The organism is Streptomyces olivaceus (assembly GCF_000721235.1).
GTDB classification, from domain to species: domain Bacteria; phylum Actinomycetota; class Actinomycetes; order Streptomycetales; family Streptomycetaceae; genus Streptomyces; species Streptomyces olivaceus.
This window is the reverse complement of record NZ_JOFH01000026.1, coordinates 1-55,767: the sequence shown is the minus strand read 5'-3', so window position 1 is coordinate 55,767 and position 55,767 is coordinate 1. Positions and strand designations below refer to the sequence as shown.

Genomic DNA, 55,767 nt, shown 5'->3' with positions numbered 1-55,767 from the left:
CTCACCGACCACCTGGAGGAGCCCCTCGGGTGCCGCCTCGAACGCGGTGCGCAGGGCGGGATGCCGGGCGACCAGCCGGGAGGACGCGCGGCGCAGGGCGGGTACGTCGACCTCCCCCTCGACGGCGAAGGCCAGCCGGACGTCGTAGGCCCGGGAGTGCGGCGACTGCTGCTGGATCAGCCACAGGCGCTGCTGTTCGCTGGTCGCGGGGGCGGACCCGGCCCCGGCCGCCGACGCGGAGGGGTATCCGGGAGCATCGGTGTCGGGGGCCGCCCGGACGGCTTCGGCCAGTGCGGCGAGGTCACCGCGGAGCACCAGGCTCTGCGGCAGGTCGCGGTTCCAGCGCCGCCGGATCTCGAAGCGCAGCCGCAACGCCGTGAGGGAGTCGCCGCCGCACGCGATCCAGGTGTCGCCCGGCCGGAGATCCGGCAGGCCCAGCACCCGGCCGGCCATCTCCAGCAGCTCCCGCTGCACGGGGTCGGTGACCTCGGCGGCGTCGCCGTCCGGCCGCCAGGGCGGATCCGTACGCGCCAGCAGCGCGGCCTGGTCGGCCTTGCCGTTGGCGGTCCGCGGCACGGCGTCGATCCGGTACAGGTGGTGCGGCCGCATGTACGCGGGCAAGTGGGCGGCCAGGTGCCGGTCGAACTCCGCCCAGGTCAGCGCGGAATCCACGACGAGGTACGCCAGCAGCTCGTTCGGTCCGTCACCCCCGGCCCGGCGGGTGCACACATGGGCCTGGCGCACGGCCGGGTGGGCGAGGATCCGCTGTTCCAGCTCGCCGGGTTCGATGCGGAAGCCCCGTACCTTGACCTGGCGGTCGGCGCGCCCGATGTACTCGATGTCCCCCCGCGCGTCACGGCGTACCAGGTCACCGGTGCGGTAGTGGACGACGGGCGGTCCGTCCGGACGGGACAGCGGCACGAACCGGCGTGCGCTCTCCTCGGGCAGGTTGCGGTATCCGGCGGCCAGACCGGCGCCGGACAGCAGGAGTTCGGCCACCTCGCCGGGCGCGGCCTCGCGGGTGGTGCCCGGCACCACCAGCGTCGCGCCGGTCTCCGGCAGCGTCCGCCCGATGGGCACCACCGGCGTGTCGAGGTCGCGCGGAATGGGGTGGCACAGGGCGAAGGTCGAGCATTCGGTCGGTCCGTAGCCGTTGTACAGCCGCGTCCCGCTGCCGGCGTTGTGGCGGTACCAGGAGCGGACCGCCCGGGCGTTGAGCTGCTCCCCGCCGATCAGCAGCTGCCCGAGGCCCGCGAAGCAGTCGGGGACGGTCGCGACGACGGCGTTGAACAGGGCCGCGGTCACGAAGGCGGTGTCGACGCGCTCGCGCAGCAGGACCTCGGCCAGCCGTTCCGGCGACTGGACGTCGTCGTCGGCCAGGACGACGCAGCAGCCGCCGGTCAGCAGCGGCACCCAGACCTCGAAACTCAGCGCGTCGAAGGCGGGGTTGGCCAGGCAGGCGAAGCGCTCCGTCTCCTCCAGCCGCAGGTATCCGGGCCGGGCCAGCCGCAGGATGCCGGCGTCGCGGACCTCCACGCCCTTGGGCCGGCCCGTGGTCCCCGAGGTGTAGAAGACGAAGGAGACCGGTGGGGCGGTGTCCGGCGGCGACGGCCGGTCCACGGCGTCCCGCCCGTCCCGGAGGAGTCCGTCCACCGGTACGGCGGCGACGCCCGGCGGAAGACCGTGCGGCGCGTCACCGGTGTGCACGTGCACCACGGCGCCGGAGTCCGCGAGGACGTGGTCCCGGCGCTCCGCAGGACTCTGCAGGTCCACGGGCACGACGCGGGCGCCGAGCCGGAGGACGCCCAGCATCACGCAGACGAGCTGCCAACTGCGGGGCAGAGCCACGGCGACGGCGTCGCCCGGCCCCACCCGCAGGGCCCGCAGCGCGGCGGCGGCGCCCGCGGCCTCGGCGTCCAGCGCGGCGTAGTCCAGTGTCCGGCCGCCGTCGCTCACGGCCGGGGCGTGCGGAGTCAGCCCGGCCCGCTCGTGCACGGCACGGGCCAGACCGGTGGAAAGGGCAGGTGTTCGCATCATGCCTCTGGCGGTGTGGTTCATACGGACCGGCCGTCGAGCCGGGCGAGTTCGTCAGTGATCAGTGCGGCGATACGGGACACCCGCTCACCCTCCAGCACGTCCCAGTGGCCGCCCTCCACCCGCTCGACCACCAGGCCGGCCAGGGCCCGCTCCCCCCAGAAGCGGCGCTGCCTCTCCTCCACCGCGGCCGCCTCCGCGGGGCTCGGGGCCTCCGCGTCGGCCTGGACGAGCAGCAGGGGAGCGGCCGTGGACCGGGGGGTGTGGTCGCGGGCGGCGGCCCGGTTGTGGTTGTAGATCCGGAAGTACCGGTCGATCTGGGCGTCGTCGATGCCGGGATACATGCCGTTGAAGCGGACGAGCCTCGCGCGGAAGTCGTCCGCGCCCACCGGCGCGAACGCGGCCCGCTCGGCCGGGTCGTCGGTGCCGTGCGTGTCGAGCAGGACCACGGCGGACCGGTCGTGACCGGCCTCGGCCAGTCGGCGCCCCATCTCGTGCGCGACCAGACCGCCGTAGGACAGTCCGCACAGCACCAGCGCCTCGCCCGGCTCCGGCCGGACGAGCCGCAGATAGTGCTCCGCCATGGACTCCACGGACGCCAGCGGTTCCTCGCCCGGGTTGAGCCCCAGGGCCTGGACGCCCTGGACGCCGATCCCCTCGGGCAGGGCCGTGGCCAACGGCAGGTAGCAGAAGGCCGTACCGCCCGCGGGATGGACGCACACCACCCGTCCCGCGCCGCCGCCCGCGCGGAACTCGATCAGCGAGTCGTCGCCCTTCGCAGGTACGCCCTCCCGGACCCGTGCCGCCAGGCGCTCGATCGTGGGATGCTCCAGCACCTCGCGTATCGGCAGATCGTGACCGAACTCCTCACGGACCAGGTGCGCGACCTTGATGGCGGACAGGGACGTGCCGCCGACCGCGAAGAAGTCGTCGGTGATGCCCATGCCGGGGTGCACCAGTACCTGCCGCCAGATCCGGTACAGCGACATCTCGACCCGGTCGCGGGGCGCATGGGTGTTGACCTGGGCCGCGGACAGCGCCGAGCGGGCATGCGCCAGCAGGGCCTGGCGGTCCAGCTTGCCGCTGCGGTTCAGGGGAAGCCGCTCGAACTCGGCGAACAGCGACGGAACCATGTAGTCCGGCAGCCGCTCCGACAGCGCGGCACGCCACTCGTGGGGCAGCAGCGGCGAACCGCCGCCGGCCCGGGCCACGCCCGCCACCAGCCGGGTCTCGCCCGCCTCGTCGCGGTCGGCGAGCACCGCGGCCTCCGTGACCCCGGGGACTTCGCGCAGGGCCGCCGCGACCTCCCCGGGCTCGATGCGGAAACCGCGGAGCTTGACCTGGTCGTCGACGCGGCCGACGAACTCGTAGTCACCGTCGGGCAGCAGCCGCGCCAGGTCCCCGGTGCGGTAGACCCGCCCGCCGGGGACGAACGGGTCGGGCAGGAAGCGCTCGTCGGTCAGGTCGGGCCGGTTCAGGTACCCCCGGGCCACACCGGCCCCGCCGATGTACACCTCGCCGGTGACACCCGGCGGCACCGGACGGCGTCCCTGGTCCAGCAGGTGGACGAGGGTGTTGCGGACCGGGCGGCCGATCGGGCACCTGCGGCCGAGGGCCTGCGGCTGGTTGTGGGTGATGCTGTAGACGGTGGTCTCGGTCGGCCCGTAGACGTAGCAGACCCGCAGGCCGGGCAGGACCTCCCGCATCCGGTGGAGCGCCATCTCCGGCAGGGGCTCCGCCCCGGTCGTCACCTGACGCAGCGCCAGGCCGCGCAGCCTGCCCCCGGGGTCCTCGTCGATCCAGGTGATGTACGACGCCGGCAGATAGGCGTGCACGATCTCCCGCTCGCGCATCCAGTCCAGCAGGGCTTCCGGGTCACCGCGCAGGTCCTCGGGCACGACGTGCAGTACGGCACCTGTGGTGAGCGGGAGGAAGAGTTCGTGCACGGAGGCGTCGAAACCGATGCTCGCCCACGCGGAGGAGGGCTCGCCGGGTATCGCGCCGTACTGGTCGAGCCAGTTGCCGATCAGGTTGACAACGTTGCCGTGTGTGACGGCGACACCCTTGGGCCGTCCCGTCGAGCCGGAGGTGTAGATGACGTACGCGAGGTGGGAGGGCCCGATCGCCACGCCCGGGGGATCGTCGCGCTCACCCTCGGCCTCCACCTGCCCGAGCGGCAGCCAGGGCCCGGGCGGGTCCCCGAGGTCGCTGAGGACCAGGGCGGGCGTCGCCTCCTCGACGATCGTCCGCAGCCGGGCGGCCGGCTGGCCCGGGTCCAACGGCAGGTAGGCCGCGCCCGCCTTCAGGATGCCCCACATGCCCACCAGCAGTTCCGCCGTGCGGCCGCAGTGCAGTCCGACGACCTGCTGGGGACGCACGCCCCGGGCGAGGAGGGAGTGGGCGAGCCGGTTCGCGCGCCGGTCGAGTTCGGCGTAGTCGAGCCGTGTCCCCCCGGCCACCACGGCGGGTCCGTGCGGTCGCCCGCGGACCTGCTCCTCGAACAGCTCGACCAGGTCGGCCGCAGGGGAGGGGGCGACCGGCCCGTGGCCCTTGGCGAGCAGCTCGCCGTGCTCCCGGTCGTCGAGCAGGACGAGGTCCGCGACCCGTTGCCCCGGGTCGTCCGCCAACTGCCGCAGCACACGCGTCAGATAGCGGAGGTGCCGCTCAACCGTCCCGCGGTCGAACAGGGCCCGCGCGTAGTCCAGGTACCCGACGAGTCCGCCGTCCTCCTCATGGAGGTACAGGGTGTAGTCGAACTTCGCGGGGGCGAAGTCGATGGCCAGCGGCTCGACCCGGGTGCCGGCGAGTTCCAGGAAGTCCTTGCGCGAGGCGCCCCAGGTCAGCATGGTCTGGAAGAGCGGCCCGTGGGAGAGGCTGCGCCGCGGGTTCACCGCCTCGACCACGTGGGCGAAGGGCAGGTCCTGGTGCCGCAGCACGCTCCGCAGCGAGGCGCGGACGTCACGCAGCGCCTCGGCGCCGGTCGGATTCCCGGACAGGTCGACCCGGTGGGCGAGCGAGTTGACGTAGAAGCCGATCAGCCCGGAGGCCGCGGAACCGCGCCTGCCCTCCACAGGGATGCCCACGACACCGTCCGTCTGCCCGGAGAGCCGGGACAGCAGGATGTGCCAGCCGGCCAGGACGGCCGCGAAGAGAGTGCACTTCTCCTTGCGGGCGGCGGTCCGCAGGGCCGCCGTGAGGTCGGCGTCGAGCCGCACGTGGACGCGGTCGCCGTCGTGGCTCTGCCGCGGCGGCCGGGGCCGGTCCGTGGGGAGCGCGAGCAGGGGCGGCGCACCGTCCAGGTACTCCCGCCAGAAGCCGGCCTGACCGGCCGCCTCGGGACCGTTCACCCACGCGCGCTGCCGGCGGCAGTGGGCGGCGAACTGCTCCGGCAGGGGCGGCAGCGGATGCTCCTCGCCGCGCAGGAGCGCCCCGTAGAGCACGCCGAGTTCCCGCGTCAGAACCTGCCCGGACCTGCCGTCGGAGACGGCGTGGTGCAGGGTCAGCAGCAGCGCGTGGTCGGAGGGTGCGAGGGTGATGAGCCGCCCCCTGACCAGTGGGCCGCGGCGCAGGTCGAACGGTGTCTCGCATTCTTCGCGCTGATGATCGGCGAGCCGCGCCTCCGCGTCGGGCGCACCGCTCAGGTCCTCCACCCGCAGAGGGAGACCGGACTCCGGTGGGCCGACGTCCTGCCGGACCTCGCCGTCCACGTCGACGAACCGGGTACGCAGGGTCTCGTGGCGCGAGACAACGATGTCCAGGGCCCGGCCGAGCAGCGCGCGGTCCAGCGGCCCCCGGATGCGGAACGCCATCGGCTCGTTGTACGCCGCGACGGCGCCGGCCGTCTGCGCCAGGGTCCACAGCCGCTCCTGCCCGAAGGACAGCGGGGGAGGGAAGCCGTCGTCCTGCGAGCCGGGTGAGGAGGCGTGAGGGGTGTGTGTCGCCGTCAAGTGTGGCCTTCTCCCGTGCTGGAACGGTTGCCAAGGGTGTGACCGTGCGTACTCCGCGACGCCTGCCCGTGGGTGAGGCAAGCGGAGCCAATCATTCGGCGGAGCAGATGACCATGTCAACGGCGACCGGCGGGTATTCACCGCCCGCCGGTTCGCGAAGGCGACAACTGGCGCCAATTCACCACCGAGCCGGGGCACGGACTCCGTTAACACCCGGTTACGGCGCGCACTCCGTCCCGCGGTGCGGCAGGCGGCCGAGTCGGGTCGGCCAGGCTGGCGGGCGCTCGGTGTCCCGGTCCTTCCGGGCGGTGGTGACGGGGTCGGGGCCGCCGCACGCGTCGGGCGCCCACGCGATCGGCTCCCGCAGGTTCGTCACGTGGCCGAGGTGGTGGCCCGGCCCGCGGATGCGGTGCGTCGCGATGAAGGCCCTGGCTGCGCGAAGCGGGTCCCGAGTTATAGTCGCAGCGTCGCGAAAAGCGAGGTTCCGCGGGTTCACCGCCGGACATCGCCCGTACATCGACGCAGTTGGTTCTGCTCGTTGAGCGTCTCCCGGCCGGGACCGGACCTCTCGTCCGCTTCCCGGCGAACACCGTCGCCGGCCCCGCGCCGGCGCCCACGAGGAGCGCCGCATGCAGAAGACCACAGCCGTCGTCGGAGCCGGACTGGGCGGACTGACGCTCGCCCGGGTGCTGCAGGTTCACGGTGTCCCCGTGACGATCTACGAGGCCGAGGCGTCGGCGACGACCCGTACGCAGGGCGGCCTGCTCGACATCCACGAGGGGACCGGACAGGTCGCGGTGCGCGCAGCCGGTCTCCACGACGAGTTCCTCGAGCTCGTCCGCCCGGGCGAAGACGCCAAGCGCGTGGTCGACCGCCACGGCACGGTCCTGCTCGACCGGCCTGCGGACCCCGGCTCGGCCCGCCCAGAGGTGGATCGCGGCGAACTGCGGCGCCTGCTCATCGACTCGCTGGCGCCCGGGACGATCAGGTGGGGGCACAGACTCGCTTCGATCCGGCCCCGTCCGGAAGGCGGCCACGACCTCACCTTCGTGGACGGTTCCGCCGCGCGCGCCGACATCGCCATCGGCGCGGACGGCGCCTGGTCGAAGGTGCGTTCACTGCTCACGCCCGCCAAGCCGCTCTACAGCGGCACCTGCTTCATCGAGATCGCCCTCACCGCAGGTGCCCGGAACTCTCGGGCGAGCGTCGCCGCGATCGGCAGCGGCACCCTGATGGCGGTCGCGCCGGGCAAGGGCGTCATCGCCCACCGCTGCGCCGACGGGAGCGTACGCGGGTACGTGGCGCTGAACGGGCCCGAGGAGTGGATGCGGTCGATCGACTTCGGCGACCCGTCCGCGGGCCTCCGCCAACTCGCCGGCGCATTCGAAGGCTGGTCGCCGCTGCTCACCGCCTTCGTGACGGAGAGCGACGCCGAACCACGGCTCCGGCCCGTCTACGCGCTGCCGGTCGGCGTCAGCTGGGACAGGTCGCCCGGCGTGACGCTCGTCGGCGACGCCGCGCATCTGATGTCCCCCTTCGCCGGCGAGGGCGCGAACCTCGCCATGTTCGACGGTGCGGACCTGGCGGGCAAGCTGGTGGAGCACCCCGACGCCGAGGTCGCGCTCGCCGCCTACGAGGAGCGGCTGTTCCCGCGGAGCAGCGACTCCGCCCGCCGCTCGGCACAGAACCTGAACGTGTTCTTCGGCCGGGACGCACCGAAGAGCGTGGTCACGCTGTTCGATCGCTTCTGACACCTCGGTCGTCGATCCCGGCGCGGACCCGGCGGTCGATGCCCCACCCGGTCACGGACGGACTCGGTCACGGGCCGGGCCGGGGTCTCGGAGCGTCGAACCCTCGCCCGGTCAGTCGAACGTGCGGGGCAGGCGCAGGCTCAGCAGGGCCGTCGCGGTGATCAGTGCCAACTGTGCCAGCAGCGTCGTCAGCAGGGCGTCGCGCATGCCCGTGCCGGGGGCCAGGGACAGGAACAGGGTGCCGAGGGTGGCCACGCCCAGGGCCAGGGCCGACTGCTGGACGGTGACCATGACGCCGCTGCCGACGCCCGCCCGGGCCGGCTCCACCTCCGACAGGACCATGCGGAAGAGCACGGGCAGTTGCAGACCCTGGCCGAAGCCGGCCACGGCCGCGCCCGGCAGCAGTACCAGGAACCCGAGGTGCGGCCAGGAGCGCCAGACGGCCAGCGCCATCAGCGCGACACCGGCGGCCTGGAGAACCGCGCCGGCCGGTACCACCCGGCTGCCGTACCGGACGATCAGCCGCGGGCCCACCATCGACGCCGCGAAGTACGTCACCGCCATCGGCGCCAGCGTCAGGCCGGCGGCCACCGGAGAGAGCAGGGCGCCCTGCTGGAGCGCGACCGCGACGACGAACATGAAACCGCTGAAGTTGATGGAGAACGGCACGAGCAGGAGCAGCCCACGCCGCAGCGACACGAGCGCGAAGAGGCTCGGCGGGACCAGCGGTGTCCGCCCCCGGCGGTCCGCGCGCCGCTCCACTGCCCAGAACCCCGCCGCCGCGACCGGGGACACCGCCAGCGACACCCACGTCCACAGCGGCCAGCCCGCCGCCCGGCCCTCCGTGAGCGGGACCAGCAGCGTGATCAGGGACACCGCAAGCAGTACGGTGCCGGGGACGTCCACCGGTTCCGGGCGCGGGGAGCGGGTCTCCGGCAGCGCGCGGGCGGCCAGCACCAGACCGGCCAGTACCACCGGCACATTGACGAGGAACACCGCACGCCACCCGGTGCCCGCGAGGTCGGCGGCGATCAGCACACCGCCCAGGATCTGCCCGGCCACCATCGCCAGACCCGCCGTCGCCCCGTACAGGCTCATCGCCCTGGCGCGGCCCGGACCGGACGTCGTCGCCTGGATCGTGGCCAGCACCTGCGGCAGCATCGCCGCGGCCGACGCGCCCTGCGCCACCCGCCCCGCCACCAGTGACCACGCGTCCGGCGCCAGCCCGCACGCCAGCGAGGTCAGTCCGAAGGCGGCCATACCGGCGAGGAAGAGCCGCCGCCGGCCGAACAGGTCGCCGAGCCGCCCGCCGAGGACCAGCAGCACGGCGTACGACACGCCGTAACCGGCGACGACCAGCTCCAGCATGGCCTCGCTCGCCGAGAGACCGGCGGCGATGCCGGGCAGCGCGACATTGACGATGAAGAAGTCGATGAGGGGGAGTGCCGCGCCCAGCAGCACGGTGAACAGGGCCGGGCCGGTCAGCGCCGGGGGCGCCGGGACCGGCCGGGCGGTACGGGACATCAGGGTTTCGGTCACGCCACCGAGGCTGACGCGCCGCCCAGGGTGGTACCAGAGTGTCTTTGTCCTGGTAGTGGGAACACCTGGCAACAGGCTCGGGGGCGCGGCAGACTGGTACCCATGACGAGTACGGCCGACGCCACGACCGGCCCGAGCAGCAGCACGGTGCGGCGGCACGAGCTCGCCGCCTTCCTGCGCAGCCGCCGGGAGCGGATCAGCCCCGAGCAGGTCGGGTTGGCACGGGGCCTGCGGCGCCGCACGCCGGGCCTGCGGCGCGAGGAGGTCGCCCAGCTCTCCGCCGTCGGCGTCACCTGGTACACCTGGCTGGAGCAGGCCCGCGACATCCAGGTCTCCGTGCAGGTCCTCGACGCCATCGCGCGCGCCCTGCTGCTCGACCCCAGCGAGCGCGGCCACCTCTTCCGGCTCGCCGACGCCGCCGACCCCAGTCCGGCGACCGTCTGCCCGGTCGTCACCCCGGACCTGCGCGCCCTGCTGGAACAGGTCGAGCCGTTCCCGGCCTGCCTGCAGAACGGCCGGTACGACATCCTGGCCCACAACCGCACCTACGGCCTGCTCCTCTGCGACCTCGACGCGCTGCCGCCCGAGGACCGCAACTGCATCATCCTCTCCTACACCCATCCCGAGTGGCAGTCGTCGATCGTGGACCTCCAGGACACGCAGCGGCTGATGGCCGCCCGGTTCCGCGCCGCCATGGCCGGCCACCTCGCGGAACCGGCCTGGAAGGTGCTGCTGAAGCGGCTGTGCGACCAGTCTCCCGAGTTCCGCGCCCAGTGGGACCGGCACGAGGTCGTCGCCCACCGCACCAAGCGGAAGGAGTACCACAACCGGTACGTCGGCCGGCTCGTCCTGCACCACACCGACCTCTGGCTCGGACCGCAGTCGGGGCCGCGCATGGTCACCTACGTCCCGGCCGACGACGTCACCCGGAAGCGCGTCGAGGAACTGCACGCCCTCGCGACGGAGCGCGCCGGGTGAGGCGGAGGGCCCGGACGCTCCCCGCCGCCGATCACCCGCGGTTACTATGCTCCCTTCGTACCGGAGGCGGGGAACAGGCAAGGGGTGGACTCCACCCTTCCGCCTCTCCTCCGGCCGATCGTCGACTGCGAGGCCGAAGAGATGGATGACCTGGGGACATGCTCCACGAGGTGACCGCTACCCGCTACATCACGCCCTTGCGCGAGGGCGGCTCGCTCCCGGGGCTGGTCGAGGCCGACGACCTCGGGACGTATGTCCTGAAGTTCACCGGCGCGGGGCAGGGCCGCAAGACGCTCGTCGCCGAGGTGGTCTGCGGCGAACTCGCGCGGCGGCTGGGCTTCAGGGTGCCGCGCCTGGTGACGGTCGGCCTCGATCCGGTCATCGGGCTCGGCGAACCCGACCCCCAGGTGCAGGACCTGCTCAAGTCCAGCGGCGGCACCAACCTCGGCATGGGCTTCCTCTCCGGCGCCCTCGGCTTCGACCCGCTGGCCTTCGAGGTGAGCCCCGAGGAGGCCGGGCGGATCGTGTGGTTCGACGCGCTGGTGAACAACGTCGACCGGTCCTGGCGCAACCCCAACCTGTTGCGGTGGCGCGGCGAGACGTGGCTCATCGACCACGGCGCCACCATGATCTGGCACCACAACTGGCCCGGCGCCGAGACCTCCGCCGCCCGCCCCTACGACGCCGCCGACCACGTCCTCGCCCGTTTCGCACCGGACGTCCGCGCGGCCGCCGCTGCGCTCGCCCCCCTGGTCACCGAGGACCTCCTCGCCGAGGTCACCGCCGAGATCCCCGAGGTCTGGCTGCGCGACGAGCCCGGGTTCGCGACGCCGGACGACCTTCGGCGGGCCTACGCCCGGCCACTGCTCGCCCGGGCCGCCACGATCCACGAACGGGTCGGACAGGGCACGGAGGGGGACCGGTGAGCGACCGCCACGTCTTCGAGTACGCGCTGCTGCGCGTCGTGCCCCGCGTCGAGCGCGGTGAGCGCGTCAACGCGGGGGTCCTCGTGTACTGCCGCGCCAAGTCCTACGTCGGGGCGCTCACCCACCTCGACGAGACCCGGCTGCTGGCCCTCGATCCGCATGCGGACCTGCCCGGAGTACGGGCGGCGCTGCGGGCCGTGGAGGGCGTGTGCGCCGGCGGGGACGCGGCCGGCCAGGCGGCCGGGGACGATCCCGGCCGCCGGTTCCGCTGGCTGGTCGCGCCCCGCTCCACCGTGGTCCAGCCGGGCCCCGTCCACACCGGTCTCACCGCCGACCCGGCGGCCGAGACGGAACGGCTCCTCGACCTGCTGGTGCGGTAGGCCGTGCCGGTGCGGTAGGCGCGCGGGGATACGGGCGGGCGGGTCCGCGCGGGGCGGGCCTCGCACCGCCGTCTGCTCCGCTGCCTGCTCCGGCGTACGCGGCGCGTACGCACCGTGTTCGCGCCGCCTGCGCACGTTCGCGGTGGCGTTCGGGGTGGCGTTCGCGCCGTGGTCCACCCGGACGGGACCCGTTCGCGGCGGGTCCCCGGTGGCGCCGTTCGTCCGGGCGCGGCGTCAGGCGTTGCGGCGCCGCCGCAGCAGCGCGTACCCCGCGGCCAGCGCGGCGCTCGCCACGCAGCCCAGCCCGATCGCGATGTCCTGGCCGCTCGGGCCGTTGGACGAGGCGCCGCCGAGTCCGCCCTGGGTACCGAGGGTCGGCGCGGCGGTGGGAGAGGCCACCGGCGCCGAGGTGGCGGGGGCGGGCGTGGTGGCCGCGGGGGCCGGTGCGGTGGGGGTGGGGCGCGGCTTGGAGGTCGCGGAGATCGTCGGGTCCGAGGCCCAGTGCTGCGGCGCCGCGGCCTGGGCGCCCTCGTACGCCTCCCGGGACCCGCCGTTCCCGCCCTGCTCGGGCCGGCCCCCGTCCGGCCGGGCCTGGCCGAGGCCGTTCCCGGCGATGCCGTTTCCGCCGAGGTGGCTCCCGCCGGGGTCGCTCCCGTCGAGCCGGCCCCCGTCGGGGCGGCCTTCGTCGACGCGCCCCGCGTCGAACCCGTCCTGCTCGACCCCCTCCTGGCCGAACCAGTCCTGGCCGGCTCCTTCCGGGCCGGGCGGATCGTCGGCGTACCCGCCCTGGTCCGCTCCGCCCGCGTCGAGCAGACCCCCGTCGGCGGAGTCCTGGGGCAGGGCGTCCGGGGACAGGGGCTCCGGGCCGCCCGGATCGGCGTCGAGGGCGGGTGGGGCCGCCTCCTGGTGGACGGGGCTCCGGGCCTCCAGGCCCTCGGCGTGTGCGGTGTCGGTCAGCGGCACGAGCGCGGCGATCGCGACGGCTATGCCTGCGGCACCGGTGTGACGGCGCATGGACGCCTCCTTTCCGGTCACGAATGGGTCGCGTCTCGACGCTAGGGTCCCGGTGGCCCGGCGGCCCGCAGCGCTGGGCCGATCGGGCGAGCGGCGCAGGGGGCCGCTCCCGTCGGCCGGGTAATGGATCACACCGGCCGGGCGTCCCGTTGACACCGGGTGCCAGGGCTTCTAGCGTCACGTCTGCGGAAGGTACTAAGCGGTCGCTCACCCAAGGGCGCACGCTCCGCACGGGCCGCATCACCAGGACGAGGAGAAGCATCGATGTCCACCACTGAGCAGCGGGTCGCCGTCGTCACCGGAGCCGCGCGCGGCATCGGTGCCGCCACCGCCGTACGACTGGCCGCCGAGGGCCGCGCCGTCGCCGTCGTCGACCTCGACGAGGCCGCCTGCAAGGACACCGTGGAGAAGATCACCGCGGCCGGCGGCCGGGCGCTCGCGGTCGGCTGCGACGTCTCGGACGAGGCGCAGGTCGAGGCGGCCGTCGCGCGGATCGCCGAGGAACTGGGCGCCCCGACGGTCCTCGTGAACAACGCGGGCGTGCTGCGCGACAACCTGCTGTTCAAGATGAGCGCCTCGGACTGGGACACCGTCATGAACGTGCATCTGCGCGGTGCCTTCCTGATGTCGAAGGCCTGCCAGAAGCACATGGTGGACGCCGGGTTCGGCCGTATCGTCAACCTCTCCTCGTCCTCCGCGCTCGGCAACCGCGGCCAGGTCAACTACTCCGCCGCCAAGGCCGGCCTCCAGGGCTTCACCAAGACCCTCGCCAAGGAGCTGGGCAAGTTCGGCGTGACCGCCAACTCCGTCGCCCCGGGCTTCATCGCCACCGACATGACCGCCGCCACCGCCGAGCGCGTCGGCATGGGCTTCGAGGACTTCAAGGCCGCCGCCGCCACCCAGATCCCGGTCGCCCGGGTCGGTGAGCCCGACGACATCGCCAACGCCATCGCCTTCTTCACCGGCGAGGCCGCCGGCTTCGTCTCCGGCCAGGTGCTGTACGTGGCCGGCGGACCGCTCGACTAGGAAGACCGGGACAATGACTGCTGTGGAACTCTCCGGCAAGGTCGCGCTCGTCACGGGCGCCAGCCGCGGCATCGGCTACGGCGTCGCCGAGGCACTGGTCGCGCGCGGCGACCGGGTCTGCATCACCGGACGCAACGAGGACGCCCTGAAGGAGGCCGTCGAGAAGCTCGGCGCCGACCGGGTCATCGGCGTCGCCGGCAAGGCCCACGACGAGGCCCACCAGGCCGTCGCCGTCGAGCGGGTGATGGACGCCTTCGGCCGCGTCGACTTCCTCGTCAACAACGCGGGTACCAACCCGGTGTTCGGGCCGATCGCCGACATGGACCTGAACGTCGCGCGCAAGGTCTTCGAGACCAACGTGCTCTCGGCGCTCGGCTTCGCCCAGCGCACCTGGCACGCCTGGCAGAAGGACAACGGCGGCGCGATCGTCAACATCGCCTCGGTCGCCGGCCTCTCGCCCTCGCCCTTCATCGCCGCGTACGGCGTCAGCAAGGCCGCGCTGATCAACCTCACCGCGCAACTGGCGCACGAGTTCGCGCCCGCGGTGCGGGTCAACGCGATCGCCCCGGCGGTCGTGAAGACCAAGTTCGCCGCCGCCCTGTACGAGGGCCGCGAGGAGGAGGCCGCCGCCGGCTACCCGCTGGGCCGCCTCGGCGTGCCCTCCGACATCGGGGGCGCCGCGTCGTTCCTCACCTCGGAGCAGTCCGCCTGGGTCACCGGCCAGACGCTCGTCGTCGACGGAGGCGTCTTCCTCAACGCCGGCGTGGGCTGATCGCGCCCCGGAGGACCTCTCGGACCGATCCCGGACACGGGCGCCGTCGACCGCCGACGGCGCCCGTGTCCGCGTTCCGGAACCCCGCGCACGATGACAACGTAGTCATCCCAAAACGATCAAATGGCCTGCTCAGAAGGGGGGTTCGGGCGGCTCGGCGCTGCGGTATGGTCTGCCGACCCTTGGTACGGCGGATCGAGGAGCGCGCACGTGTTCAACCGGAAGCGGCGCCTGCGCCGGGTGGTGGCCATCGTGTCCCTGTCGTCGCTGGCCACCGGATGCGGCCTCCTGTCGCCCGACGGCCCCGAGGACGACGGGCCGATCGTCGTCGGGACGACCAGCGCGCCCAGCACCCTGGACCCGGCCGCCTCCTGGGACGGCTCCTGGGAACTGTTCCGGAACGTCTACCAGACGCTGCTCAGCTATCCGGACGGCGCGACCGCGCCGGAGCCCGACGCGGCCGAGCAGTGCGCGTTGACCGACTCCGCGAACCAGGTGTACCGCTGCGAGCTGCGCGAGGGCCTGACCTTCTCCAACGGGCACAGCCTCGACGCCCTGGCCGTCAAGCACTCCATCGACCGGATCAAGGAGATCGACGTCAACGGCGGCCCGGCCGGCCTGCTCGGCAGCCTCGAACGGGTCCAGGCACCGAGCGCGCGCGAGGTGGTCTTCCACCTCGACAAGCCCGACGCCACCTTCCCGTTCGTCCTCGCCACGCCTGCCATGTCGATCGTCGACCCGAGCGGCTACCCGGCCGACGCCCTGCGCGAGGACGGCGAGGCCGTCGGCTCGGGCCCGTACACCCTCCGGTCGTACGAGGACGGCGTGCGGGCCGAACTCGTGCGCAACGACCGCTACCGGGGCTTCGCCGAGCGCCGCAACGACGCGGTGACCGTCCGCTACTTCAAGGACTCCGCCGGCATGGTCGAGGCGCTGCGCGACGACGACATCCAGGTGACGTACCGCGGCCTGGCGGCCGACGACGTCATCGGGCTGCAGGCCAAGGACGCCGGGGACGAGGCGCTCCGGCTCGTCGAGGGCAGCGGCACCGAGATCAGCTACCTCGTCTTCAACCCCGAGGACCCGTGGGCGGGCCGCAGGGAGGTCCGCCGCGCCGTCGCCCAGATCGTCGACCGGGCGACCCTCGCGCACGAGGTCTACCAGGACACCGTCGACCCGCTGTACTCCATGGTCCCCAAGGGCCTGACCGGGCACACCACGGGCTTCTTCGACGACTACGGCGACCCCAGCGTCCCCAAGGCCCGGAAACTGCTCACCGAGGCCGGCATCACCGAACGGGTCCCGCTCACCCTCTGGTACACCAGCGACCGCTACGGCTCCGAGACGGCGACCGGGTTCAAGGAGATCAAGCGCCAGCTCGACGCCTCCGGTCTCTTCGAGATCACCCTCGAAAGCCGCCCCTGGAAGACGTACGTCACCGGCTACCAGAAGGGCGAGTACCCGGTGTTCGGGCGCGGCTGGTCCCCGGACTTCCCGGACGCGGAGAACTTCATCGCCCCCTTCGTGGGTGAGCAGAACGCGCTCGGCACGCCCTACCCGGCCCCGGAGATCACCGGCGAGCTGCTGCCGCGCTCCCGCCGGGAGAGCGACCGCGCCGACGTGGAGCGGGAGTTCGAGCGCGCGCAGCAGATCATCGTGGACGACGCACGGCTGCTGCCCCTGTGGCAGGGCAAGCAGTACGTGGCCGTCAGCACGGAGATCTCGGGCGTGGAACAGGCCATGGACCCGTCGACGATCATGATGATGTGGCAGCTGAGCCGCAAGACCGGTTGGTAGGCGCGCCGGTTGTCAGTGGCCGCCGGTAGGTTCTGTGGAAGTGGAAGCGACCGCACAGCGTAAGGAAGTCGACGTGACCGACACCGCCATCCTGCCCGAGTCCTGGCGCGAGGCCCTGGGCGGCGAACTGCAGCAGCCCTACTTCAAGGAGCTGATGGAGTTCGTCGAGGAGGAGCGGGCGAACGGCCCCGTCTACCCGCCCCGCGAGGAGGTCTTCGCCGCGCTGGAGGCGACGCCGTACGACCGGGTGAAGGTGCTGGTCCTCGGACAGGACCCGTACCACGGCGAGGGGCAGGGCCACGGGCTGTGCTTCTCGGTCCGGCCGGGGGTGAAGGTCCCGCCGTCCCTGCGCAACATCTACAAGGAGATGCACGCGGAGCTGGGCACCCCCGTCCCGGACAACGGCTACCTGATGCCCTGGGCCGAGCAGGGCGTGCTGCTGCTCAACGCGGTGCTCACCGTCCGGGCGGGCGAGGCGAACTCGCACAAGTCCCGCGGCTGGGAGCTGTTCACCGACGCGGTGATCCGCGCGGTGGTCCGCCGCGACGACCCGGCGGTGTTCGTGCTCTGGGGCAACTACGCGCAGAAGAAGCTGCCGCTGATCGACGAGAGCAGGCACCGGGTGGTCAAGGGTGCGCACCCCTCGCCGCTGTCGGCGAAGAAGTTCTTCGGCTCCCGCCCGTTCACGCAGATCAACGAGGCGATCGCGGCGCAGGGCCACGACCCGGTCGACTGGACCGTCCCGAACCTGGGCTGACTCCGGCGCGCGGACGCCGGGGCCGGGTCCGCGGTCCGCGGGGGCCGTGAGGGGGGGGCGCGTGCGGCCCGCGTGTCCCGGGTCCGCGCGTCGCCCGGGACGCCTGACCGGTAATACGGGTGCCTGCGGTTAGCGTCGTCGTCAAGGCAGCCGACGAGGGCACGGAGGACGCGGTGGCGCAGGGACAGGAGCAGACGGCGCCGGACGCCGTGCCGACGCGGATCGGGCAGGTCGTCATGCTGCATCACGCCGGGGACCGCGAAGAGGCCCGGGACCGATTCCTCGTCCTGTGGGCGGAGATCGGCGAGCACGGCGACGCCCTGCACCGCTGCACGCTGGCCCACTACCTGGCCGACACCCAGGACGATCCCGCGGACGAACTGGCCTGGGACCTCCGGGCGTTGTCGGCCGCCGAGGAACTGACCGGGGAGCGGCCGGCCGCCGCACGGCACCCGGGCGCCCTCGCCGCGCGTGTTCTGACCCCCTCGCTCCACCTCAACCTGGCCGCGGACTACGACCGCCTCGGCCGCCGCGAGGCCGCCCGCGCACACCTGGGGCGCGCCCGGGCCGCGGCCGAGCACCTCGCGCCGGACCGCTACGGCGAGGGTGTCCGGGCCGCGATCGACCGGCTGGGACGCCGCTTGGACGACGGAGGGCACGGCCCGGACGCGCCCGACCGGCCGGACGGCCCGGGCCGTCCACCGCGACAGCGGCCTTAGCCCGGCCCGGCCACGGCTTCCACACCGGCCCCCCGCCCGGGAGCAGGAGCCCGGTGCCGGAGCCGAGGCCGGAGTGCCGGACCCCAGAGGGAGCCGCAGCCGGAGCGCCCGACGTCAACGGCCGTACGCCTGCTCGCAGATGCGCGCCTCGGGGCTGCCCGGGCGCCAGCCGCCGTACTGCTTGCCGAGGGAGCACACGTTCGCGTTCTTTCCCGCGTCCGCGCCGGACGAGCCGGGAAGCTCGGGGACCTTCGGCCGGGGCGGTGCGGGGCGGCCGGTGTCCTTCGGTGCCGGCCCGGCGGACCGGGGCTGCTCGGGTCCGGCCGGCGGCGCCGGCGCGTCGTGCGGGGCGGCGGACGCGGAGCGTTTCGTACGCCGTGGTTCCCCGGTGCCGCCGTCCGCGGAGGCGGAGGGACCGATCATCTCCAGCGCCTCGCGGGCGGGGGCCTGTACGACCCGCGGCTCGGCCGGGCCCTCCGGACGCGGCGCGGACGAGCGGGGACCCGCGGCCGGCAGATCGGGCGTGGCCGGGCCCCGGACCGTCGTACAGCCGGCCAGGGCCGTGACAGCCACGGTCACCAGAAGTGTTGCGGTGGTCGTCGTTCGATGCACCCGCGTCACTCTGCTGCTTCCGGACCCGCCCGCGGCACCGGACGAGCACAGGTTGCCCCGCACGGGTGATGTCGGGCCCCGTACGGACGCCCGCGGACGACCGGAGGTGACGTCATTCGCCCGTGGCGCCGTCCAGGCGCTCGCGGATCAGGTCGGCGTGCCCGTTGTGCCGCGCGTACTCCTCGATCATGTGGGTGTGGATCCAGCGCAGCGTGTAGCGCTCACCGGTGCGCAGGTGCCTGCCCCGGGTCGGTTCGTCCAGGGGGACCCCCGCCGCGTTGCGCCGGGCCGCCGCGATCTCGGCCTGCCAGGTGGTGTGGGCCTCCTGCCAGGTGTCGGACCCGGTGAGCCGGAACTCGCCGTCCGGGTCCTCGTCGCCGTAGTACAGGGGGCCGGCGTCCTCGGCCGCGAGCACCCTGCGGTACCAGCTGCGCTCCACCTCCGCCATGTGCCGCACCAGGCCCATCAGGGACAGGTTCGACGGGGCGACGGCAGGCGTCCTCAACTGCTCGTCGGTCAGGCCCTCGCACTTCCACGCGAGGGTCTTCCGGTGGTACTCCAGCCAGCCCTCCAGCATGGCGCGTTCGTCGAGGTCGGGTGCGGGTTCGCGGCGCTCGGTCGTCATGCCGTCATCCTTGCCCAGCGAGACCCGCCCCACCAGCGGTTTTCAGCCCGGCACGGGGCCCCGCCCCCTACCGGCGGGGAGTCCGCCGCCGCCCCCGTATGCTGTCCGGCGGACCAGGTCGGCGAGCAGCTGAGGAGCACACCCCGTGAAGGTCGGCTGCATCGGACTCGGCGACATCGCGCAGAAGGCCTACCTGCCGGTGCTCGCCGCTCTCCCCGGGCTCGAACTGCACCTGCAGACCCGCACCCCCGCCACCCTCACCCGGGTCGCCGACACGCTGCGCGTCCCGCCGGCGCAGCGCCACGCGGACCTCGACGCGCTCCTCGCCCAGGACCTCGACGCCGCCTTCGTGCACGCGCCGACCTCCGTCCACCCGCAGATCGTGACCCGGCTGCTCGAAGCGGGCGTCCCCACCTACGTCGACAAGCCCCTCGCCTACGAACTCGCCGACTCCGAGCGCCTGGTCGCCCTCGCCGACGCGCGGCGCACCAGCCTCGCCGTCGGCTTCAACCGGCGCCACGCCCCGGGCTACGCGCAGTGCGCCGAGCACCCGCGCGAGCTGATCCTCATGCAGAAGAACCGCACCGGGCTGCCGGAGGAACCGCGCACCATGATCCTCGACGACTTCATCCACGTCGTCGACACGCTGCGCTTCCTGGTGCCCGGCCCGGTCGACGACGTGACCGTGCGCGCCCGCACCGAGGAGGGGCTGCTCCACCACGTCGTCCTCCAGCTCGCCGGGGACGGCTTCACCGCGCTCGGCGTCATGAACCGGCTCAGCGGCTCGGCCGAGGAGATCCTGGAGGTCTCCGGCCAGGACACCAAGCGCCAGGTGGTCAATCTCGCCGAGGTGATCGACCACAAGGGCCAGCCCACCGTGCGGCGGCGCGGCGACTGGGTCCCGGTGGCCCGCCAGCGCGGCATCGAGCAGGCGGTGCTCGCCTTCCTCGACGCGGTGCGGGAGGGGCGGCTGCTCAGCGCCCGGGACGCGCTGCTGACCCATGAGCTGTGCGAGCGGGTGGTGCGGGAGGCACGGGCGGGGTCCGCCTGAGCCGCACCGCGCGTACGCCCTCGGCGGTGGCCCAGCCCGCGAGGACCAGCAGCGCCGCGTGCACCGCCCAGTCGCCGTGGCGGACGTACGGGGTGCTGCCGTGCGCCAGCGGAACCTCGTACACCCGCGAAGTGCTCGCGCCGGTGCCGAGCCACGAGCCGATCCGCGCGCCGTTCGCGTCGTAGACGGCGGAGACGCCGGTCAGCGTCGCGTGCACCATCGGCCGGCCGGTCTCGGCGGCGCGCAGGGCGGCGAGCGAGGCGTGCTGCTCCGGAGCCCAGGTGTGCTGGAACGTCGAGGTCGAGGACTGGGCGAGCAGGATCTCGGCACCGTCGGCGGCCAGTTGGCGGCTCATGTCGGGGAAGGCGCTCTCGAAGCACACCATCGGCCCGATCCGCAGCCCGCCCCCGACGTCCATCACCACCTGCCCGGTGCCCTTCCTGCGGTCCTCGCCCGCCGCCTTGCCGACGGAGGTGGCCCAGCCGAGCAGTGAGCGGGCCGGTACGTACTCCCCGAAGGGGACGAGCCGCATCTTGTCGTACCGGTCGCCGGTCGGGCCGTCGGGTCCGACCAGCACCGAACTCTTGTAGATGCCGGGCTTGTCGGAGCGCCGTGCGTCCACGTTGACCAGGACGTCGGCGCCCGTGTCCCGGGACAGCGCGGCCAGTCGCCGGGCCAGGTCGGGCCGGTCGTCCAGGTCGAAGCCGACGCTGCTCTCGCCCCAGACGATCAGGTCGAGGCCCCGGTCGGCGAGCCGGCGGGTCAGCCGCTCCTCGCGGTCGAAGCGCCGGTCGGCGCTGTCCGGTCCGGAGACGACGCCGGGCTGCACCACGGCGATCGCGGCCCGCTCGTCGGTGCCGGGGCGCGGCGACCAGACCCAGGCGGCGGAGGTGGCCGCGGCCGTGGCGACGAGACCCGCCAGGGCCGGCACCCTCGCCCGGCGCACCGCGACGAGGACGGCGACGGCGACGTTGACGGCCACCACCAGGAAGCTGAGCAGCCACACCCCGCCCACCGAGGCCAGTCGCAGGGCCGGCGCCACCTGCCACTGGCTGGCGCCCAGCATCCCCCACGGCCCGCCCAGGCCCTGCCAGGACCGGACCAGTTCCGCCAGCAGCCAGCCCGACGGCAGCACCACGAGGGCCGCGGCGCCCCGGCCCGCGGACGGCGCCCCGCCCAGCAGCCGGTGGACCAGCAGACCCCAGGGGACCCAGAGCAGGCCGAGCAGCGCCGCGATGACGAACGTGAACACGTGCAGGTTCGGCAGCAGCCAGTGGTGCATGGCCAGCACGAACCCGAACCCCCCGCACCAGCCGTCGTACGCCGCCCGCCTGCCGCGCGGCGCGGTGCGGACCAGCAGGATCCAGGGGACCAGCGCCACGTAGGCCCACCACCACAGGGCGGGGCCCGGGAAGGCGAGCACCGGCAGCGCGCCGGCGAGCGCGGCCGCGACCGCGCGCCGCCACGGGGAGGCGAGCCAGTGGTCGAGCGTCTTCATGGGCGCCTCCCTACCCCCTGATGCCTTCAGTGTGCGCTCGCGACGAGGGCGAATTCAGTTGATCACACCGAGCCCTGCGGGGCGCGGGTCCGGGCGGCGTCCGACACCTCCTCAAGGGCGATCGATTCCTCTAGGGTGATCGATGATCGATCAAAATATGGAGGTATTCATGGTGCGGCCTCTCACGGTGGTCACCGGCGGCGGCCGGGGGATCGGTGCGGCGACCTGCCTGCGGCTCGCGGCGGACGGACACGACGTCGTCGTCGGCTACGCGCGCGACTCGGCGGCGGCCGAGTCGGTGGTCGCCGGGGTGCGCGAGGCGGGCGGACGGGGCGTGGCGGTGCGGGCGGACACCTCGGTGGAGGCCGACGTCGACCGGCTCTTCGACGTGGCCGAGGAGCGCCTCGGCCCGGTCACGGGACTGGTGAACAACGCGGCCGTGACCGGCCCGCTCGGGCGCCTCGCCGACAGCGACCCCGCGGACCTGCGCCGGGTCCTCGACGTCAACCTGCTGGGCGTGCTGCTCTGCGCCAGGCGTGCCGCGCGGCTGATGACGGCGCGGGGCGGCGGCGTCGTCGTGAACGTGTCGTCGGGCGCGGCGACCCTGGGCAGTCCCGGGGAGTACGTGCACTACGCGGCGACCAAGGCGGGCGTCGACGCGCTGACGCTGGGGCTGGCCAAGGAGCTCGGTCCGGACGGGATCAGGGTGAACGCCGTCGCGCCCGGCGTGATCGACACCGAGATGCACGCGGCGGCGGGCGACGCGGACCGGGCGCGGCGGATGGGGGCGACGGTGCCGATGGGGCGGGCGGGACGGGCGGAGGAGATCGCCGCCGCGATCTCCTGGCTGATGTCGTCCGACGCGTCGTACACGACGGGCACGGTGCTCCGCGTGGCGGGCGGTCGCTGACACCGGCGGGACCGGCCGGGACGGGCTGCACTCTCCGGGGGGTGCGCTACGGCGCCGAGAACCTGGCCCGTGGGGGCCGCCCTCCCGGCCCGGAAGGACCCCGCCTCAGGCCGCCTCGATGACCTCGCCGCGGATCGCGGTCGCCCACTCGACCACCAGCAGCTCGTACTCCACACGCTCCTGCGCGGACAGGGTCCCGCCCGCGCGCCGCCACAGCGCACGGATCTGATCGTTCAGTTCCGCGGCGGACCGCACGGAACCAGGGGTCGCGTATTTGGGGGACATGCGGACAAGCCTAGGGGCAAGCACTGACACTGCGCTACCGGACGGCTACGCGGCCGGCAGCGGTGGACCAGCTCCGGGTGCGCGTGTCCCGTCGGCTCCCAGCCTCGGACTGCCCGGTGGTCCACCAGTCCCCGAAGGCCCCCTGCCCGCCCGGACGGCAGCCCCGGCTTACCTGCCATCCAAGTGTGTGGCAAGGCGCGACAGCAGTGGCAGCGCCGCCTCAAGCGTCTTTCGTTCATCGGAACCGAGGGCATCGTTGATCGCGGTGCCGAGCCAGTGCGCACGCCTTCGGCGCTCCTCGGTCAGACGGTCACTTCCCGCGGGCGTGAGGTGGAGCAACAGCTTGCGGCCGTCGCTGGGGTGTGGCTCGGCACGCACCAGGCCCCGGGTCAGGAGTTCTTTGACCGCCTTGGCAGCCGACTGGTGGCTGACTCCCCGCTGTTGCGCGACATCGGCGGTGGTCAGCGGGCCGCTGCGGTCCAGGTAGCCCAGGACCGCGGCCTCGCCGGGCGGCATCGTGTCGGCGGTGCGCACAGTGCGTACGAGCCGTCCGACAGTCAGGCGAAGTTCCTCAGCCAACTGATTCTCGTCCATGGTGTCAGCTTACCCACATCTATCAACCAAACTGTACACGTTAGCTACATTGATGCTTTGGCGGGTGGCGGCGTCGGATGCGCGCATCGATGCAATGTGTATAGTCAGGTTACATAGTTTGGTTGTAGAAATGTGCCGGCTCGGAAAGGATCCACTGTGAAGCTCACCAAGCACGCCCATGCCTGCGTCACGCTCGAGAAGGACGGCACCCGCCTGGTCATCGACCCCGGCACCTTCACCCCGGACGCGGCGGAAGCCGTCACCCAGGCCCACGCCGTTCTGATCACCCACGAACACTTCGACCACTTCGACGAAAAGCTCGTCGCCGCTGCTCTCGGAGCCCAGAGTGGGCTGCAGGTCTACGGCACAGCCGCTGTCGCGGCCACCCTCGGCAGTCATGACGGCCGCGTCCACGCCGTCGCCGCGGGCGACACCTTCAGCGTCGGTTCCATCACCGCCACCGTCCACGGCCACCGCCACGCGCCGATCCACGCCGACATTCCATGCCCCGACAACGTCGGCTACCTCCTCGACGACGGAGCCGTCTACCACCCCGGCGACGCCTACTTCGCCCCCGACGCTCCCGTACGCACCCTCCTGCTGCCGACGAGCGGCCCATGGACGAAGCTCGGTGAAGCCGCCGACTACGTCCGCGCAGTCAGGCCCGAGCGCATCATCCAGATCCACGAACTCATGCTCAGCGACCTGGGCCAGCACTCCACCGCCAGTCTCCTCGGCGAGAAGGGTCTGACCGGCACGCCCATCGACCGGATCGAGTCCGGCACCACCGTCCGGCTGTAGAGCCCAGGCCCCGGAGAGCGGGCACGCGTTCCTGATCACCTGCTTGTCCTCAACCGCACTTGAGGTCATACGGTCTCCCCATGTCCCGCACGGTGTGCGGGCTCCACACCGAAGTGCACGGAGGGACGTCCCATGACGACACAGCAGGTCTCCGACGCCGAACTCGCCGGACAGCCCGCCGCGTACTGGACCGGTGTCGCCTACGAGGCGCTCATCGCCTACACCCGCGCCCGGCAGGCCGAAAAGGGGTACACCCAGCCCCAGTTCTGGTTGCTGCGCAACCTGTCTGCGAACGACATCTCGCCCGACGGTGAGGGGATGACCCTGCCCGAGCTGCGGAAGGCAATGGCCTCCTACATCCGTCCCGAGGACGACCTGGCGGCGGAAGCAGAGGCGCTCCTTGAACGCGGCCGGCTGACCCAGGACGCCGAGGGCCGGCTGTGGCTCACCCCGGAAGGAGAACAGGCCCGCGTCGATCTGGCCCGCAACGCCCCCGCGATCCGCGCCGCCCTCCACGAGGGCATCGACGACGCGGACTACGTCACCACGGTGAAGGTGCTCCAGCAGCTGATCAGGAACGCGGGTGGGGCGGTCGCCTGATGGACCGCAAGCCTGGGCCAAGGCCCCGCGGGCCGGTATCGAGTTCGAGGGGGACGGTCAGCCGGTCGGCTCAGCCCCCGCAGCCACCGTATTCGAGGGAGCTCACCGCGTTGTCGTAGAGGAAGAGAAGTTCCTGCTTCTCACCCGGCGGGATGGAGTAATGGTGGCCGCGGTAGTCGGCGTCAGTGTAGATACAGACGAACCCCTCGCCACGGTTCCACACCGAGCTGGCTCGGTCGTTCCACGCCCAGCCGATGTCGGGGGTGTCCACCCCGTACTTGAGCTGCAGGTTGCTACCGGTGAGATTGTGGCCATCGTAGAGGCAGATCTCGCCTGTTTCGCAGCGGGTCACGGGTTCATCAGCCGATGCGGTTCCCGGAGCCGCCAGTACGGCGGTCGAGGCGAGGACTGCTCCTGCTAACGAGGCCTTGAATGCCAGTTTCATGATTACCCGTTCTTGTTGTCGCGCGTTGGCATCTGTGCGAACGCGGCCAAGGGCCCGCACGTATGGCGCCCGCCGCATCGCCAGAGCCCCGGCCGTTTCAGCTTCGCCCTTGCGGTCTACTGGATTCTTCCGGTTGTAAAGCTACGGCCGCGGCGGCTCGGAGTCGTCACCCGCTGGTGGACACCTCTGTGTAGCTCGCGCGGGGGACAAGCCCGTGGCCCCGGTCCCGGGTGGGATGCGCATTCACCTGGAAGGTCAGCCGGACGACTCCGCGGCGTGCGGGCTCAGTACTCCCGCCGCGACCAGGGCGATGATGACGATGCCGAGCGCGATGCGGTACCAGACGAACGGCATGAAGCTCTTGGTCGAGATGAACTTCATGAACCATGCGATGACCGCGTATCCGCTGCCGAACGCGATGACCGTGGCGAAGAGCGTCGGCCCCCAGGAGACGTGGTCGTTCTCCATCGCGTCCTTGAGCTCGAACACGCCGGACGCGAGCACCGCCGGGATCGCGAGCAGGAACGAATACCGGGCGGCCGCCTCGCGCCGGTATCCCATGAAGAGACCGCCGCTGATGGTCGCGCCGGAGCGGGAGACGCCGGGGATCAGGGCCGCCGCCTGGCAGAGGCCGTAGATGAGGCCGTCCCGGACGCCGATGTTCTCCAGCTCCTTGCGCTGCTGCGGCGCACGGTGCCGGCCGCCCTTCTCGTCCCGGGCGGCCCTCCGGTCGGCGATGCCGATGACCACGCCGACGACGATCAGCATCGTCGCGGTGATCCGCAGGTCGCGGAAGGGGCCCTCGATGCTGTCCTTCAGCGTGAGGCCGAGCACGCCGATCGGGATCGAGCCGACGATGACCAGCCAGCCCATGCGGGCGTCCGGATTGCGGCGCATCGACTTGTCGGTCAGGGACCGCGTCCACGCCGCGAGAATCCGGCCGATGTCGTTGCGGAAGTAGATGAGCACCGCGGCCTCGGTGCCGATCTGCGTGATCGCCGTGAAGGCCGCACCCGGGTCGTGCCAGCCGGAGAACGCCGCGGTCAGGCGCAGGTGCGCACTGGACGACACGGGAAGGAATTCGGTCAGCCCCTGGACGAGTCCGAGGATGAGGGATTCAAACCAAGACATGAGGTTACGGAGTCCAAAGGGCGGTCGAGAAAGGGTCGACGGACACACCGGACCGCGGTGTGCGGTGATCGGGATCAAGCGTGCCGAGGGGCAGCGTAGCGCCCCAAAATGAAGTCCAGGCCACAGGGGGTGAGTGGCCGCGGCGCCGCCGGGCGGGCCCCCGCGCCGCCGCGGGGGTCAGTCGCCGCGCAGCCGGTGGCGCTTGCGCCACGCCACCACCACGCCCGCGAGGCCCGGCAGGGCGATGCAGGCCAGCGCGATCAGGAAGGCGGGAGACGTCGGGGTCGAGGCGCGGGCGCCCGCGACGACGTAGGCAGCGGTGTTGGGGATCGAGCCGAGCCCCGTCGCCAGCAGGAAGGGCAGCAGACCCATGCGGGAGACGGCCGCGCAGTAGTTGGCCGCGGCGAACGGCACTCCGGGGAACAGCCGCACCGCCAGCATCGACCGGAAACCGTGCCGGCTCAGCTGTCCGTCCGCGGCCTTCAGCCACTTCCCGCGCAGCAGTGGGCGCAGCGCCTCCTGGCCCAGTGCCCGGCCGAGACAGAAGGAGATCCCCGCCCCGAGCACCGTCCCCGCCAGCGCGGCGGCCAGCCCCAGTTGGGAGCCGAACAGCGCGCCGGCGGCCAGGTTCAGCAGCGGACGCGGCACGAACGCGACCGTGCAGACCCCGTAGGCCACCGCGTAGGCGATCGCCGCCGCGGCGCCGCCGAGCTGCGGTGGCCAGCCGTCGGTCAGCAAATCCTGCGGCTGGAACAGGAGAACGGCCGTCGCCGCCGCGGCCAGCAGGGCGACGAGGAGGGAGAGCCGGGACCACGGCGAGAGCAGCACTCTCGTCGCGCGGGCGGCGAAGCCGGTCGGGGCGACCGGTCCGGCCGCGGTGGCGACGGCGAGTTCCGTGGCTGCGGTCCGGGGAGTGACCGTGGCGGTGCCCCCAGAGCGGGTGGTGGCATCGAGCATCCGGTGACACTAACCGACATATGTGTGTGATCGCCGTATGGTGCGTCTCATGAGCGTCACAGGCGAGGGAATTCCGGGCGACGTGCCGCGCAGCGCTCTGGCCGACACGGTGCTCCGGCGGCTCCCCGCCGTGTACGCTGCCGCGGCCGACCCCGGGCGGGCCGCGCAGAACCGGGCGTACATGCGGGACGTGGCCCCTTTCCTGGGGCTGGCCTCGCCCGTTCGCCGTGGGCTGTCCCGCACCGTACTGGCCGGCGTGCCCCGTCCCGACGAGGCGGACTGCACGGCGGTGGCGCTGCGCTGCTGGCGGCTGCCCGAGCGCGAATACCACTACTTCGCCGTGGACTTCCTGCGCCGCAATGTGACGTACTGCTCTTCCGGCTTCCTGCCCGTGGTCCGGTACCTGCTCACCACCGTGCCCTGGTGGGACACCGTGGACCTGCTCGCCGCGCACGTCGTCGGGGGACTGGTCGCGGCCGACCGCGGCCTCACGGCCGACATGGACGCCTGGATCGAGGACGAGGACCGCTGGCTGGTCCGCGCGGCGCTGCTGCACCAACTGCGCTACCGGGAGAACACCGACACCGAGCGCCTCTTCGGCTACTGCGCGCGCCGGTCGGGCCACGGCGACTTCTTCGTCCGCAAGGCCGTCGGCTGGTGTCTGCGCGAGTACGCCAAGACCGATCCGGACGCGGTGCGCGCCTTCGTGGCCGGGCACCGGACGCGCCTCGCACCGCTGTCCGTGCGGGAGGCGCTGCGGAACGTCGGGCCGTAGCGCCGGCGCCCCGCCGCTTTCGAACTGTCGTTCCCTCAAAAACCATTCGACGTGGGACGAGGCGTCGGCGAGGATCGGCGTCATGTTCCGGTACGCCTTCCACCTCGCAGCATCCGCGGTCGCGGATGCCCCGAAGGCTGCCGTCCCCCACCTCACCGCCGCAGTCGACGGCGCCCGAAGCTGACCCTCCCCGGAATGTCCGGCGGACCCCGCAGGGGGAGGGTCGGCCGGCCCCAGGGGTTCCCACCACCGCCACCAGGCTTCGAGGTAGCGCCATGTCCAAGACGGCGTACGTCCGCACCAAACCGCATCTGAACATCGGCACGATGGGCCATGTCGACCACGGCAAGACGACCCTGACCGCCGCCATCACCAAGGTCCTCGCCGAGCGCGGGGGCGGCGGCACCACCCCCTACGTTCCGTTCGACCGCATCGACCGCGCCCCGGAGGAGGCGGCGCGCGGCATCACCATCAACATCGCGCACGTCGAGTACGAGACCGACACCCGGCACTACGCCCACGTGGACATGCCGGGCCACGCCGACTACGTCAAGAACATGGTCACCGGCGCCGCCCAGCTCGACGGCGCGATCCTGGTCGTCTCCGCGCTGGACGGGATCATGCCGCAGACCGCCGAACACGTGCTGCTCGCCCGGCAGGTGGGCGTCGACCACATCGTGGTCGCGCTCAACAAGGCCGACGCGGGAGACCCGGAGCTGACCGACCTCGTGGAGCTGGAGGTCCGCGAACTGCTCACCGCGCAGGGGTACGGCGGCGACGCCGTGCCCGTCGTACGGGTCTCCGGGCTGAAGGCGCTGGAGGGCGACCCGAAGTGGACGGCCGCCGTGGAGGCGCTGCTCGACGCCGTGGACACCTACGTACCCGTGCCCGAGCGGTACCTGGACGCGCCGTTCCTGCTGCCGGTCGAGAACGTGCTCACCATCACCGGCCGAGGCACCGTCGTCACCGGCGCCGTCGAACGCGGCACCGTCCGCGTCGGCGACCGCGTCGAGGTGCTCGGCGCGTCGGCCGAGACGGTCGTCACCGGCCTGGAGACGTTCGGCAAGCCCATGGCGGAGGCGCAGGCCGGGGACAACGTGGCGCTGCTGCTGCGCGGGGTCGCCCGCGACACGGTGCGGCGCGGGCACGTGGTCGCCGCACCCGGCAGCGTCGTGCCCGGGCGGCGCTTCTCGGCCCGGGTGTACGTGCTGTCGACGCGCGAGGGCGGCCGCTCGACACCGCTCACCACCGGTTACCGGCCGCAGTTCTACATCAGGACCGCGGACGTCGTCGGCGACGTGGACCTCGGCGAGGCGGCCGTCGCCAGGCCCGGGGACACCGTCACGATGACGGTGGAACTGGGCCGGGACGTGCCGCTGGAGACGGGACTCGGATTCGCCGTCCGCGAGGGCGGCCGGACCGTGGGGGCGGGGACCGTGACCGCCGTCGGGTGAGACCGTCGCCGGGTGCGGGTGCGGGTGCCCGGCCCAGCACTCGGCGCCCGACGCCTGGCGCTCGACACCCGGCGCCCGGGCACACGGTGCTTGGCACAATGGGGCGGGTGAACGAAGCCATACCCGTCAGCCGCGTCACCGACCACGGCACCGCCAGGCTCATGCCCGACGTCGACCGGCCGCGGGCCTGGCTGCTCACGGTCGACGGCGCCCCGCAGTCGTACGTCGACCTGGACGAGCCGGCCCACCTGGAGTTCGAGTACACGCGCCGGCTCGGTCACGTCCTGGACACGGTCGCCGAGCCGGGGCGTGCCCTCGACGTGGTGCATCTCGGGGGCGGCGCGTTCACGCTGCCCCGGTACGTGGCCGCCACCCGGCCAGGCTCCCGGCAGGACGTCGTGGAGGCCGACCGGGGGCTCCTCGCCCTGGTCGCCGAGCACGTGCCGCTGCCCGCGGGCGCGCACGTCGCCGCGCACGCCGCCGACGCCCGTGCCTGGCTGGAAAACGCCCCCGCGGACTCCGCGGACGTGCTCGTCGCCGACGTCTTCGGGGGCTCCCGGGTGCCCGCGCACCTGGCCTGCGTCGGCTACGCCCGCGAGGCGGCGCGAGTGCTGCGCGCCGACGGCGTGTACGTGGCCAACCTCGCCGACGGGGCGCCCTTCGCCTTCCTGCGGGCGCAACTCGCAGGGTTCGCCACGCTCTTCGAGGAACTCGCGCTGATCGCCGAACCGGGGGTGCTGCGCGGACGCCGCTTCGGCAACGCCGTCCTCGTCGCCGCGCACCGGCCTCCGGACACGGCGGCCCTCGCCCGGCGCACCGCCGCCGACGCCTTCCCGGCCCGGGTCGAGCACGGACGGGCCCTGCGGGACTTCATCGGCGACGCGCGCCCGGTGCGGGACGAGGACGCGGCGCCGTCGCCCGAGCCGCCCGCCGGGGCGTTCGGCATCGGCTGAACGGCGCGCGCCACGCCGGCTACGACTCGGTCGGCGGTTCCTCGGTGAGGCGCACGGTGCTGAGGATCTTCTGCACGGTCTCCTGAGGGATCTCCTCGTCGACGCCCTTGGCGCCGTACAGGTTCCAGGTGACGAAATCGCCCGCGCCGTTCTTGAACGCGAAGGTGATCGCCTTGCCCTCGGTGTCGCACTTGCCCTTCTTCTTCGCGCCCTCCGAGTGCGCCTCGATGACGCTGCCCTTGATGCCGGACGCGGTCGTGTACGGCTTCGACTTGCCGTACTTCACGGCCTTCTTGTCGGGCTCGGTGAAACCGCCGAAGATCCACCACGGCACCCGCGTCTCGGCCGCCTGGTCGGTGTCCTTGGCGCCGCTCTCACCACGGGTTCCCGCGGTGGCGAGCGCGGTGCTCTCCTTGCGGCCGTCCTTGTTCTCGTCGGTCGTGCACCACTCGGACTTCAGGTAGGCCGGGGCGGTGACGGTGGTGCGGTCCGTCTTGCCGTCCTCCTCCCACTCGAAGCCGACGCTGGTGCCGGGGCTGTCGAGCTCCCAGTCCGCGGGCACGTCGAAGAGGGTGCCGAAGCGCGGGTTGGCGACGACCTTCCAGCCGTCGACGGTGGCCTGCTCTCCCTCGCCGCCCCGCGGGTTGTCGTCGGAGCCGGACGCGCTCGGGTCCGCGGACGGGGCGTCGGACTTCTCGGCGGGCGCGCTGGCGGACGGCTTCTTGTCCTTGCCCTCGTCCGCCTCGTCGTCCTTGTCGCCGCCGAGCACCAGGAAGCCGGTGACACCCGCCGCCACGACGACGGCGAGCGCCGCGACGATCGCGACCAGCTTCGTCCGGTTGCCGCCGCCGTCACCGCCGCCGCCCGTCACCGGCTGCGGGACGGTGGCCGGCTGCGGTGTGCTCCACTGCTGCTGGCCGTACGCGCCGGGCTGCTGCTGGTAGCCGGGCTGCTGATACGGATTCGGCTGCTGGTACCCCGACTGCTGGTACGGATTGTCCTGCGGGTTCTGCTCGCCCCCGGGCGGCTGCTGTCCTGGCCACATGAGCAGTCACCCTAACGTCGCCCAGGACACGATTCGGTCACCGGCCCTTGTCAGGGACGTACCGAAGTGGGGAACGGCGCGCGAGCCGGGAACGCTTCCGCGGCCGGGAGCGTACGCGGTCCTCAGGAACGGGGACGTATCCGGTCCTCGGGAACGCGTATCCGGTCCTCAGGAATCCGACGGGGTGTACTCCCTGACGGTGGCGAGGATCTCGCGGACGGTCGTCTCGGGCACCTCGTCGTCGACGCCGGCCGCGCCGAAGAACGACCAGGAGGCGAAGTCGCCGTCGGCGGTCTCGAAGGCGAAGGTGGTCGCCTTGCCCTCCACGTCGCACTTGTCCTTCTTCGCCACCCCGGACGACCGGGAGGTGGCGACGCTGCCCCGGATGCCGGAGGCAGTCGTGAAGGACGTCACCGGTCCCGTCGAGACCTTGTCCCGGTCGGGCTGCGTGTAGGCCCCGTAGACCCAGGCCGCCGAGTCGGTGCGGGCGACGTCCTCGGTGCTCCGCGCGCCGTTGTTGCCGCGGGTGCCCGCGCTCGCCAGGGGCGTGTGGTCGACGGAGCCGTCCCGGTCGCCGTCCGACGCGCACCACTCCTCCTGGAGGACGGCGGGCGCCTTCATGGCGACCAGCGGCTTCTCGTCGGGATCGTCGTCCTCGGCGACGTAGGTGACCCAGTCGCGCGACTGAGGTGCCCAGGAGGCCGGTACGTCGAAGGCGATGCCGTGGTCGGGGTTGGCCACGACGGTCCAGCCCGCGACGGTCGGCGCCGGGCCGCTGTCCCCGCTCCGCGGGTCGTCGGCGGCGACGGAGGCGGAGGCGGATGCCGAGGAGGCGGCGGGGTCCGGCCCGGCCGCGCGGTCGGCCTCGTCCCCGCCCAGCAGGACCGCCCCGGTCACGGCGGCCGCCACCACGACCGCCGCGGCGGCCCCGATCGCCACGAGCTTCGTTCGGCCGCCGCCCGGTCCCCGGCCCGGCGGGCCGCCGGCCGGTGGACCGGAGGCGACGGTGGGCGCGTTCCAGGGCGCGGGCGGCTCCTTGTACGGGTTCGGCTGCTCCGGGCCGCCGGCGGGCGACTGCTCTCTAGGCCACATGGGACAGCAGCATATGGCGATCTTCCCGGGGCCTGGCCCTTGGATGCTACTCGCGGGTAACCTGCGCGCATGAGCGCAGACCAGATGTCGATCGGCGAGTTGCTCGCCGCCACGGTGCCGATGGTGCGGACCCTGAACCTCGAGTACCTCGAGACCACACCCGAGAAGGCCGTCCTGGTCCTCCCGGACCAGAGCGAATACCGCAACCACGTCGGCGGGCCGCACGCCGGAGCCATGTTCACGCTGGGCGAGTCGGCCAGCGGCGCGGTCGTACTGGCCGCCTTCGGGGACCAGCTCTCCCGCGCGGTGCCGCTGCCGGTCACCGCCGAGATCGCCTTCAAGAAGATCGCCCTCGGCCCGGTCACCGCCACCGCCACCCTCGGCCGCCCGGCCGCCGAGGTCGTCGCCGAACTGGACGCCGGCAGCCGCCCCGAGTTCCCCGTGAGCGTCGCCATCCGGCGTGAGGACGACGCGGTCACCACGGAGATGACCGTCATATGGACCCTGCGGCCCAACAGCTGAGCCCCGCCGACCCGGTACCCTTCCCGGTGCGCCTCTGATCGCGGCGCACCGGGAACACGTACGTGAAGCGGAGGGTGGGCGTTGCACGTCCAGGAGTGGCTCGACACGGTGCCCGCGGCAGCCGTCTACGCCGTCGTCGCACTGGTCATCGGTCTGGAGAGTCTGGGCATCCCGTTGCCCGGCGAGATCGTCCTGGTGTCGGCGGCCCTGCTGTCGTCGCAGCACGGCGGCATCGACCCCCTGGTCCTCGGCGCCTGTGCCAGCGCGGGCGCGGTGATCGGCGACTCCATCGGGTACGCCATCGGCCGCAAGGGAGGCCGGCCCCTGCTGGCCTGGCTGGGGAAGAAGTTCCCCAAGCACTTCAGCGAGGGGCACATCGCCACCGCGGAGCGGTCCTTCCAGAAGTGGGGCATGTGGGCCGTGTTCTTCGGCCGCTTCGTCGCCCTGCTGCGCATCTTCGCGGGCCCGCTCGCCGGCGTGCTGCGGATGCCGTACTGGAAGTTCCTGATCGCCAACGTCCTCGGCGGCATCGTCTGGGCGGGCGGCACCACCGCCGTCATCTACTACGTCGGCGTCGTCGCGGAGTCCTGGCTCAAGCGCTTCTCGTGGCTGGGGCTGGTCCTTGCGGTCCTGATCGGCGTGGCCTCGATGCTGATCGTCAAGCGCAAGGCGGGCAAGGCGCAGCCGGTGACCGCGGGGGAGTGAGCGCCCGCACTGCCGCGGGGCCGCGCCGGCGCGGCCCCGCCGCCGGGGGCGCGGCCGGCCGCCTACTCGCCGGGGCCGGTCTTCCGCGGAGCCTCGCCCACCGCGTCCCGATGCTGCCCGGCCAGTGCCGCGTACATCGTGCCGTTGAGCGTGACGCCCTGCCGCTCCTCCTCGGTCAGCTCCCGCTTCACCTTCGCCGGCACCCCGGCGACCAGCGACCCCGGCGGCACCCGCATCCCCTGCGGGACCAGTGCCTGGGCCGCGACCAGCGAACCGGCGCCGATCACCGCGCCGTTGAGGACCGTGGCGCCCATGCCGATCAGGCAGTCGTCCTCGACGGTCGCCCCGTGCACCACGGCGTTGTGCCCGATGGAGACCCGCTCGCCGACGGTGACGGGGAAGCCGGGGTCGGCGTGGAGCGTGCAGTTGTCCTGGACGTTGCTGCTCGCGCCGACGGAGATCCGCTCGACGTCGCCGCGCAGTACCGCGCCGTACCAGACGCTCGCCCCCGCGTGCAGTGTCACGTCCCCGACCACCGAGGACGTCGGCGCCACGAAGGCCTCCGCGTCGACCTTCGGGTCCCTGCCGCCGATGCCCGTGATCAGCGCCTTCTGCGTCATCATCGCCTCCCGCTCGGTGTTGTACGGCACCGTACGCCACCCGGTGGGGTGAAGATCACAGCACTGCGCGGTCCTGGCCGCGACCCCCGCCGACTACCGTGAGCGGGTGCCCAAGCGCAAGAACACGTTCTCGTCCTGGCGGAGCCGCGTCGCACAGCGGGCCGTCCACGCGGGCTGGGCCTGGGTGCAGCGCACCGGCTCCGTCACCGCCGCACGTCCGGGACGCTTCCGCTTCGGCGCGCTGGGCACGGGCACCCGGCTCGCCTTCCCGCTCGGCACGGTCTTCGGCGAACCCTGGATCCACCTCGGCGCCCACTGCATCATCGGCGAGCAGGTCACGCTGACCGCCGGGCTCATGCCCGACCTCGACCTCGGGCCCGAGCCGATCCTGCGCATCGGGGACGGCGTCGTCCTCGGCCGCGGCAGCCACGTCATCGCGGACACCACCGTCACCATCGGCAGCGACTGCTACTTCGGCCCGTACGTCTACATCACCTCCACCAACCACTCCTACGACGACCCGCACCGGCCCATCGGCAAGCAGTGGCCGCGGATGGACCCGGTGGAGATCGGCCCCGGCTGCTGGGTCGGCACCGGCGCGGTGATCCTGCCGGGCGCGCGGGTCGGGCGGAACGTGGTCGTGGCCGCCGGTGCCGTCGTCCGCGGCACGGTCCCCGACCACGCCGTGGTGGCGGGCGCCCCCGCGCGCGTCGTACGCCGCTGGACGCCCGCGGAGGGCTGGCAGCCGCCGCTGCGCACCCCGGCCCCGGTGCCGATCCCCGACGGGGTGACGCCGGGACAGCTGCGGGAGCTGTCCAAGCTGGACGAGGAGACGGTGGCCCGCCTCGCCGAGCTGGACGACGACCCGGACCGTGCGGCGGACCCGCCGGGACGGTTCCCGGAACCGGCGGCGGAGAGCTGAACAGGAGAGCGCGCGGCAGGCCGTACGGCAGGCCGCGGCAGACCACAACGGACAACTCACCGGACGGAACGTGGCGGATCTCGACCTGCTGACCCAGTCCCTGGCGCGCAACGTCAAACGCTGGCGCAACGAGCGCGGCTTCACCCTGGAGGCGCTCGCCGCGCGCGCCGGCGTCAGCCGCGGCATGCTCATCCAGATCGAGCAGGCGCGCACCAACCCCAGCCTCGGCACGGTCGTGAAGATCGGCGACGCGCTCGGCGTCAGCGTCACCACCCTGCTCGACCGGGAGCAGGGCCCGACGGTCCGTGTCGTCCCCGCCGAGCAGGCCGTGCGCCTTTGGCACACCGGCGCCGGCAGCTTCAGCCGGCTCCTCGCCGGGGTGGAGGCCCCCGGCCCGCTGGAGATGTGGGAGTGGCGGCTGATGCCGGGCGAGAGCAGCCACTCCGACCCGCACCCCGCCGGAACCGCCGAGCTGGTGCACGTGACGGCCGGGGAACTGACGCTCACCGTCGACGGGGCGGCCCACCGCGTCCCCACGGGCGCGAGCGCCTCCTTCGAGGCGGACACTCCGCACACGTACGGCAACGAGGGCGACGAGCCGATGGACATGATCATGGCGGTCTCGGTGCCGCCCGTCCGCTGAGACCGCCGTCCGCGGCGCGGCCCGCCGTTGCTAGCGTGCCGCCATGCACGCACCCATCGGCAATTTCGACAGCGCCGCGCCCGCCCCGGACCGCCTCGGCGAACTGACCCGCCCGGTCGCCGACGCCGTACGCCACTGGAGCGGCACCGTGCCCGCCGACCAGATCGTCTACGTCGACACCGAACCGGAGTGGGCCGACACCGCCACCTTCGTCGAGCACTACGGCCGCGAGCTGCTCGAACGGTCCGCCAACTGCGTGGTCGTCACCGGCAAGCGGGGCGGCGGCACGACACTGGCCGCCTGCGTGGCGCTCTCCACCACCCGGGTCGACGTCAACGGCGTCGTGCGCCGCCACCTCGGGGCGCGCAAGGCCTCCTTCGCCCCGATGGACACCGCCACCGGCGAGACCGGCATGGAGTACGGCGGCATCACCCCGGTCGGGCTGCCCGCCGGCTGGCCCCTGCTCGTGGACTCGGCCGTCGTCGACCTGCCCTACGTCCTGGTCGGCAGCGGACGCCGGCGCGGCAAGCTGCTGGTGCCGGGCAAGGCCTTCGCCGAACTGCCCGGCGCGGTGGTCCTGGAAGGGCTCGGCGCGGCGGCCTGAGCGGAGCGCCGCCCGCCTGCGCCCCCTGCGGGGACGGTTCCCTGCCCCGGGCACTGCCGCCCGGTCAGCCCAGTCGCGGGATCTCGATCGCCGGGCAGCGGTCCATGACCATCTCCAGGCCCGCCGCCCGGGTCCGCCCGTACGCGGCCTCGTCGACGACACCGAGCTGGAACCAGACGGCCCCCGCGCCCTTCGCGACCGCCGCGTCGGCGACCGGCCCGGCCAGCTCGCTGTTGACGAAGACGTCGACGACGTCCACGTCGAAGGGTACTTCCGCGAGGGACGCGTACCCCTGCTCGCCGTGCACGGTCTCCGCCTTGGGGTGCACGGGCACGACGCGCTTGCCGAAGCGCTGCAGCACCTCGGCGACGCCGTACGCCGCGCGCTGCCGGTTGGACGACAGGCCCACCACGGCCCAGGTGTCGCCCAGTTCGGTGAGAATCTTGCGGACGGTTGCCTCGTCGCCGTACACCGGCGGCCTCCTCGGACTCGTGGGCGGCCCTGGTGCCGCGCCACCCGACGGCGACAACGGGCGGCGGCCCGCCGCAATTCCCCTGCGCGTCCCCCGCCCGCCGAGGGCGGAGGAGCGGGCGACCGCGCCGAGGGACGGCCGGGGCCGACCGCATAGGCTGGCCGGATGCAGGACGAGTACCGCACGGTCGCGCGCGCGGGCGTGCACGAGACCGAGATCAACCGCTCCCGCTTCCTGTGCGCCCTCGCCCCGGCCGCCACCGAGGAGGAGGCCCAGGCGTTCGTCGCGGGCGTGCGCAAGGAGCACACGGACGCCTCCCACAACTGCTGGGCGTACGTCATCGGTGCCGACGCCTCGGTCCAGAAGGCGAGCGACGACGGCGAGCCCGGGGGCACCGCCGGCGTGCCGATGCTCCAGATGCTGCTGCGCCGGGACATGCGCTACGTCGTCGCCGTCGTCACCCGCTACTACGGCGGCGTCAAGCTCGGCGCGGGCGGGCTCATCCGCGCCTACGGGGGAGCGGTCGGCGAGGCGCTGGACGACCTGGGCACGCTCACCCGGCGCCGTTTCCGGCTGGCCACGCTGACCGTCGACCACCAGCGGGCGGGCAGACTGCAGAACGACCTGCGCACGGCGGGCCGCGCGGTGCGCGACGTGCGGTACGCCGAGGACGTCACCATCGAGGTCGGCCTGCCGGAGGCGGAGGTGGAGGCCTTCCGGGCCTGGCTCGCGGACGCCACCGCGGGGTCGGCCGGGTTCGCACTGGGCGGCGAGGCGTACGGGGACGCCTGACCCACCGGGCAGCCGCAGGCGGCTGAGCTGCACGGCAGCGACAAACTTGCCGTTTGACAATTATGGGCGCGAGGCAAGAAAGTAGGCGTGTTCATCGAGCATGGGGAAGGATCTGGGATGTCCCGGTGGGCGAAAGCCGCCGCTCCGTGCTCCGGTCACCGGCCCCGGTCGAGGCCGCCTCGGAACGTGCCCGGTCGTTCAGGCGGTCTGCGCATCGGAGGCGTCGTCGTGCTGTATCTGCGCCGCCGCCGCGTCGCAGAACGCCTCCAGTCCCTCCAGCAGCGCCGTCCGCTTGCCCTGAGGCATGAGGTGGAGCACCGCCTGCAGTTCCCGTTCCCTGCGGGCCCGCAGGTCGTCGAGGAAGGCGTGGCCCCGACTGCTGAGGTACAGGCGGACTTCACGCCGGTCGGTACGGCTCACTTCCCGCTCGATCAGACCCGCCGCCTGCAACCGGTCGCACAGGCGGCTCGTGGAGGGCGGGGTGGAGGCCAGGGAGTCCGCGAGGGTGCGCAGATTGATGCCCGCCTGGTGCTCGACGATGAACAGGACGCGCAGCTGGGACGCGGAGGCGGGTGCGGTGGAGGCCCTTCCCCACAGCACTTCCAGCAGCTCCGCGGCCGTGGAGGTCACACGGGCGGCCTCTTCGGGTTCTGGCCGGGGGCGGATGGAAGTCACAGTCACACTCTCGCAGGCACGGGGTCGTCCGTCAGCGTACTAGGCGAGCGCGTCGGCTCGAGGCGCCCGGGTGAACGGCGGCGCTGACGCGAACGGTCTCGTTCGGGGGAAGCCCGAGCCGCCCGTATCCCTCCATGGAATCTTTCACTCAAGGACCGGTGCTCTCATCACTGCGAACAGATTCATGGCCGCTGAGCGGGCTCTGCGCTCAGCGGCCCCCCACGAGTTGCTCGACGCCGTCCGCCGCGTGCTGGTGGACGGGTACGCGGCGCACTCCGTCGAACTCTTCATGGCCGACTACGGTCTGACGGTGCTCCAGCCCGTCGCCGTACTGCCGCACACCCTGGGTTCCGTGTCGGTGTACAACAGCCCGGCCGGGCGGGCGTTCGGGGCGCAGGAGGCGTTCGTGGAGACCACGGCCGACGCCCGTACCGCACGGGTCCACCTGCCGGTCTCGGTGCGGGGCGACCGCCTGGGCGTGCTCTCCGTGACGCTGCCCAGGGACGGCTGCGAGGGCGAGCGGGTGGCCGAGCTGGCCGACATCGCGGAGGTGCTCGGGCACGAGGTGATCGTGGCGGAACGGGACACCGATCTCTACCTCCAGGCACGGCGCAGGGACCGGCTCACGCTGGCCGCCGAGATGCAGTGGCAGCTGCTGCCCGGCCGGTCCTGCGCCCGGCCGGAGTACGAGCTGGGGGCTCAGCTGGAGCCGGCGTACGACATCTTCGGCGACAACTTCGACTGGTCGGCGACGGCCGACCGGCTCCTGCTGTACGCCACCAACGGCATGGGCGAGGGCATAGAGGCGGCGCTGCTCACCAACCTCGCGATCAACGCCCTGCGCAACGCGCGTCGGGCCGGCATTCCCCTCGCGGACCAGGCCGCGCTGGCGGACCAGGCGCTCTACGCGCACTACGCGGGGCGCTGCTACCTCTCCGTCCTCATGCTCGACTTCGACCTGGCCACCGGTCTGGCCCGCGTGGTGGACGCGGGATCGCCGCAGATACTGCGTCTGCGGAGCGGCGCGGTGGAACGGATCGAGCTCGACGCCCAGCTGCCCCTCGGCATGTTCGAGGAGACCGACTACGTGACCCAGGAGTTCGGGGTCGAGCCCGGAGACCGGCTGGTCTTCGTCAGCGACGGCGTGTACGGCGTGGCCTCGCCGGGCGGAGAGGCGTACGGGGAGGCCGCGCTGGCCCGGGCCATCCTCGCGACGCGGCTGCTTCCGGCCGCCGAGGTGCCGCGCGCGATCCTGCGTGAGCTGGCCGACCACCGGGGCGGCCCGGTGCCGGACGACGACGCGCTGGTGATGTGTCTGGACTGGCGGGGCCGCTGACCGGCCGACCGGCCGTTCGCACCGGGTGCACCCGTACGGAGGTGGACCGGTGCCGCTCGGAACGCACTAACATTCATGAGTGACAACCGTGTTGGGAAAGGCGATGCCACGCGATGGCCGATGACGCGTACCTGTTCCTGCTGCCGGACCGTCATCCGCGCCTCGCGGCGCCGTTGGCAGCCGTCGGTCCGCTCGAATGCCTGGAGACACCCGCGGTCCGCGGCTGGCTCTCCGCGCACGGCACGGCGGCGGCCTCCGAGCAGGTCAGGATCCTGGCGGCGGGCCAGGAGACCATGATTCCCGAGGACGCCGAGCGCCTGCCCGTGCCGCTGACCGCGGACGAGGCGGTGCGGGTGGAGCAGGAAGCCACCCCGGCGTCCATCACCGACGTGGAGAAGGAGCTCCTGGGTTTCCGGGACGTCACCCAGGACTGGGAAACGCTGGTCCACCGGGCGCACGCGGCGGGCGTTCCCGCGCCCCGCATCGCCCAGCTCACCGGCCTCGACCCGGTAGAGGTGGGCCGGCTGACCGCGTTCTGACGCCGTATGCCCGACCGGCGAGGTCCCACCCTGGTGGCGCGTCCGCGGCACGGAAGCGGTTCGCGTCGGCGGAGCGCCCGTGGGTTCAGAGGAACCGGCGTACGGGCAGGACCGCGGCTTCCCGCAGGCGCATCAGGGCGGCGCGGCGCTTCCAGCGGGTCGCGTCGACGGCGGTGCTGCGTTCCAGGTCGGCGTCGAAGTCCCGGTCCAGGCCGGCGGTGAACTCCTGGTCCAGGACGGCGAGCATGATCTCCTCGTCGTGCTCCATGGAGCGCCGGTTGAAGTTGGTGGACCCGACGAGGGAGGCCAGCCCGTCTACGGTGATGATCTTGGCGTGCAGCATGGTCGGCTGGTACTGGCGGATCGACACCCCGGCGTCCAGCAGACGGGCGTAGTGGTACTGGCCGGCCAGTTGGCAGGCCCGCTGGTCGGTGTGCGGGCCGGGGAGCAGGATCTCCACCGTCACACCGCGCCGGGCGGTGGCGCAGAGCAGGTCGATGAAGTAGGTGTCCGGGGCGAAGTAGGCGGTGGCCAGGCGGAAGCGGTGCTCGGCGGAGGTGAGCATGACGCGGATGAGGGTCTGCATGTCCTGCCAGCCGAAGCTGGCCGAGCCGCGCACCACCTGGACGACGGAGGTGCCGGGCTGGGTGTGTTCGGAGAACCGGTCCCGGTCGTCGTACAGCTCGTCGTGGCACTCGGCCCAGTTCTGGGCGAAGGCGGCGGCGACGCCGTCCACGGCCGGGCCGCGCACCTGGACATGGGTGTCGCGCCACTCGCCGGGGTCGCGGGCGTCGCCGCACCACTCCTCGGCGATGCCGACTCCTCCGGTGAAGGCGGTGTGCTCGTCGATGACGAGGGCCTTGCGGTGGCAGCGGTGGTTCTGTTTGAACGGGGACAGCCGAAGCGGCTTGCGGAACCAGGCGACCTGTACTCCCGCGGCCCCCATGGTCTCCAGCAGGTCCGGCTCGATCTCCTTGGCGCCGAAGCCGTCGAGGAGCAGCCGGACCCGTACCCCGGCCCGGGCCCGGTCGGCGAGAGCGGCGGCGAAGTCGTGGGCGATCTGCCCGCGCCAGTACACGAACGTCATCATGTCGATCGTGTGCTCGGCCGCCCGGATCGCTCCGAGCATGGTGGGGAAGATCTCGTCGCCGTTGCGCAGTGCGACGAGTTCGTTTCCTTCGGTCGCGGCGACGCCGATCAGCCGTTCCAGGCGGCGGCGCAGCCGTTGAATGCCGGCCGGGTCGGCGCCGGGGCGCTGTTCAGCGACGGTCATGTGTGGTCCTTACCGGGAGAGGGTTGCCCCGAGGCGTCCTTCCGGACACCGTCGGGCGCCCGGGAGTCTATCCCGGCGCCCGCCCGCACCGACCGGGCCGTATGCGGCCGCCGGCGCGCGGCGAGGGGGCCACCCGCACCAGCGCCCCGATCCGCTCGGGCGCGGCCTCGGCCGCCGGCACTCCGTCCCGGGCGGACAGGTCCGAACCGCCGGAGCCGACCTGGTCGAACAGCAGCGGGTCGGCAGGGCCGCCGCTCGCCGGTGGCAGACTGAGGTCCGCGACGGACCGGTGAGGGACCAGGTGCGGACGAACGCTAGCGTGGTCGGTGCCGACCGCGGGGACCGTGCCGACCACGAGCACCGTGCTGGTCCGGTGCCGGCAACAGGAGCTGAGTAAGGGGAGACATGCAGGTCGGAGCGGAGTCTTGAGAATCCTGCACACGTCCGACTGGCACCTCGGCCGGGCGTTCCACCGGGTGAACATGCTCGGCGCCCAGGCCGGGTTCATCGAACACCTCGTCGACACCGTGCGTGAGCACCGCGTGGACGCCGTCGTCGTGTCGGGGGACGTGTACGACCGGGCGGTGCCGCCGCTCGCCGCCGTCGAGCTGTTCGACGACGCCCTGCACCGCCTCGCCGACCTCGGCGTGCCCACCGTGATGATCTCCGGCAACCACGACTCGGCGCGCCGCCTCGGAGTCGGCGCCGGACTCATCGACCGCGCGGGCATCCACCTGCGCACCGACCCGGCCGGCTGCGGCACCCCGGTGGTGCTGGCGGACGCGCACGCGGACGTGGCCTTCTACGGACTGCCGTACCTGGAACCCGCGCTGGTGAAGGCCGAGTTCGGGGTGGAGAAGGCGGGGCACGAGACGGTGCTCGCCGCGGCCATGGACCGGGTGCGGGCCGACCTCGCCGACCGGCCGCGCGGCACCCGGTCCGTCGTCCTCGCGCACGCCTTCGTCACCGGCGGCGAGCAGAGCGACAGCGAACGGGACATCACCGTCGGCGGTGTCGCCGCCGTGCCCTCCGGCGTCTTCGACGGCGTCGACTACGTGGCGCTCGGACACCTGCACGGCTGCCAGACCCTCACCGGGCGCGTCCGCTACTCCGGCTCCCCGCTGCCGTACTCCTTCTCCGAGCACCGGCACCGCAAGAGCATGTGGCTCGTCGACCTGGACGCGGAGGGCGCCGTCGCCGCCGAGCGCGTCGACTGCCCGGTGCCCCGGGCGCTGGCCCGGCTGCGCGGCACGCTGGAGGAACTGCTGGCCGACCCGGAGCTGACCGGGCACGAGGACGCGTGGGTCGAGGCGACCCTCACCGACCCGGTCCGCCCCGACGACCCCATGGCCCGGCTCGCCGAGCGCTTCCCGCACACGCTCAGCCTCGTCTTCGACCCCGAGCGCGCCCCCGGCGAACCGGACGCCTCCTACGCCCGGCGGCTCGCCGACCGCAGCGACCAGCAGATCGCGGAGGACTTCGTGGCGCACGTGCGCGGCGCCGGTCCCGACCCGAACGAACAGGGCGTACTGCGGGACGCCTTCGACGCCGTCCGCGCGGACGACACCCTGCGCGAGGTGGCCCGGTGAGGCTGCACCGGCTGGACCTCACCGCCTTCGGGCCCTTCGGCACCGCCCAGAGCGTCGACTTCGACGACCTGTCGGGCGCCGGTCTCTTCCTGCTGCACGGCCCCACCGGCGCCGGCAAGACCTCCGTCCTGGACGCCGTCTGCTACGCCCTGTACGGCTCGGTGCCGGGCGCACGGCAGGGCGGCGGCCAGGGCATGACGCTGCGCAGTGACCACGCGGCCGTGGGCACCCGTACCGAGGTGCGCCTCGAACTCACCGTCGCCGGACGGCGGCTGGAGGTGACCCGGCAGCCGCCCTGGGAGCGGCCGAAGCTCCGCGGCAGGGGCACGACCGTCGACAAGGCGCAGTCCTGGCTGCGGGAGTACGACGCGGTCGCCGGGTCCTGGAAGGACCTGAGCCGGTCCCACCAGGAGATCGGCGAGGAGATCACGCAACTGCTCGGCATGAGCCGCGAGCAGTTCTGCCAGGTGGTGCTGTTGCCCCAGGGCGACTTCGCGCGGTTCCTGCGCGCCGACGCGGAGGCCCGCGGCAAGCTCCTCGGGCGGCTCTTCGACACCCGGCGCTTCGCCGAGGTCGAGAAGCGCCTCGCCGAGCGGCGCCGGACGACCGAGGCCGGGGTACGCGAGGGCGACGCCGCGCTCCTGGCCGACGCCCACCGGATGCAGCAGGCCGCCGGTGACGCCATGGAGCTGCCGGAGCTGGCGCCGGGCGAGCCGGGCCTGGCCGAGGCCGTCCTCGGCGCCGCCGCCGTCGCCCGCGGCACCGCCCGCGAACTGCTGACCGTGGCCGACTGCCGGCTCACCGCGCGGGAGTCCGCCCAGGCCGCCGCGGACCGCGACCTCGCCGACACCCGTGAACTGGACCGGCTGCAGCGGCGGTTCGCCGAGGCACGGGAGCGGAGGGCGCGGCTGGCGGAGGGCGACGACGCCCACCGCGCGGCACAGCGGCGCATGGAACGGGCCCGCAAGGCCGAGGCGGTGGCGCCGGCGCTGGACCTGCGGGACGCCGCCGAGGCCGAGCACGAACGGGCCTCGGCGGCCCGCACGCGCGCGCGTGCCCGGCTGCCGCGGGACCTCGCCGACGCCGGTGCCGCGGGGCTCGCGGCCGCCGCCCGCCGTGCCGCCGAGGAGCTGGGCGGCCTGGAGTCGGCCCGCCGGGCCGAACGGCGCCTCGCCGAACTGGTCCAGGAGCAGGCCGGTCTCGACCGGCAGGAACGCGCCGACGAGGACGTCCTGCAGGAGGCGGAGGCCTGGCTCGCCGGCTGGGAGGCCACCCGCGCCGGTCTCCAGGACCGCGTCGAGGCGGCGCGGCAGGCGACGGCACGCGCCGACCAGCTCGACGGGCAGCGCGACCCCGCGCGCCGGCGACTCGACGCGGCCGGGCGACGCGACCGGTTCGCCACCGAGGCCGACGAGGCACAGCGGCAGGCGCTCGCCGCGGCCGAGCACGCCGTCGGAACCCGCGCCCACTGGCTCGACCTCAAGGAACAGCGGCTGAACGGCATCGCCGCCGAACTCGCCGCGGGGCTCACCGACGGCGTGCCCTGCGCGGTCTGCGGTGCCACCGAGCACCCCGCCCCCGCCCGCCGGACCGCCGGACACGTCGACCGCGAGGCCGAGGACCGCGCCCTCGCCGACCACCAGGCCGCCGACGAACGGCGCGCACGGGCCGAACGGCGCCTGGGCACCGTACGGGAGGCACTCGCCGCCGCCACGGCCGAGGCGGGGGACACGCCCACCGCCCGGCTGGCCGAGGAGGCCGGGGAGCTGGAGGAGCAGTACACCCGCGCGCGGACGTCCGCCTCCGGACTGCACGCCGCGCAGGAGGAACTGCGCCACGCGGAACACGAGCACGGGCAGCGTGTCGCCGCCCGCCAGCAGGCCGCCGTCCGCAGCGCCTCCCGGGTGGCCGCACGGGACCGGCTGGAGCGCGAACGGACCACGCTCGAAGAGGAGTTGACCCGGGTCCGCGGCACCGCCGAGAGCGTGGGCGCGCGGGCCGCCCAACTGGAGCGCCGGGCCACGCTGCTGACGGAGGCCGCCGACGCCGTCCGCGTTGCCGACGACACGGCGGGGCGGCTCAAGGACGCCGACGCCCGGCTCGCCGACGCGGCCTTCCGGGCCGGTTTCGACACCCCGCGCGAGGCCGCCGCCGCGCTGCTCGACGCCGCCGCCCACCGCGAACTGCAACACCGGCTCGACGCCCGGGACACGGAGGAGGCCGCCGTCCGGGCGCTCCTCGCCGAGAGCGACGCCGCCGACGCCGCCCGGCGGCCGCCCGCCGACCTCGCCGCGGCCGAGACCGCCGCCGCCGACGCGGGGCGCCGCCTGCGCGACGCGTCCTCGGCCCGGGACGCCGCCGCGCTGCGCTGCGCAGAGCTGGACCGGCTGTCCGCACACGCCACCGACGCGGTGCGCCGGCTCGCCCCGCTGCGCACGGAACACGCCCGCGTCGCCCGCCTCGCCGGACTCGCCGCGGGCACCTCGGCGGACAACGAGCGCCGGATGCGCCTGGAGTCGTACGTCCTGGCGGCCCGGCTCGAACAGGTCGCCGCCGCGGCCAGCGCCCGCCTGCTGCGCATGTCCTCGGGCCGATACACCCTCGTGCACTCCGACGACCGCACGGGGCGCGGCCGCAGCGGCCTCGGCCTGCACGTCGTCGACGCCTGGACCGGCCGCGAGCGTGACACGGCCACGCTGTCCGGCGGCGAGACCTTCTTCGCCTCGCTGGCCCTCGCGCTCGGCCTCGCCGACGTGGTCACCGACGAGGCGGGCGGCGTCCGCCTGGACACCCTCTTCATCGACGAGGGGTTCGGCAGCCTCGACGACCAGACCCTCGACGAGGTCCTCGACGTCCTCGACGCGCTGCGCGAGCGGGACCGCAGCGTCGGCATCGTCAGCCACGTCGCCGACCTGCGGCGCCGGATCCACGCCCAACTGGAGGTCGTGAAGGGGCGGTCGGGTTCGGTACTGCGGCAACGGGGCGCCGGCTGAGGGTGCTCCGGAGGGCGATCTCGTCAACTCCGTTGACCGGTCGGTCAGATGGTGACGTACTGGCGGGAATTCGGGCGGGCAGAAGTGCCTGTTGAGCGGCGTGTAGGTTCTGCCGCATGGTGCGATACGCGGAGCCGGGCACGGTGGAGTGGGTGGAGTCGGGCGGCGGGCCGCTCATAGCGGTCCCGGAGACGGTCCTGCCGTTTTGGACCGGCGCCGACGGCGAGGAGACCGACTCCGACTACGACCGGGCCTGCGAGGTCGACGGCTATGTAGGGCTCCTCCCCGTCGGCGACTCCACCGCCCTGGTGCTCGGCGACGAACCCGCCTCCACCGCCTATCTTCCCGACCACGCGGCCTTCGTCCGCTGGTGCGCCGCCGACTCCGAGGACGAGGTGCTGTCCGGCGTCCGGGCCGCCCTCGACACGGCCGAGTGGGAGCCGGAGGTGTCCTGGCAGGTGCCGGGGCCGGTCCTGCTGTTCGACGCCGCCTGGCCCGGTGCCGCCTCGGACCGCACCGACCACGTACGGGTCGCCCTCGACCCCGGCCGGTACGCGGTGCGCGCGGCCGAGGTACGGCCCGGACCGGAGACCTGGCTCGGCCTCGTACAACTGAGGCGGCTCGCCACCCGGTGAGGCCGGGGGAGGCCCGGTGAGGAGGCGGGGGCGGCAGTCGGCCGAAGGGCGAGGCCGGTGCGCGTCCGGGCGGTGCGCCGATATCGGAGTGCGCGGTGCCCGTCGCCCGCCCATCATGGGTGCCCATGCCCCGACTTCCGCACCCCGCCCCCGAAGAGCTGCGCCGCGACCCGCTGCCCCTGCGCGGCCGCACCGCCCTGGTCACCGGGGCCAGCAGACGCGCCGGCATCGGCCACGCCGTGGCCCGGCGGCTCGCCGCGTACGGAGCGAGCGTCTATCTGCACCACCACGTGCCGCACGACGCGGCCCTGCCCTGGGGCGCCGACCGGCCCGAGGACGTGGCCGCCTCCGTGCGCGCGGCGCTCGGCGACCCGGACGCCGCCGTGCACGAAGGCCCCGGCGACCTCACGCGCCCCGACGCCCCCGCCGCACTCGTCGCCGGCGTCTCCGAAGCGCTCGGCGGGCGGCTGGACATCCTGGTCGCCAACCACGCGCTCAGCGGCAGCGACGGCACCCTCGACACGATCGACGCCGGCATGCTCGACGCGCACTGGCAGGTCGACACCCGCTCCGTCCTGCTGCTGATCCAGGCGTACGCCCGGCTGCGCGACGCGCTGCCGCCCCGCACGCCCGGCGGACGCGTCGTGACGATGACCTCCGGCCAGGACATCGCCGGCGGCATGCCCGGCGAGATCGCCTACGCACTCCAGAAGGGGGCGCTCGCCTCCGTCACGCGCTCCCTGTCGACCACCCTCGCCGAACACGCCGTCACCGTGAACACGGTCAACCCCGGTCCGGTAGACACCGATTACCGGACCGGCGAGGAGTACGACGCCGTCGCCGCGCGCTTCCCCGGTGGGCGATGGGGCATGCCCGACGACCCGGCCCGCCTCGTCGCGTGGCTTGCCACGGACGAGGCGGAGTGGGTCACCGGTCAGGTGATCGACTCGGAAGGCGGCTTCAGACGGTGAGCGGCGCGGTGCGCGGGCGTCAGAGTCGTGACAGCTCGTCCACCAGGTCGTCCAGGCCCAGCGAGCCCTGGGAGAGGGCCGCCATGTGCCAGGCCTTGGGGTCGAAGGCGTCGCCGTGCCGCTCGCGGGCCTTCTCCCGGCCGAGGAGCCACGCCCGCTCACCGAGCTTGTAGCCGATCGCCTGGCCCGGAATCGTCAGGTACCGGGTCAGCTCGCTCTCCACGAAGTCCGCCGGGCGGCTGCTGTGCGCGCCGAAGAACTCCTGCGCCAGCTTGGGCGTCCAGCGCTCGCCCGGGTGGAAGGGCGAGTCCGCCGGGATTTCCAGCTCCAGGTGCATGCCGATGTCCACGACGACCCGGGCGGCCCGCATCATCTGCGCGTCCAGGTAGCCGAGGCGCTGCTCGGCGTCCGTGAGGTAGCCCAGCTCGTCCATCAGCCGCTCCGCGTACAGCGCCCAGCCCTCGGCGTTGGCGCTGACCATGCCGACGGAGGCCTGGTAGCGGGAGAGGCTCTCCGCCACGTGCGTCCACTGGGCGAGCTGGAGGTGGTGGCCCGGAACGCCCTCGTGGTACCACGTCGACACCAGGTCGTACACCGGGAACCGGGTCTGGCCCATCGTGGGCAGCCAGGTGCGGCCGGGCCGGGAGAAGTCCTCGGACGGCGCCGTGTAGTACGGTGCCGCGGCGCTGCCGGGCGGGGCGATGCGCGACTCCACCCTCCGTACCCGCTCGGCGAGTTCGAAGTGCGTGCCGTCCAGCTGCTCGATCGCCTGGTCCATCAGGCCCTGCAGCCAGTCGCGGACCTCGTCGACGCCCTCGATGTGCCTGCCGTGCTCGTCCAGGTGCGCGAGGGCCACCCACGGTGTCCCGGCGCCCGGCAGGATCTTCTCGGCCTCCGCCCTCATCTCGGCCAGCAGCCGGTGGTACTCCGCCCAGCCGTACGCGTACGCCTCGTCCAGGTCCAGGTCCGTGCCGTTGTAGTAGCGCGACCAGCGGGCGTAACGCTCCCGGCCCACCGTGTCCGGGGCGCCCTCGATCGCCGGGGCGTACACGTCGCGCATCCACTCCCGCAGCTCGGCCACGGCGGCGGTCGCACCGTGCGCCGCCTCGTCCAGCTCCGCGCGCAGCGACTCGGGCCCGTCGGCGGCGAAGTCCTCGAACCAGCCCCGCCCCTCGCCGGTGTCCGCCCACTCGCCGAGCTGCTCGACGAAGGTGGCGGTCGGCCGCGGCGCCGCGTACAGCTCGCGCTCCAGACCCAGCGCCAAGGACGCGCGGTAGCCCGCGAACGCCGCCGGCACGGCGCGCAGCCGCTCGGCGACCCGGGCCCAGTCCTCGTCGGTCTGCGTCGGCGTGAGAGTGAAGACCTCGCGCACCGAATGGGCGGCCGTGCCCATGTTGCCGACCGAACGCAGCCCCTCGTCCGCCTCGTGCACCGCGAGCTCGGCCGTCAGGCGCTCGCGCAGCAGCCGCGCGCAACGCCGCTCCACGTCGCTGTCCCCGCCGGGGCGGCGCTCCGCCTCGGCCAGGCGGGCGAGGGTGGTCCGGGCCAGCTCCGCGAGGGCCTCCTGCCCGGCGGGCGAGAAGTCGGGAAGGCGGCTGGAACTCTCGGCGACACCGAGGTAGGTGCCGGTGACCGGGTCGAGGGCGATGAGCTCGTCGACGTAGGCGTCGGCGACCTCGCGGGGCAGCGGGCTCTTGGTCTCTGACATGCGGACATCCTCATACGGATACCGGTGCCGCGTCAGCCCGCCGGGCCCGGCCCGACGGCCCGGGCGGCCGGATTTCGCTCAGGGCGTGGCCGTCGGCACGGCGCGGAACCGGTTCGGACCGTGCCGATCCGCCCGTGCCGATCAGACCTCAGTCCTCAGCCCTCAGTAGTCCTCAATCCTCAGTCCTCGGTAGTCCTCAGCTATCAGGCCTCAGTCCGTTCCGATCCGCTCCGCGTGCGGCAGCGGGACGGCGGCCGGGGAAGCCGGCGTGAGACGGGCCGTGACGACCAGGGTCCCCTCCTCGATCTGGTAGTCGAGGGGGAGGCCGAGCCCGCGCATCGCCGCGACCATGCCGGTGTTGGAGGCCTGGGTGACCGCGTACACGCTCTCGCATCCCGTCTCCGCCGCCATCGCGACGAGCCGGCCGAGGAGTTCGGCCCCGACGCCACGGCGCTGCCACGCGTCCTCGACGAGCAGCGCGACCTCGGTCTCGTCCCCGTCCCACAGCAGGTGCCCCAGCCCGACGATCCGCCCGGAGGCGGTCTGCACCGCGAGGGTGCGGCCGAAGCGCGGACTCAACAGGTGGTTCAGATAGCGGTCCGCGTCCCCGACCGGTCCGTGGTAGCGCATCCCGAGCGTCCGCGCCGAGCACCGCTCGTGCATCGCCTTCGCCGCCTCGACGTCACGCGTGTCGGCCCGGCGGACCGTGATGTTCCGTCCCTCGGAGAGGGTCAGCTCGTCCCGGCCGCGCGGGAGCCGGGGCCCGAGCCGCGCGTCCAGCTCGACCAGCGCCCGCGCTCGCGCGAACTCGGCCGGGGTGAACGGCAGATACGGCCGCTCCACACTGATCACCCCGCCCTCCGGGGCACGCAGCCGCAGCACGGTGTCCTCCAGCGTGCCCTGCGGCGGTACGTCGTCCACCGCGGACCCCGCGGTGGACGCGGGCAGCGAGCGGATGGTGCAGCGCCCCAGCAACTGGCGGAGGGCCAGCGGCAGTTCCGCGGCGTCCAGGGCCGTGCGGGTGGCCAGGCCGAGCAGCCGCGTCGGCGCGTCCACCAGGTCGTGGGCGTCCGCGCGTTCGGTCCAGGTGTGAGCGCCGCCCGCCTCCGTGACCAGCTCCGTCAGCTCGGAACCGGCCAGCTCGCCCGGGGCGCGGAGGAGGAACTCGTCGACCGTGCCCTCGGCCAGGGGGTGCGTCTGCAGGCTCAGGATGTCGATGCGCCGGTCGGCCAGGGCCGCGCACAGCGCCGCCAGCGATCCGGGGGCGTCGCGCACCGTGGTCCGCATCCGCCACAGCGCGCTCGCCTCCGCCTCCGCCTCCGCACCCGGTGGCCGGGCGCCGGTATCGTCCGGCGGCGGCGCCTGCCCGTGGCGCTGTGACCACCGGGTGCGGATACCCGCCGTGGCGATCAGCGCGGCCACCGGGGCCAGCAGCATGGCGGGTACCGCGGGGCCGTGCGCGAAGAGGTGCGTCAGGGCGTCCGTCACATCCGACAGGTCTCGACTCATGGAACCACTGTGAAGGAACGGTGTTGCGTGATCACGAACGCTCTGTGACCGATGGGTAACGAGGGCTTCTGGGGCGATTGGGGGCGGTTCGCGCGCCTACCCCCTGTGCACGCCGTCCGTGCCCCGCCTGCGAAGCGCGTCCCCGCCCCGTCCGCGCTCCCGGGCCGCGCACCGGGGGATGACGCCGGCGCGCGGCACTTCCGACAGGTTACGGGACTACTGCCCGATCCGGCCCGGCCGCAGCACCTTCGTGAACAGCACCGTGCCGTCCTGCTCGCGCAGCCGTATCGTCATCTCCGCGCTGTCCCCGTCGATGTCGACCTCGCCGAAGAACTGGTAGCCCTCCGCGGGCGAGACGTTCGACGCGGTCGGCGCCTTCACGAAGACGCGTTCCGGACCGAACGTGCCGTCCAGGTCGCTCGCCGGGAAGGCACCCGAGTTGAGCGGCCCGGAGACGAACTCCCAGAACGGCTCGAAGTCGGTGAAGGCCGCCCGCGACGGCTGGTAGTGCTGCGCGGAGGTGTGGTGCACGTCGGCCGTCAGCCACACCGTGCCGGTGATCCGCCGGTGCTTGACGAAGCGCAGCAGCTCGGCGATCTGCAGCTCGCGGCCCAGCGGCGCGCCGGGGTCGCCCTGCGCGATCGCCTCGATGTTGGGCGCCCCCTCGGTGGCGTCGGGCACGACCAGTCCGATCGGCATGTCGGCGGCGATCACCTTCCACACCGCACGCGAGCGCGCCAGTTCCCGCTTGAGCCACTCCAGTTGCTCGCGGCCCAGGATGCCCTGCGGGTCCTCGCTCTGCCCGCCGGGGGAGTTGGCGTTGCGGTACGTCCGCATGTCGAGCACGAACACGTCGAGCAGCGGGCCCTGCCGCAGTACCCGGTGCACGCGCCCCTCGCGCGCGCCGGGACGCAGGGTCGAGATCGGGAAGTACTCGCTGAACGCCCGCCGGGCGCGGCCGGCCAGCACGTCCACGCTCTTCTCGGTGTAGCGGTCGTCCGTGTCCGCGATCACCTGGCCCGAGTACCAGTTGTTGCGGACCTCGTGGTCGTCCCACTGGATGACCGACGGGACCCGGGAGTTGAAGCGCCGCAGGTTCTCGTCGAGCAGGTTGTAGCGGAAGTTGCCGCGGAACTCGGCGAGCGTCTCGGCGACCTTGGACTTCTCCTCGGTCGTGATGTTGCGCCAGGTGCTGCCGTCGGGCAGGGCGGCCGTCTCCGCGATGGGGCCGTCGGCGTAGATGTTGTCGCCGCTGCACAGGAAGAAGTCCGGGTCCAGGGCGCCCATGGCGTCGTAGATGCGGTAACCGCCGAGGTCCGGGTTGATGCCCCACCCCTGGCCGGCGAGGTCGCCGGACCACACGAAGCGCACACCGTCGCGCCGGCGGACCGGGACGGTGCGGAAGGTGCCGGTCACCGGCTCGCCGGTGCGACGCGGGTCGTCGGGGTCGGCGAGCAGGACGCGGTAGTGGATCTGCTCGCCCGGCGGCAGCCCGCGCAGCCGGGTGGTGCCGGTGAAGTCGGTGTCGCGGCCGAGCAGCGGACCGTGCCAGCGGTGGGGGTGGCGGAACGACTCGGTGGCCGAGGTCTCGACGACCATCCGGGCCGGCCGGTCGGAGCGCACCCACACCAGGCCGGAGTGGGAGGTCACGTCTCCCGTCTGCACGCCCCAGCCCGCCCCGGGCCGTCCGGAACGGGCGAACGCGGGGGCCGCCCCGAGCGCGGCGGGCAGGGTGAGGGCCGCCGACGCGGCGAGCGAGCCGCGCAGTACGCTGCGGCGGCCGGGCAACGGACGGTGTGACATTCAGGCGCCTCCGGGGTGGGATCCGGCCGGTGTGCGGCCGGTGTGCAGAGCCAGACCTACTGGCCCGGCGCGGCGCCCACGGAAACTCCGCGTGAACAACCGACCGGCCCCAAGCAGCCCCCAAAGCATCACTTCTCTCCAATCGCCCCCGCTTTACGAGGGGTTGGTCGTGCTGCCGCGTAAACGGGAGTGACAGACCACACCGAGGGGGCGGGCCGAGGTCGCGCCCCGGAATCGTTCGCGCAATCCAGGAGCGCCCGTGGACGCCAAGAACCGATTCGAGACGAAGGCCACCTTCGCTCTCTCCCGACTCGAATGGCTGGGCTTTCTCGCCGTATCCCTCGTACTCGCCTTCCAGCACCGCACCGAAATCCGCTGGGGCGTCTTCGTGCTGTTGTTCACGGTGATCGACCTCGTCGGGTACATTCCTGGCGCGATCGCCCACCGGCGCAGTCCGGACAGACGGGTGCCGCGTGCTTACTACGTTGCCTACAACACCATGCACAGCCTGGTCACGGCGGGTGCGATCGCGGGTGCCTGGGCGCTGTTCGTCCGGCCGGAGTGGGCGCTGCTGGCCCTGCCGATCCACCTGATGGGCGACCGCGCCCTGTTCGGGAACTCCCTGAAACCCTTCGGTGTCGCCTTCGAACCGGACCTCACCCCGGAGTTCCGCGCATTCGAGCAGCGGTACCGGTCACAGGCGCGTTCCGGCGCCTCGGGGGCAAACGGTTCGGCACCGACTTCCGTGGAGGACGCCGATGCCGTCCGTGCTTGACACGCTCGCCGCGCACAGCGACAACCCGAGTTCCTTCCTCGCCCTCAACAGCGGCAACACGTACTTCCACGACGACCGGTTCGAGGGGGCCTGCGCCTACCGCACCTCCGGGCGCTACGTCCTGCAGTTCGGCGGCCCGTTCACGGCTCCCGAGGACCGCGCGCGGCTCCTGGAGGCCTTCACGGCCCACGCCGGGCGCCGCCTGGTCGCCGTACAGCTGCAACGCGCGGACGCCGAGCTGTACGCGGCGCACGGCTTCACCGTCAACCAGATCGGCGCCTCGTACGCCGTCGACCTCGGCCGCTTCACGCTGCGGGGCTCGCCCTTCGTCCGCCTGCGCAACAAGATCTCGCGCGCCCGGCGCGCCGGACTGGAGGTCACCGAGGTCCTCGACGGCGACGACTGCGCCGACCTGGACCGCATCGACCAGTGCTGGCTGCGGAAGAAGGGACGGCACGTCAAGGAGCTGCGGTTCCTCGTCGGCCAGCGGACCGGGGAACTCCAGCGGCACCGGCGCCTGTTCGTCGGCCGGATCGACGGCGAGGCCGTCGGGTACATCAACTACTCGCCGGTCTACGGCAGTCGCCCCGGCATGCTGCACGACCTCAGCCGGCGCCGCCCCGACGCGCCGCCCGGCGTGATGGAGGCGCTCAACGCCACCGTCATGGAACGGCTGACCGCCGACGGCGCGGGCTGGCTGCACTTCGGCTTCACCCCGTTCACCGGCCTGGACCCGCAGCACGAACTCCCGGGCGCCAGCGCCATGTTCAGCCGGTTCGCGCGGTTCCTCGCCGAACACGGCAACGCCGTCTACCCGGCGGCCTCGCAGCTCGAGTACAAGCAGAAGTGGGCCCCGCACGCCGTCCTCGCGGAGTACATCGCCTTCCGCGGCAGGCCCCGCCCCGGCGCCGTCTGGCAGCTGCTGCGCGCCACCAACGCCTTGTGAGCCACCCACGCGCCCGGTGAGCCACCAGGTCCGCGTGAGTCACCGGCCCCTTGCGCGCCGCGGCGCACCCGCGCCCTCACCACGTACCGCCACCGTATCCAGGAGGACCGCACACCCATGAGATTCCTCGAGCGCGAACGCACCGTCCTCGCCAAGCTGCTGCCCGACCTGGACCCCGCCCTGCGCGACCTCCCGCTCATGGAGCTGGAGCGGCCGGGCAGCCCGGGCATCCGGCACTTCCGCGACAGCGGCGGCCCCGGACTGCTCGTCCCGGAGTCCCACCGGGGCCGCGGCGCCGGCGCACTGGACGCGCTGCGCGTCCAGCGGGCGATCGGCAGCCGGTCACCGTCCCTGGCCGTGGCCACCACCATGCACCACTTCTCCATGGCCACCCTGGTCGGCCTCGGCGGCCTCGGCGACGGCCTGGAGTGGATGCTGATCGAGGGCGTGGCGTCGAGCAACCGCATCGTCGCCTCCGGCTTCGCCGAGGGCCGCAGCGGCGCCGGCATCCTGGACCCGTCCATGACCGCCACCGCCACCGCGGACGGCATCCGGATCAACGGCGTCAAACGGCCGTGCAGCCTGGCCCACTCCATGGACGTGCTCACCGCGGGCGTGGTGGTGCCGCGCGAGGACGGGAAGGGCGACGAACTCGCCGTCGCCCTCGTGCCCGCCGACAGCGAGGGCCTGAGCGTCAGCGGCTTCTGGTCCAGTACGTTCCTGGCCGGGGCCGAGAGCGAGCAGGTCACGCTCACCGACGTCCTCGTCCCGCCGGAACTCGTCCTGCGCACCGCCACCGCCTCCGGCGAGCGACTCGACGAACTCCAGACCGCCGGACTGATCTGGTTCCAGGCGCTGATGACCGGCAGCTATCTCGGCGCCGCGTCCGCCCTGGTGGAGCGCGTGCTGCTGAACGACCGCATCCCCGAGCACGAGCGGGTGCGCCTCTACACCGAGACCGAGGCCGCCATGGCCACCGCCGAGGGCGTCGCCCGGCGCATCGACGCGGGCGACCTCGACGAGTCGGCCCTCGCCCAGGCGCTCTGCGTGCGCTACGGCGTCCAGGACGCCCTCGCCCGGATCGTGCCGCGCGCGGTCGAGCTGCTCGGCGGGCTCAACTTCATGACGTCCGACGAGGTGGGCCACCTGGCGGCCTGCGCCAACGGGCTGTCCCTGCACCCGCCGTCGCGCTCCCGGATGACCGCGCCGCTCTCCGCGTACCTGGCCGACGGCCCGCTCGCCATCGCCTGAGCCCGCCCTCCCGCCC

General features: G+C 73.3%; 53 protein-coding genes (1 of these 53 only partly in view). 31 read left to right on the top strand and 22 right to left on the bottom strand.

Annotated features, from left to right (window positions below; translation table 11 throughout):
* Together IG94_RS0126485 and IG94_RS0126480 are read right to left on the bottom strand one after the other, a co-directional pair.
* Positions 1–2,037 carry the 5' end (the start) of a non-ribosomal peptide synthetase gene (locus tag IG94_RS0126485; RefSeq protein WP_052410859.1) on the bottom strand. Its footprint begins 7,395 nt before the window's first position, so the window shows 2,037 of its 9,432 coding nt (coding positions 1–2,037); its start codon is at positions 2,035–2,037; the stop codon falls past the left edge of the window.
* 17 nt (positions 2,038–2,054) lie between these two features.
* Positions 2,055–5,981 (bottom strand): non-ribosomal peptide synthetase, encoded by a 3,927-nt coding sequence (locus tag IG94_RS0126480; RefSeq protein WP_031042224.1) that lies wholly within the window; start codon positions 5,979–5,981, stop codon positions 2,055–2,057.
* Between the two features lie 629 nt (positions 5,982–6,610).
* Between IG94_RS0126480 and IG94_RS0126470 the strand changes: the two genes are divergently transcribed.
* Positions 6,611–7,732 carry an FAD-dependent oxidoreductase gene (locus IG94_RS0126470; RefSeq protein ID WP_031042218.1) on the top strand — a complete coding sequence of 374 codons (1,122 nt, stop codon included), beginning with the start codon at positions 6,611–6,613 and terminating at the stop codon, positions 7,730–7,732.
* Between the two features lie 111 nt (positions 7,733–7,843).
* Here IG94_RS0126470 and IG94_RS0126465 read toward each other — a convergent pair whose 3' ends face one another.
* Positions 7,844–9,271: an MFS transporter gene (locus IG94_RS0126465; protein ID WP_107060692.1), complete on the bottom strand. Its 1,428-nt coding sequence runs from the start codon at positions 9,269–9,271 to the stop codon at positions 7,844–7,846.
* 102 nt (positions 9,272–9,373) lie between these two features.
* Here IG94_RS0126465 and IG94_RS0126460 point away from each other — a divergent pair, with 102 nt between their 5' ends.
* The 3 genes from IG94_RS0126460 (at position 9,374) to IG94_RS0126450 (ending at position 11,555) form a co-directional block, all read left to right on the top strand.
* Complete coding sequence (locus IG94_RS0126460; RefSeq protein ID WP_031042214.1) at positions 9,374–10,249, top strand: helix-turn-helix transcriptional regulator; 876 nt, start codon at positions 9,374–9,376, stop codon at positions 10,247–10,249.
* Between the two features lie 158 nt (positions 10,250–10,407).
* Positions 10,408–11,175 (top strand): HipA family kinase, encoded by a 768-nt coding sequence (locus IG94_RS0126455; protein ID WP_031042212.1) that lies wholly within the window; start codon positions 10,408–10,410, stop codon positions 11,173–11,175.
* Entirely contained in the window at positions 11,172–11,555 is a 384-nt protein-coding gene (locus IG94_RS0126450) for a DUF3037 domain-containing protein (protein ID WP_031042210.1), read from the top strand. Before IG94_RS0126455 ends, IG94_RS0126450 begins: the two co-directional genes overlap by 4 nt.
* A 234-nt stretch (positions 11,556–11,789) precedes the next feature.
* Here IG94_RS0126450 and IG94_RS0126445 read toward each other — a convergent pair whose 3' ends face one another.
* Complete coding sequence (locus IG94_RS0126445) at positions 11,790–12,569, bottom strand: hypothetical protein (protein WP_031042208.1); 780 nt, start codon at positions 12,567–12,569, stop codon at positions 11,790–11,792.
* Between the two features lie 264 nt (positions 12,570–12,833).
* Between IG94_RS0126445 and fabG the strand changes: the two genes are divergently transcribed.
* The 5 genes from fabG (at position 12,834) to IG94_RS0126420 (ending at position 17,640) form a co-directional block, all read left to right on the top strand.
* On the top strand, positions 12,834–13,595 hold the full coding sequence (fabG, locus tag IG94_RS0126440; RefSeq protein WP_031042205.1) for a 3-oxoacyl-ACP reductase FabG: 762 nt from the start codon (positions 12,834–12,836) through the stop codon (positions 13,593–13,595).
* Positions 13,596–13,608: 13 nt separating this feature from the next.
* Positions 13,609–14,367, top strand: coding sequence for an SDR family oxidoreductase (locus IG94_RS0126435; RefSeq protein WP_031042203.1), 759 nt, complete (start codon positions 13,609–13,611; stop codon positions 14,365–14,367).
* 210 nt (positions 14,368–14,577) lie between these two features.
* On the top strand, positions 14,578–16,164 hold the full coding sequence (locus tag IG94_RS0126430; protein ID WP_031042200.1) for an ABC transporter substrate-binding protein: 1,587 nt from the start codon (positions 14,578–14,580) through the stop codon (positions 16,162–16,164).
* A gap of 73 nt (positions 16,165–16,237) precedes the next feature.
* On the top strand, positions 16,238–16,921 hold the full coding sequence (gene ung, locus IG94_RS0126425) for a uracil-DNA glycosylase (protein WP_031042197.1): 684 nt from the start codon (positions 16,238–16,240) through the stop codon (positions 16,919–16,921).
* Between the two features lie 173 nt (positions 16,922–17,094).
* Positions 17,095–17,640 carry a hypothetical protein gene (locus IG94_RS0126420; RefSeq protein WP_031042194.1) on the top strand — a complete coding sequence of 182 codons (546 nt, stop codon included), beginning with the start codon at positions 17,095–17,097 and terminating at the stop codon, positions 17,638–17,640.
* Positions 17,641–17,754: 114 nt separating this feature from the next.
* Here IG94_RS0126420 and IG94_RS0126415 read toward each other — a convergent pair whose 3' ends face one another.
* Together IG94_RS0126415 and IG94_RS0126410 are read right to left on the bottom strand one after the other, a co-directional pair.
* Positions 17,755–18,213, bottom strand: coding sequence for a hypothetical protein (locus IG94_RS0126415; RefSeq protein WP_308043519.1), 459 nt, complete (start codon positions 18,211–18,213; stop codon positions 17,755–17,757).
* Positions 18,214–18,364: 151 nt separating this feature from the next.
* Entirely contained in the window at positions 18,365–18,877 is a 513-nt protein-coding gene (locus IG94_RS0126410) for a DinB family protein (RefSeq protein ID WP_031042188.1), read from the bottom strand.
* 145 nt (positions 18,878–19,022) lie between these two features.
* On the opposite strand from IG94_RS0126410, the gene IG94_RS0126405 reads away from it, so the two are divergent.
* Positions 19,023–19,928 (top strand): Gfo/Idh/MocA family protein, encoded by a 906-nt coding sequence (locus IG94_RS0126405; RefSeq protein WP_031042186.1) that lies wholly within the window; start codon positions 19,023–19,025, stop codon positions 19,926–19,928.
* Here IG94_RS0126405 and lnt read toward each other — a convergent pair.
* Positions 19,852–21,426 (bottom strand): apolipoprotein N-acyltransferase, encoded by a 1,575-nt coding sequence (lnt, locus tag IG94_RS0126400; protein ID WP_031042185.1) that lies wholly within the window; start codon positions 21,424–21,426, stop codon positions 19,852–19,854. The genes IG94_RS0126405 and lnt overlap by 77 nt on opposite strands.
* A gap of 169 nt (positions 21,427–21,595) precedes the next feature.
* Between lnt and IG94_RS0126395 the strand changes: the two genes are divergently transcribed.
* Complete coding sequence (locus IG94_RS0126395) at positions 21,596–22,336, top strand: SDR family NAD(P)-dependent oxidoreductase (protein ID WP_031042184.1); 741 nt, start codon at positions 21,596–21,598, stop codon at positions 22,334–22,336.
* Positions 22,337–22,441: 105 nt separating this feature from the next.
* Here the strand turns inward: IG94_RS0126395 and IG94_RS40775 are convergent, their stop codons facing one another.
* On the bottom strand, positions 22,442–22,621 hold the full coding sequence (locus tag IG94_RS40775) for a hypothetical protein (protein ID WP_031042182.1): 180 nt from the start codon (positions 22,619–22,621) through the stop codon (positions 22,442–22,444).
* A 168-nt stretch (positions 22,622–22,789) separates the two neighbouring features.
* Positions 22,790–23,215, bottom strand: a complete 426-nt coding sequence (locus IG94_RS0126385) for a MarR family winged helix-turn-helix transcriptional regulator (protein ID WP_031042180.1) — start codon at positions 23,213–23,215, stop codon at positions 22,790–22,792.
* Positions 23,216–23,371: 156 nt separating this feature from the next.
* Between IG94_RS0126385 and IG94_RS0126380 the strand changes: the two genes are divergently transcribed.
* Complete coding sequence (locus tag IG94_RS0126380) at positions 23,372–24,016, top strand: MBL fold metallo-hydrolase (protein ID WP_031042179.1); 645 nt, start codon at positions 23,372–23,374, stop codon at positions 24,014–24,016.
* A 132-nt stretch (positions 24,017–24,148) separates the two neighbouring features.
* A complete protein-coding gene (locus IG94_RS0126375) occupies positions 24,149–24,616 on the top strand; it encodes a hypothetical protein (protein ID WP_031042176.1) in 468 nt (155 codons plus the stop codon).
* Between the two features lie 70 nt (positions 24,617–24,686).
* Here IG94_RS0126375 and IG94_RS40770 read toward each other — a convergent pair whose 3' ends face one another.
* From IG94_RS40770 to IG94_RS0126360, 3 genes are all read right to left on the bottom strand, one after another.
* A complete protein-coding gene (locus IG94_RS40770; protein WP_157852311.1) occupies positions 24,687–25,061 on the bottom strand; it encodes a peptidase inhibitor family I36 protein in 375 nt (124 codons plus the stop codon).
* 255 nt (positions 25,062–25,316) lie between these two features.
* Positions 25,317–26,192: an undecaprenyl-diphosphate phosphatase gene (locus IG94_RS0126365; protein ID WP_031042171.1), complete on the bottom strand. Its 876-nt coding sequence runs from the start codon at positions 26,190–26,192 to the stop codon at positions 25,317–25,319.
* Positions 26,193–26,369: 177 nt separating this feature from the next.
* Positions 26,370–27,149 carry a TVP38/TMEM64 family protein gene (locus IG94_RS0126360; RefSeq protein WP_031042168.1) on the bottom strand — a complete coding sequence of 260 codons (780 nt, stop codon included), beginning with the start codon at positions 27,147–27,149 and terminating at the stop codon, positions 26,370–26,372.
* Positions 27,150–27,198: 49 nt separating this feature from the next.
* On the opposite strand from IG94_RS0126360, the gene IG94_RS0126355 reads away from it, so the two are divergent.
* From IG94_RS0126355 to IG94_RS0126345, 3 genes are all read left to right on the top strand, one after another.
* Positions 27,199–27,924, top strand: a complete 726-nt coding sequence (locus tag IG94_RS0126355) for a DNA alkylation repair protein (protein ID WP_031042165.1) — start codon at positions 27,199–27,201, stop codon at positions 27,922–27,924.
* A gap of 275 nt (positions 27,925–28,199) precedes the next feature.
* Positions 28,200–29,378 carry an elongation factor Tu gene (gene tuf / locus IG94_RS0126350; protein WP_031042162.1) on the top strand — a complete coding sequence of 393 codons (1,179 nt, stop codon included), beginning with the start codon at positions 28,200–28,202 and terminating at the stop codon, positions 29,376–29,378.
* Positions 29,379–29,485: 107 nt separating this feature from the next.
* A complete protein-coding gene (locus IG94_RS0126345) occupies positions 29,486–30,331 on the top strand; it encodes a spermidine synthase (protein ID WP_031042158.1) in 846 nt (281 codons plus the stop codon).
* Positions 30,332–30,350: 19 nt separating this feature from the next.
* Here the strand turns inward: IG94_RS0126345 and IG94_RS0126340 are convergent, their stop codons facing one another.
* A complete protein-coding gene (locus tag IG94_RS0126340; protein ID WP_031042154.1) occupies positions 30,351–31,376 on the bottom strand; it encodes a DUF8017 domain-containing protein in 1,026 nt (341 codons plus the stop codon).
* 168 nt (positions 31,377–31,544) lie between these two features.
* Positions 31,545–32,468, bottom strand: coding sequence for a DUF8017 domain-containing protein (locus tag IG94_RS0126335; RefSeq protein ID WP_031042151.1), 924 nt, complete (start codon positions 32,466–32,468; stop codon positions 31,545–31,547).
* Between the two features lie 84 nt (positions 32,469–32,552).
* Here IG94_RS0126335 and IG94_RS0126330 point away from each other — a divergent pair, with 84 nt between their 5' ends.
* Together IG94_RS0126330 and IG94_RS0126325 are read left to right on the top strand one after the other, a co-directional pair.
* On the top strand, positions 32,553–32,990 hold the full coding sequence (locus tag IG94_RS0126330) for a DUF4442 domain-containing protein (RefSeq protein WP_031042148.1): 438 nt from the start codon (positions 32,553–32,555) through the stop codon (positions 32,988–32,990).
* Between the two features lie 81 nt (positions 32,991–33,071).
* The gene (locus IG94_RS0126325; protein WP_031042146.1) at positions 33,072–33,695 is read left to right on the top strand and encodes a DedA family protein; all 624 of its coding nucleotides are present in this window, start codon (positions 33,072–33,074) and stop codon (positions 33,693–33,695) included.
* Between the two features lie 62 nt (positions 33,696–33,757).
* Here IG94_RS0126325 and IG94_RS0126320 read toward each other — a convergent pair whose 3' ends face one another.
* A complete protein-coding gene (locus tag IG94_RS0126320; protein WP_031042143.1) occupies positions 33,758–34,315 on the bottom strand; it encodes a gamma carbonic anhydrase family protein in 558 nt (185 codons plus the stop codon).
* 106 nt (positions 34,316–34,421) lie between these two features.
* On the opposite strand from IG94_RS0126320, the gene IG94_RS0126315 reads away from it, so the two are divergent.
* From IG94_RS0126315 to IG94_RS0126305, 3 genes are all read left to right on the top strand, one after another.
* Positions 34,422–35,237, top strand: a complete 816-nt coding sequence (locus IG94_RS0126315; RefSeq protein WP_031042139.1) for an acyltransferase — start codon at positions 34,422–34,424, stop codon at positions 35,235–35,237.
* A 70-nt stretch (positions 35,238–35,307) separates the two neighbouring features.
* Positions 35,308–35,880, top strand: coding sequence for a helix-turn-helix domain-containing protein (locus IG94_RS0126310; protein WP_031042136.1), 573 nt, complete (start codon positions 35,308–35,310; stop codon positions 35,878–35,880).
* A 43-nt stretch (positions 35,881–35,923) separates the two neighbouring features.
* A complete protein-coding gene (locus IG94_RS0126305; RefSeq protein WP_031042133.1) occupies positions 35,924–36,484 on the top strand; it encodes a YbaK/EbsC family protein in 561 nt (186 codons plus the stop codon).
* Positions 36,485–36,548: 64 nt separating this feature from the next.
* On the opposite strand, the gene IG94_RS0126300 is transcribed toward IG94_RS0126305, so the two are convergent.
* Positions 36,549–36,956: a CoA-binding protein gene (locus IG94_RS0126300; RefSeq protein ID WP_031042130.1), complete on the bottom strand. Its 408-nt coding sequence runs from the start codon at positions 36,954–36,956 to the stop codon at positions 36,549–36,551.
* Between the two features lie 165 nt (positions 36,957–37,121).
* Between IG94_RS0126300 and IG94_RS0126295 the strand changes: the two genes are divergently transcribed.
* Positions 37,122–37,748, top strand: coding sequence for a YigZ family protein (locus IG94_RS0126295; RefSeq protein ID WP_031042128.1), 627 nt, complete (start codon positions 37,122–37,124; stop codon positions 37,746–37,748).
* A 198-nt stretch (positions 37,749–37,946) separates the two neighbouring features.
* On the opposite strand, the gene IG94_RS0126290 is transcribed toward IG94_RS0126295, so the two are convergent.
* Positions 37,947–38,429 carry a MarR family winged helix-turn-helix transcriptional regulator gene (locus tag IG94_RS0126290; RefSeq protein ID WP_031042123.1) on the bottom strand — a complete coding sequence of 161 codons (483 nt, stop codon included), beginning with the start codon at positions 38,427–38,429 and terminating at the stop codon, positions 37,947–37,949.
* A 178-nt stretch (positions 38,430–38,607) separates the two neighbouring features.
* On the opposite strand from IG94_RS0126290, the gene IG94_RS0126285 reads away from it, so the two are divergent.
* Positions 38,608–39,759 carry a PP2C family protein-serine/threonine phosphatase gene (locus IG94_RS0126285; protein WP_031042120.1) on the top strand — a complete coding sequence of 384 codons (1,152 nt, stop codon included), beginning with the start codon at positions 38,608–38,610 and terminating at the stop codon, positions 39,757–39,759.
* Positions 39,760–39,872: 113 nt separating this feature from the next.
* The gene (locus IG94_RS0126280; protein WP_031042116.1) at positions 39,873–40,298 is read left to right on the top strand and encodes a DUF6003 family protein; all 426 of its coding nucleotides are present in this window, start codon (positions 39,873–39,875) and stop codon (positions 40,296–40,298) included.
* An 85-nt stretch (positions 40,299–40,383) separates the two neighbouring features.
* Here the strand turns inward: IG94_RS0126280 and IG94_RS0126275 are convergent, their stop codons facing one another.
* Together IG94_RS0126275 and IG94_RS44380 are read right to left on the bottom strand one after the other, a co-directional pair.
* Complete coding sequence (locus tag IG94_RS0126275; protein ID WP_031042113.1) at positions 40,384–41,571, bottom strand: phospholipase D-like domain-containing protein; 1,188 nt, start codon at positions 41,569–41,571, stop codon at positions 40,384–40,386.
* 67 nt (positions 41,572–41,638) lie between these two features.
* Complete coding sequence (locus IG94_RS44380) at positions 41,639–41,926, bottom strand: hypothetical protein (protein WP_157852309.1); 288 nt, start codon at positions 41,924–41,926, stop codon at positions 41,639–41,641.
* Positions 41,927–41,996: 70 nt separating this feature from the next.
* On the opposite strand from IG94_RS44380, the gene IG94_RS0126265 reads away from it, so the two are divergent.
* From IG94_RS0126265 to IG94_RS0126250, 4 genes are all read left to right on the top strand, one after another.
* Complete coding sequence (locus IG94_RS0126265) at positions 41,997–43,160, top strand: exonuclease SbcCD subunit D (RefSeq protein WP_031042107.1); 1,164 nt, start codon at positions 41,997–41,999, stop codon at positions 43,158–43,160.
* Complete coding sequence (locus IG94_RS0126260) at positions 43,157–46,153, top strand: AAA family ATPase (protein ID WP_031042105.1); 2,997 nt, start codon at positions 43,157–43,159, stop codon at positions 46,151–46,153. Before IG94_RS0126265 ends, IG94_RS0126260 begins: the two co-directional genes overlap by 4 nt.
* A 116-nt stretch (positions 46,154–46,269) precedes the next feature.
* Positions 46,270–46,788: an immunity 21 family protein gene (locus IG94_RS0126255; protein WP_031042102.1), complete on the top strand. Its 519-nt coding sequence runs from the start codon at positions 46,270–46,272 to the stop codon at positions 46,786–46,788.
* A 125-nt stretch (positions 46,789–46,913) separates the two neighbouring features.
* The gene (locus IG94_RS0126250; protein ID WP_031042099.1) at positions 46,914–47,759 is read left to right on the top strand and encodes an SDR family oxidoreductase; all 846 of its coding nucleotides are present in this window, start codon (positions 46,914–46,916) and stop codon (positions 47,757–47,759) included.
* Between the two features lie 19 nt (positions 47,760–47,778).
* On the opposite strand, the gene IG94_RS0126245 is transcribed toward IG94_RS0126250, so the two are convergent.
* The 3 genes from IG94_RS0126245 to IG94_RS0126235 all read right to left on the bottom strand — a co-directional run bounded on the left by IG94_RS0126245 (position 47,779) and on the right by IG94_RS0126235 (position 52,779).
* A complete protein-coding gene (locus IG94_RS0126245) occupies positions 47,779–49,467 on the bottom strand; it encodes a DUF885 domain-containing protein (protein WP_031042096.1) in 1,689 nt (562 codons plus the stop codon).
* Positions 49,468–49,677: 210 nt separating this feature from the next.
* Entirely contained in the window at positions 49,678–50,976 is a 1,299-nt protein-coding gene (locus IG94_RS0126240) for a GNAT family N-acetyltransferase (RefSeq protein ID WP_211269689.1), read from the bottom strand.
* A 216-nt stretch (positions 50,977–51,192) separates the two neighbouring features.
* Positions 51,193–52,779: an alkaline phosphatase D family protein gene (locus IG94_RS0126235; protein ID WP_031042090.1), complete on the bottom strand. Its 1,587-nt coding sequence runs from the start codon at positions 52,777–52,779 to the stop codon at positions 51,193–51,195.
* A gap of 259 nt (positions 52,780–53,038) precedes the next feature.
* Here IG94_RS0126235 and IG94_RS0126230 point away from each other — a divergent pair, with 259 nt between their 5' ends.
* From IG94_RS0126230 to IG94_RS0126220, 3 genes are all read left to right on the top strand, one after another.
* A complete protein-coding gene (locus IG94_RS0126230; RefSeq protein WP_031042088.1) occupies positions 53,039–53,554 on the top strand; it encodes a membrane protein in 516 nt (171 codons plus the stop codon).
* Complete coding sequence (locus tag IG94_RS0126225) at positions 53,538–54,500, top strand: bifunctional lysylphosphatidylglycerol flippase/synthetase MprF (protein ID WP_031042085.1); 963 nt, start codon at positions 53,538–53,540, stop codon at positions 54,498–54,500. The genes IG94_RS0126230 and IG94_RS0126225 overlap by 17 nt, the downstream gene beginning before the upstream one ends.
* Positions 54,501–54,617: 117 nt before the next feature.
* Positions 54,618–55,751, top strand: coding sequence for an acyl-CoA dehydrogenase family protein (locus IG94_RS0126220; protein WP_031042080.1), 1,134 nt, complete (start codon positions 54,618–54,620; stop codon positions 55,749–55,751).
* Positions 55,752–55,767: the final 16 nt, after the last annotated feature.

What these genes read in the sequence shown, in the direction of transcription:
- IG94_RS0126460 (WP_031042214.1), top strand. Translation starts at nt 9,374, where the DNA reads ATGACGAGTACGGCCGACGCCACGACCGGCCCGAGCAGCAGCACGGTG.
- IG94_RS0126455 (WP_031042212.1), top strand. Translation starts at nt 10,408, where the DNA reads ATGCTCCACGAGGTGACCGCTACCCGCTACATCACGCCCTTGCGCGAG.
- IG94_RS0126435 (WP_031042203.1), top strand. Translation starts at nt 13,609, where the DNA reads ATGACTGCTGTGGAACTCTCCGGCAAGGTCGCGCTCGTCACGGGCGCC.
- IG94_RS0126470 (WP_031042218.1), top strand. Translation starts at nt 6,611, where the DNA reads ATGCAGAAGACCACAGCCGTCGTCGGAGCCGGACTGGGCGGACTGACG.
- IG94_RS0126330 (WP_031042148.1), top strand. Translation starts at nt 32,553, where the DNA reads ATGTCGATCGGCGAGTTGCTCGCCGCCACGGTGCCGATGGTGCGGACC.
- IG94_RS0126320 (WP_031042143.1), bottom strand. Translation starts at nt 34,315, where the DNA reads ATGACGCAGAAGGCGCTGATCACGGGCATCGGCGGCAGGGACCCGAAG.
- IG94_RS0126385 (WP_031042180.1), bottom strand. Translation starts at nt 23,215, where the DNA reads ATGGACGAGAATCAGTTGGCTGAGGAACTTCGCCTGACTGTCGGACGG.
- IG94_RS0126280 (WP_031042116.1), top strand. Translation starts at nt 39,873, where the DNA reads ATGGCCGATGACGCGTACCTGTTCCTGCTGCCGGACCGTCATCCGCGC.
- IG94_RS0126225 (WP_031042085.1), top strand. Translation starts at nt 53,538, where the DNA reads ATGCCGTCCGTGCTTGACACGCTCGCCGCGCACAGCGACAACCCGAGT.
- IG94_RS0126410 (WP_031042188.1), bottom strand. Translation starts at nt 18,877, where the DNA reads ATGACGACCGAGCGCCGCGAACCCGCACCCGACCTCGACGAACGCGCC.
- IG94_RS0126445 (WP_031042208.1), bottom strand. Translation starts at nt 12,569, where the DNA reads ATGCGCCGTCACACCGGTGCCGCAGGCATAGCCGTCGCGATCGCCGCG.
- IG94_RS0126365 (WP_031042171.1), bottom strand. Translation starts at nt 26,192, where the DNA reads ATGTCTTGGTTTGAATCCCTCATCCTCGGACTCGTCCAGGGGCTGACC.
- IG94_RS0126255 (WP_031042102.1), top strand. Translation starts at nt 46,270, where the DNA reads ATGGTGCGATACGCGGAGCCGGGCACGGTGGAGTGGGTGGAGTCGGGC.
- IG94_RS0126360 (WP_031042168.1), bottom strand. Translation starts at nt 27,149, where the DNA reads ATGCTCGATGCCACCACCCGCTCTGGGGGCACCGCCACGGTCACTCCC.
- IG94_RS0126340 (WP_031042154.1), bottom strand. Translation starts at nt 31,376, where the DNA reads ATGTGGCCAGGACAGCAGCCGCCCGGGGGCGAGCAGAACCCGCAGGAC.
- IG94_RS0126240 (WP_211269689.1), bottom strand. Translation starts at nt 50,976, where the DNA reads ATGAGTCGAGACCTGTCGGATGTGACGGACGCCCTGACGCACCTCTTC.
- tuf (WP_031042162.1), top strand. Translation starts at nt 28,200, where the DNA reads ATGTCCAAGACGGCGTACGTCCGCACCAAACCGCATCTGAACATCGGC.
- IG94_RS0126355 (WP_031042165.1), top strand. Translation starts at nt 27,199, where the DNA reads ATGAGCGTCACAGGCGAGGGAATTCCGGGCGACGTGCCGCGCAGCGCT.
- IG94_RS0126295 (WP_031042128.1), top strand. Translation starts at nt 37,122, where the DNA reads ATGCAGGACGAGTACCGCACGGTCGCGCGCGCGGGCGTGCACGAGACC.
- IG94_RS0126395 (WP_031042184.1), top strand. Translation starts at nt 21,596, where the DNA reads ATGGTGCGGCCTCTCACGGTGGTCACCGGCGGCGGCCGGGGGATCGGT.
- IG94_RS0126235 (WP_031042090.1), bottom strand. Translation starts at nt 52,779, where the DNA reads ATGTCACACCGTCCGTTGCCCGGCCGCCGCAGCGTACTGCGCGGCTCG.
- IG94_RS0126375 (WP_031042176.1), top strand. Translation starts at nt 24,149, where the DNA reads ATGACGACACAGCAGGTCTCCGACGCCGAACTCGCCGGACAGCCCGCC.
- IG94_RS0126220 (WP_031042080.1), top strand. Translation starts at nt 54,618, where the DNA reads ATGAGATTCCTCGAGCGCGAACGCACCGTCCTCGCCAAGCTGCTGCCC.
- IG94_RS0126245 (WP_031042096.1), bottom strand. Translation starts at nt 49,467, where the DNA reads ATGTCAGAGACCAAGAGCCCGCTGCCCCGCGAGGTCGCCGACGCCTAC.
- IG94_RS0126305 (WP_031042133.1), top strand. Translation starts at nt 35,924, where the DNA reads ATGCACGCACCCATCGGCAATTTCGACAGCGCCGCGCCCGCCCCGGAC.
- fabG (WP_031042205.1), top strand. Translation starts at nt 12,834, where the DNA reads ATGTCCACCACTGAGCAGCGGGTCGCCGTCGTCACCGGAGCCGCGCGC.
- IG94_RS0126275 (WP_031042113.1), bottom strand. Translation starts at nt 41,571, where the DNA reads ATGACCGTCGCTGAACAGCGCCCCGGCGCCGACCCGGCCGGCATTCAA.
- IG94_RS40775 (WP_031042182.1), bottom strand. Translation starts at nt 22,621, where the DNA reads ATGTCCCCCAAATACGCGACCCCTGGTTCCGTGCGGTCCGCCGCGGAA.
- IG94_RS40770 (WP_157852311.1), bottom strand. Translation starts at nt 25,061, where the DNA reads ATGAAACTGGCATTCAAGGCCTCGTTAGCAGGAGCAGTCCTCGCCTCG.
- lnt (WP_031042185.1), bottom strand. Translation starts at nt 21,426, where the DNA reads ATGAAGACGCTCGACCACTGGCTCGCCTCCCCGTGGCGGCGCGCGGTC.
- IG94_RS0126335 (WP_031042151.1), bottom strand. Translation starts at nt 32,468, where the DNA reads ATGTGGCCTAGAGAGCAGTCGCCCGCCGGCGGCCCGGAGCAGCCGAAC.
- IG94_RS0126285 (WP_031042120.1), top strand. Translation starts at nt 38,608, where the DNA reads ATGGCCGCTGAGCGGGCTCTGCGCTCAGCGGCCCCCCACGAGTTGCTC.
- IG94_RS0126250 (WP_031042099.1), top strand. Translation starts at nt 46,914, where the DNA reads ATGCCCCGACTTCCGCACCCCGCCCCCGAAGAGCTGCGCCGCGACCCG.